Source organism: Amorphus sp. 3PC139-8, assembly GCF_040750475.1.
Classification (GTDB): domain Bacteria; phylum Pseudomonadota; class Alphaproteobacteria; order Rhizobiales; family Amorphaceae; genus Amorphus.
The window spans coordinates 1-51363 of record NZ_JABJVY010000032.1; the positions used below are offsets into that span (position 1 = coordinate 1).

Here is a 51363-nt window from a genome sequence, read left to right on the forward strand (position 1 = left end):
CAGCAGGCAGCTTGAATCAGATCCAACCCCTCAAGGGAATCCCATTTCCGATTCAAAAACCAAATGACACGCTCTAGGAGTTCATGATCTAAGGCACGCCTCGCCCAATAGAACACGACCCGCGGCGCGAAATGCCCCCGGGGGACTTGAGAACCGCGATCGAGAAAAAGCGGAAGGTGGTCGTCGGCTCAGGCGGCCGACGACTCCTCGACATCCTCACGGGTCGGCAACGTCATGCCGAGGGCGTGCATATAGAGATCCAGCAGGGCTTCCTGCTCTTCCCTCTCCGCCTTGTCCTGCTTCCGAAGCCGGACCACCTGACGCAGGATCTTGGTGTCGTAGCCGTTGGCTTTGGCCTCGGCATAGACATCCTTCACGTCATCGGCGATCGCCTGCTTCTCTTCCTCGAGCTTCTCGATCCGCTCGACAAAGGCCCGAAGCTGGTCAGCGGCAACTCCACCCGGCTGGCTCATTGTGCGGCTCCTTTTCCTCGAAACATCGCTTCAAACACGAAACAAGGCGGGCTCCCTGCCCCACGGTTGCGGCAGGGTCAAGGCGGGACGATCGCCTCGCAGGCCGATCGCCGCACCTTCCCAATCCGCTATGGATATCGGCGAAGGATTTACGGGATCTGACCAAACCGCAGCACGGCTTCCAGAAACCGCCCTTGAATGAGGCACACGTCCGGAGCGCCCGGACGCGCTCCCGCCGGATCAGCCGTGCTTGTGCGCGGCATCGAAGGCGGCAGCCTGGGCCTCGTTCGCCGGGGTCTGATAGCGCGCCTTCCAGGTCTCGTAGGGCATGCCATAGACCCGCTCGCGCGCACTCGCCCGGTCTACGTCCAAACCGCGCTCCACCGCCGCGTCCTGATACCAGTTCGACAGGCAGTTTCGGCAGAAGCCGGCGAGATTCATCAAATCGATATTCTGCACATCCGTTCGTTCGCGCAAGTGATCGACAAGGCGGCGAAACACCGCCGCTTCCAGCTCCGTGCGGGTCTGCTCGTCCAGGTGTTCGATGCTCTCGGTCATGGCGTGGGCTCCTTCCTTTCGGGCTGCGATCGCGTCCTTCAGCTTACTTGGGAAAATAAGACGTCTCTCCGGCCTTGGGGAGACCACCAAACGCTCCCGTGCTGTCGCTTGCGTCGTTCCGGCAAGGCTCGTAACCACAACCCCATGACCGGATACGACGAAAGCGGACGATGAGCGCGCCGACCCCAACCTTAGGAGAGAACGCGAGCGCGGCTCCCCGCGTGGCGCTCGCCGTCGTCTGCCTCGTCGCGGGCGCCGTCGTGATGGGCATCTCGCCGGTTTTCGTCCGCTCCGCCGATGTCGGCCCGTTCACCAGCGCCTTCTGGCGCGTCGCGCTCGCCTTGCCGGCGTTATGGCTCTGGGCCCGCCTCGACCAGCGCAAGCGCGGGCGGATCCGAACCTCGGCGCCGTGGTCCTGGGCGGTCGTCCTATCCGGCCTGTTCTTCGCCGGCGACCTGCTGTTCTGGCACCTGGCCATCGTCCACACCACGGTCGCGAACGCAACTTTTCTGGCCACCATGGCCCCGGTCTGGGTGGTTCTGGCTTCCGGGATCGTGATTCGCGAGCCGGTCGGCCGAGAGACGATCGCCGGGCTCGCGCTCTGTCTGGCGGGCGCGACGCTTCTCATCGGAATGAGCTACTCTGTTGCACCGGAGCGGCTCGACGGCGATCTCTACGGCCTCGTCACGTCGATATTCTTCGGCGCCTACTTTCTCGCCGTCCGCGTCGCCCGGCGGGTGGCCTCTCCGGGACTTCTGATGTTCCGTGGCGGGCTCATCACCGCCGGCGTGCTGTTCGCAGTCGCCGTGACCTTGGAGAACCAGCTCTTTGCCGCTTCGCTCGGCGGCCTGCTTGCCCTTTTGACGCTCGCCCTCGTCACCCATGTGGGCGGCCAAGGGCTCCTCTCGTTCGCCCTTGGCCACCTGACGGCCGCCTTCTCCTCCCTCGTCATTTTCCTGGAGGCGGTGACGGCGGCGATCGCCGGCTGGCTGCTTCTGGGCGAGGCCCTTTCCCCATATCAGGCGATTGGCGGGGCTGCTATTTTGGCGGGAATTTTCGTCGCAAGACCGCGTCGGAGCGAGCCTGCGGCAAGTCTCGTCAAAAAATGGCCGCACTCAAACGGAAGGGAATGTTAACCATTTCGGGGGCACAACGCACAGTGATCGCAGCATCGGATCGCGCCGTCCGGCGGCATCGCCGAATCCACCCATGGACATTGGGGGACGGTACGCCGGTCGCGTTGACAATCGAGTTCGGAGCCCTCATGAAGTCCAAGCAGGCCGGCCACGGCCGAAGCGATGCGACCAGAGGTTCGGGTTTCAGCGAACGCAGCATGCAGCGCCCTGCACGACATCTTCTCTCCGCGGTTCTGTTTGGTTGCGCGCTGATCGCAGCGCCGCTTGCCTTGTCTGCGCCCGCCGCAGCCGATCTCAGGCTGTGCAACAAGACCGACGCCCAAGTGGGTGTCGCCGTCGGCTACAAGAATGCCGACGACTGGGTAAGCGAAGGCTGGTGGAACCTGCCGGCCCAGAGCTGCGAAGTGTTGCTGAAGGGCTCGCTGACCTCGCGCTACTATTATCTCTACGCGCTGGACTATGCCGAGGGCGGCGAGTGGAGCGGCGAGGCCTATATGTGCACCCGCGAGAAGGAGTTCACGATCAAGGGGATCGAGGACTGTCTCGCGCGCGGCTTTGAACGGACCGGCTTCGTCGAAATCGACACCGGCGAACAGTCGTCCTGGACTGTTCATCTGACGGAACGCTCTCGCTCGGGGATTGGTGGACGATGAAACGGTCGCGTCGGACGAAGATACTCGCGACGCTAGGACCCTCCTCCTCCGACCAATCCACCATCGAAGCGCTGTTCAGAGCCGGCGCCGATGTCTTCCGCATCAATATGAGCCACACCGACCACGCCGCCATGCGGTCGCTGGTCAGTGAGATCCGCAACGTCGAGCAGAGGGTCGGCCGGCCGATCGGCATCCTGGCCGACCTGCAGGGGCCGAAACTGCGCCTCGGCGTCTTCTCCGACGGCAAGGTGAAGCTGGAGGAAGGCGCGACCTTCCACCTGGATTCCGATCCCACGCCCGGAGACGCCAGCCGGGTCCAGCTTCCGCATCCGGAAATCCTCGAAGCGCTCGAGCCCGGCCACCGGCTTCTGATCGACGACGGCAAGGTGAAGCTAACCGTCCGCGAGGTCACCACCAACGGCGTCTTCGCGGTGGTCGACGTGGCGGGGCCGGTTTCCGATCGCAAGGGCGTCAGCGTTCCCGACACCATGCTCGCCATGAGCGCGATGACGGAGAAGGACCGCCGCGACCTCGACGCCGTGCTGGAGGCGAAGGTCGACTGGGTGGCGCTGTCCTTCATCCAGCGCCCGGACGATCTCGCCGAGGTGCGCAAGATCGCCCGCGGCCGCGTCGGCGTGATGGCGAAGATCGAAAAGCCTCAGGCGATCGATCGGCTCGACGACATCATCGAGCTCTCCGACGCGCTGATGGTCGCCCGCGGCGATCTCGGCGTGGAGCTGCCGGTGGAAAAGGTGCCGGGGCTGCAGAAGCGGATCACCCGTTCCGCCCGGCGGGCCGGCAAGCCGGTGGTGATCGCGACCCAGATGCTGGAAAGCATGATCACCACCCCGACCCCGACCCGCGCCGAGGTCTCCGACGTGGCGACCGCCGTGTTCGAAGGGGCGGATGCGGTCATGCTGTCGGCGGAGTCGGCGGCCGGCCAGCATCCGGTCGAAGCCGTGACGACCATGGACCGCATCGCCTATGAGGTGGAGCGGGACGACAACTACACCACCATCATCTCCGCCCAGCGCTCCGCGCCCGAGGCCACCGGCGCCGACGCGATTGCCGCAGCCGCACGCCAGATCGCGGAGACGCTGAATCTGTCGGCGATCGTCTGCTACACCTCCTCCGGCGCCACCGCGCTGCGGGTGGCGCGCGAGCGGCCGTCCGCGCCGCTGGTCGTGGTCAGCCCGGTGCGGGCCACTGCGCGCCGGCTGGCACTGACCTGGGGACTACACTGCGTGGTAAGCCCCGATGCCCGCGACGTCGACGACATGGTCGATCGCGCCTGCGCGGTCGCCTATGCCGAGCAGTTCGCCCGGCCCGGCCAGCGGCTTATCACCATCGCCGGCATTCCGTTCGGCACCCCGGGCGCGACCAACCTTCTGCGCATCGCCTATGTGAGCGACGACGGCCGCGGCGGCTCCTGACCGCTGCCGCGCGGCGGCTTTTGGTTTCGACGCGTTCGCGGACGGAAAACCCGTTCCCACTTTTCCTGGAAACGCTCCGGGCCGTCCTCGCAGAGCCGCGGGCAAAGCGAGCTGGCGTGAGCGAAGCGTTCTCTCCTCCGCAAATCCCGGACGGAAAACCGGTTCCCACTTTTCCTGGGATTTGCACCTACTCACAGTAGTGATAGCTGCCGTCCTTGTTGTGGCGGGCGAGATCCAGGTGGAAATGATCCTGATGGTGTCGGTCGCCGTCCGGCCCGATCACCGTGGTGAATTCCTTGCAAGCGTCGCCATGGACCGTACGCAGGAAAATCGCGTCGGAGCCGCTGCTGCGCCAGCCGTCCTTCACGGTGACGGTGCGGCCGTCGGCCAGCGTGAAGGACGAAATATCGATGGCGTTGGCGAAGGAATGCTCCGAGAGGCGCGCGCCGGACTTGTTGTTGCGGGTCCGGCAGCCATAGGAGGCGGCGACCGTCATCTCCAACACCGGCGTGCCGAACAAAGCTTGCGCCATCGGCTGCACCGTCTCGTTGAGCCAGCGGTCGAAGGCGGGAATCATCGGACAGTTGAGCGTCGCGGCCGGGCTGAGACCGACGGTACCGCCCGAGGCCGCAGAGACCTTGAAGGGGCGGTCGGCGCCGCAGGCTCCGTTGCGCGAGCGCTGCTGGGGCTCGACATAGGCCGAGGGCGTGACGCGCCCGGCCTTGAGACAGTTGCGCTCCGCGATCGAACGCCAGGGCGCCCGGCTCTCCTTGAACTGCGGCCCGCGCGAGCAGCCGACGACGACCGCCGCCAAGATCACGGCCATGCCGGCCAGCGACAGCACGTTCTTCGCGGATCGGATCGGAAACGGTCTCATGGCGCCAGCAGAGCCGACGACGGCAAAGATCCGCTTAAGGGATTTGGTTAATCGATGCCGGAGGTGATTAGAGCGAGGCCAGCGACGCGCCCAGGAGGAGCAGGCCGAGCGCGAACACCAGCATGGCGCCAGCGGCCTCGAACCCGGCGTGGACGCGTTCGGCGAGCGCCGACCCGGTGCCCGACAGGCGCACCGCCAATCCTTTCGCCCCGACGGCCAGCAGCGCCAGCGTGGAGACCGTGACCGCCGTGCCAATCCCCATGACGTAGGCCGAAACGATGCCGGCAGCCGGGAGACCCTGGGCCAGCGCGAACACCAGCACGATCACCGCGCCGGTGCAGGGCCTGAGCCCGATCGACAGGATCGCGGCCGCGATCTCGCGCCGGGAGCCGGCCTTTTCCAAAAGCTCCGGCCCGATCATGTGGACATGGCCGCAGCCGCACGCCGCAGCCGCTTCCGCCGTGTGATGATGGTGAGCGTGATCGTGATGGTGGGCATGGCCGTGACGATCCGAGGCAAGGCTGGTTGCCGCCGACAGGGAGGCTGCCTCCACCATGTGCGGCGCCGCCTGCCGCCGGCGCAGAAGCGGACGGAGGATCTTGCGCCAGATCAGCGTCGCACCGAGCAGCGTGACGAGCGCATAGGCGCCGACCTCGATGGTTTCGATCGAGCGCGACATGGCGAGGCTCGACAGGTTCAGGATCGAGGCCGCGACAAGCACAAGCACCACCGCCGTCGTCGCCTGGACGGCGGAGGCGGCGAAGGACAGGCCGATGGCGCGGCGCGCCGTGGCCTCGTTGGCCATCACATAGGACGACACCACCGCCTTGCCGTGGCCCGGCCCAACCGCGTGAAACACCCCATAGGCGAACGACAGCGCAATCAGCAGCCAGGGCGCGGTGCCGTTCGCCTTCATTTCGGAAATGGCGGTCGTCAGCGTGCGGTAGAAACTCGACTGCCAGGCCGTCACCCAGGCGAAAACCGGTGCGAGCGGCCCGCTGGTCACGGGCGCCATCGGCTCCGGCGCACCGACCCCGAACGGGCCTCCGGCCGCCAGCGCCGGACCGGCAATCGCGAGGGTCGCAGCGGCGACAGCCAGGGTGGCGAGAAGAGCCGGACGGCCAACCGGTTTCCACTTGGCCTGGAAACGCTCTAGCCGTCGGCACATGTCAAGATTGCCTCGTTGGCCAGCACGCCGGTCATCGCCCGATATTCCTGCGGGATTTCGCGTTGGTCGGACGGGATAAGAGCAAGCTGGGTCGCCGTCATCGGATCGAGCTCGCCCCCGACGTCGACCTTGAGTTTGCAGGCCGGCGGCGCATCGACCAGCCCGAACGGCCCGGTCTTCACCATCTCGAAGGCGACGAAATATTCCGGGTCGTAGACGTCCAGCACCACCGGCGTGGCGCCGACCTCAAGCGGTTCGGCAAGCGGCAGGGCGAAATAGAGCGTCAGCCGACCGCCGGAATAGTCCAGCCAGTAGTCCTGAGCCTTCTGGAACGAAAAATCGGTGTCGCCCTGATAGAGAAAGGTGAAATTGTCGTACTCCGACAGCGAATCCACGTTCACCTGGGCCAGCTCGGAAAGCTCTGCCTGGGTCAGGATGCCGTTCTGGTCGGTGTCCAGCCCCTGTACCGCGAAGGCGGAAAACGGGCCGTCGAACCGCCAGGCATGCTGGATGGCCGACAGCCTGCCGGAGTCGTCAAACACCAGCTCGGTTTTGGCCTCGACGAACACGTGCGGATGGGCGGCCGCGTCGGTCACGGTGACGGCCATGGCGGCGCAGACGCCGACGATCCCGATCCCCACCGATTTCATTCGTCTCCCCTTGCGACACCTGATTCTATCCCCCCTTGTAGCGAACACCGTGGCGGCACGATGACGCCGGCACGCAAGCGTGAGGGAACAAATCTTCCGGTTTATGGTTCAATATAACGATATTTTACCAATCTGGCTCCCCAAAGCCGATAATTTAATCAAGATATCCTCGTCAGGCGCGCAAAACTTTCCTGTGACGCACATTGGATGCGGACTGGAGGTCACACAATGACGACGACCGACTGCCAACAGGCGGCGGTGTTCGACCATCCCGCCTTCGACGATCACGAGCAGGTCGTCTTCTGCAGCGATGCGGAAAACGGCCTGACGGCGATCATTGCGATCCATGACACCAGCCTTGGCCCGGCTCTCGGCGGCTGCCGCATGTGGTCGTACCCCTCAAGCAGCGACGCGGTGACCGATGCGCTGCGTCTATCGCGCGGGATGACCTACAAGAACGCGCTGGCGGGGCTCGATCTGGGCGGCGGCAAGGCCGTCATCCTGGGTGATCCGCGCCGCGACAAGACCCCGGCGCTGATGACCGCGTTCGGCCGCAAGGTCGCGGCACTCGGCGGCCGCTACATCACCGCCGAGGATGTGGGCATTTCCACCGACGACATCGAGATCGTCGCCGGAGAGACGGAGCACGCCCGCGGCACGCTCGCGACAGGGCTCGGCGATCCTTCGCCCTACACCTCGCTCGGCGTATTTTACGGCATCAAGGCCGCCCTCGCCCACCGCACCGGCTCGGACCGGCTTCACGGCCGCCGTATCGTGATCCAAGGTCTCGGCCATGTCGGATTCGGCCTGGCGGAACTCCTGGCGGACCACGGCGCCGAATTGGTGGTTGCCGACATCGATGCGGAAAGGGTCGACGCCGCAGTGGCGCGCTTTGGCGCGGAGACGGTAGCACCCAACCGCGCTCACACCATCGAAGCCGATGTATTCGCGCCCTGTGCCCTGGGCGCCGGCCTGAACGAGACAACCATCCCCGAACTCGCGGCCCCGATCGTGGCCGGCGCGGCCAATAATCAGCTTGCGACGGAAGAAGACGGCGAACGGCTGCTCGACCGCGGGATCCTGTATGCGCCGGACTATGCCATCAATGCCGGTGGCGTGATCTCGATTGCGCTTGCCAAGCCCGGCGAAGGCGACGAGGCGGTCCGGCGCAAGGTGATCGCGATCGGCGAGACGCTGGGTCAGATCTTCGCCCGCGCCGACAGCGAACGCCGCCCGACGGGTGCTGTCGCCGATGCCATCGCCCGGGAACGGCTGACCCGCGACGGAAAGCGGAAGGCGGCGTAGGAGCAAGTCTCGGGAGAAGTGGGGACCGGATCTCCCAATGGCGCCCTACTTCCCGATCTCCGCCAGCCGTTCCGGATCGGCGAACCAAGCCGCCATATGATCGACGAACGCACGCACCTTGCCAGAAAGATGGCGGCGATGGGGATAGACCGCATAGACCGCGCCGCCATTGCAGACGAATGGGTCGAGCACGCTGACGAGTTCCCCGTCGATCAGCTCCTGACGCGCGATCGCATACGGCAACATCGCAAAGCCGATGCCCCTTAGCGCCGCGACCTTTGCCGCCGCCGGGCTGTTGGCCTCCACCCGTCCCTTAACCGAAACGGGATAGCGCGCGCCGTCGACGACGAACCCCCAGTTCGACCGCCAACGCGCGTTGGTGTCGATGATGCAGGGAAGGGCGGACAGCTCGTCGGGATGCTTCGGCGTTCCGCTCTCCTTGATCCGCCTCGGGCTCGCCACCACCGACAAGCGCATCGGCGACAGCTTCTTCGCGATCAGGCTGGAATCGGCGAGTTCCGTAATGCGGATCGCAACGTCGAACCCCTCCTCCACCAGATCCACGAACCGGTCGTCGAGATGAAGATCGAGCGAGACGTCCGGGGCGGCCGCCACGAACGCCATCATCGCTTCCATGAGCGGGCCTTCGCCCAGCGTGCGCGGCGCCGCGACCCGCAACACGCCCTTGAGCTCGACGTGGGCATCCTGAACCGAGGCCTCCAATTCGCCGATGCGCTGGAGGATTTCGGCCGCTTCGCGGTAGTAGGCTTGGCCGGCCTCGGTCGGCGCCAGCGTCCGCGTGGTTCGGTTGAGCAGGCGCACCCCGAGCCGGTCTTCAAGTTCGGCCACATATTTCGACAGGATCGCTTTCGACCGGCCCTGCTTGCGAGCGGCTGCCGAAAAGCCGCCGGCATCGATGACGGCCACGAACGCGGCCATGCGCGACAACGTATCCAAGGTGCACGCCCTCCATCGGCCGATCCGGCCAGCGTTCGCTAACCCGAAACGACGTTGCGGAGGATCGTCCGATTGTCAATCGGACGCGCGATCAGGCTTCGGAGTCGTGCCCATCCTCGGCCGGAGGATAGATCCGGGCAAACAGCGCGCCCACGGCACCAAGCGCGGCGAACACGGCCAGAAGATAGGCCGGCGGCATCGTGCTGCCCGTCCTCTGGATCAGATAGGTCGCGGCAAGCGGCGTCAGGCCTCCGACGATCGCGAAGCCGAGATTGTAGACCATGGCGACGCCGGAATAGCGCACATTGGTGGGAAAGATCGCCGTCAGCACCGCCGGCCCGATGCCCCAGGCGAACGCGGCGATCACCGAGATCACCAGCATGGCCGGCAGGAGGTGGGCTTGACCGACATGGATCCAGGCATAGACCGGGATCGCGGCGATCGCGAGCAGGACGGCAAACAACGTCGCCGGCGCCTTCAGCCCGATCTTGTCGCCGAGCAGCCCGGCGAGCGGCATCGGCAGCGAGAAGATCACCACGCCGATCAACCCGGCGCCCGACACCACGTTGGAATCGTAGTGCAGGAAGTCGTTCAGATAGCTGTCCATGTAGAGATAGAGCAGCGACACCGTCGCCGCACCGAGGCTCGTCACCAGAAAGCCGTAGACCACCGCCGGTCGGTGGCTCTTCAAAAGCGCGGCCACGGGAACCTTGTGGGCCTTGGATTCCATATCCGCGAAGGCCGGGCTTTCGGAAAGCTGCGCGCGCAGGAAGAAGCCGACGACCGCGATCAGTCCGCCGACCAGAAAACCGATCCGCCAGCCGAACGAGGTGACCTCGGCGGAATCAAGCGATTCGAGAATCAGCCACTGCACGGCCTGAGCAAGCAGCAGGCCGACATTGATCATCAGGAAGAGCGTGCCGCAGGCGAAGCCTCGGCGCTTGGGCAACGTCTCGGTGATGAGCGTCAGCGCGCCGGGTATTTCGCCGCCCAGACAGAGGCCCTGGATCATCCGCAGCACGACGAAAACGATCGAGGCGGTCACGCCCAGATGGGCATAGCCGGGCAACAGCGCCATCAGGACGGTGGCACCGGCCATGCCGGCAATGGAGAGCCGCAACATCGCCTTGCGGCCGTGACGATCGCCGAAATGGGAAAACAGAACGCCGCCGATCGGCCGCACGAGGTAGCCCGCCGCGAACACGGCAAAGGCGGCGAGCAGCCGCGCGCTCGGATCGCTCGCCGGGAAGAACACCCGGCCAAGCGTTTCGGCGAAGACGGCGTAGATGACGAAATCGTAGAATTCCAGGCCACCACCGAGACTGGAGAGTGCCAGCGCCCGGTTTCGCTCGTGCTTGGCAAGTGTCATCGCGTCCCCCGCGTCTCGCGCCCCCTCAAGCTATGCCGCTATCGGAGGGGCGGGGAAACCCCATTTTTTCGGAAAAGTCCGCAAATGCCGGCATCCGAAACGCAGGAGGATTGTCGCTCAGCGTCCGCCCAGCGCCTGATAGATCTTGCGGCCGGCGCGCCCCGTCTGCTCCATCCCGTAGTGGGCTTCGGCACGGGCGATCGCCGCTTGGGTCTGGGGCCCGACCTTGCCGTCGGCCTTGCCGGCGTCGAAGCCCTTGCGGTTCAGAAGTTGCTGGAGCCGAAGCCGCTCCTTGCGCGAAAGCCCCGGGTCGTCGGTCGGCCAATCGGTTCGGAAAGCCGGATAGCCGGCGATCCGATCGGCCAGATGGGAGATCGCAAGCGCATAGGATTCGGCGAAATTGTAGGAATAGATCGCATCGAAATTCCGGAACACCAGGAAGCCCGGCCCCTGCGGGCCCGCAGGCAGCAACAGTCCGGCCGAACCGCCGCCGGAGACTGGCGAACCGTCGGCGCGCACCACCCCGCGGCCGCCCCAGGTCGAGAGCGAGGCGCGAGCCTTGCGCCCGGAGGGACCGGAGTAGCTGTCCGCCACCTTCACCTCGATCATCCAGGCTTCGCCCGGCTTCCAGCCGGCGCTGCGCAGGAAATTCGCCGTCGAGGCGAGCGCGTCCGGCACCGAACGCACCAGATCGCGCCGCCCGTCGCGGTCGAAGTCAACGGCGAGCCGCTTGTAGGTGGAGGGAATGAACTGGGTCTGGCCGAACGCGCCCGCCCAGGAGCCGTAAAGCTCGTCGAGTTCCAGATCGCCCGATTGCACCAGCGACAGCGCGCTGATCAGCTCGCCCTGCCAGAAATCGGCGCGCCGACCGCCTTCGCAGACGAGATTGGCAAGCGCATGGGGCAGGAAATCGTCGCCCATCTCCTGGCCATAGTCCGTTTCCACGCCCCAGACGGCGACCACCACATGCCGATCGACGCCATAGGTCTTTTCGATCTGGCTGAGTACCCGACCATATTTGCGCAGCATGCGCTTGCCGTCGCGCACCCGCTCGTCATCGACCAGGAAGGCCATGTAGTCCCAGATCGGGGTCTTGAATTCCGGCTGGGACTTGGAAAAACGGATCACCTTCTCGTCCGGCTTGGCGCCGTCCAAGGCCCTGGACGCGATCGACTGGCTGATCCCGGCACGCACTGCCGCCTGCTTGATCCCGGCGACACAGGAGGAAAAGCTTGCTTCGGCGGGCACGATTGCCGCCGCCAACGCCGCCCACCCAAACGCGAAAGCCAAACCGATCCGCATCATTGTCCTCCCCAAACCGTAGGTCGCCAGCGTTTGGCATCCGGTTCAAGGCGAGGATAGGGCCGCAACGCGGGAATTCCATGGTCTATTCGCAGCGCTTTTGCGCCTGCGGCCGGCGCGCCTCTTCCCGTCGGCAGGGTTGAACCCGGCCGCTATCCCGGACACCTATAGGCTTGGCCCGCATCCCCCGAGAGGTGCCCGAATGTCCGTCCGGCCTCCCAGAGCCCTCGCCCCCAAACAGCAAAGAACGCCGATCGAAGAGGCGATCGACCACGAGGTGCGTGGCGAAATGGCCACCACTCACGGTCGTCTCATGCAGGAGCTTGCCCGCCGGCTCGACGCGCTCGCAGCCTTTGACGACGCCGAAACCCCTGCCGATCCCGCCCGGCGCGACGCCCTGGTCGCAGCCGCCGGCGAAGCGCTCTGGCACATCGTGGTTCAGCGCGAACTGATGGGGTTGAGGCGCACCAAGGCCTTTCTCGACGAGTACCGGATCCCCTCCGAGGTGCGGTTGCGGATGGGTGTGCGTCCGAAAGCGAAAGGCGACTGACGCATCCGGCCTTCCGGGTGGGCCAAGCGTCTCGGAATGGCCAAAAAGATTGACCTTACGAGAGCGTCCCACCTACTTTCTTCGAACTTGTCTGGTGTAAAGATCCCTCCTTCCCGTGCTGGACACAGCAAACGAGGGGTGTTGGTCTGACCGCACCTGAGCGTTCAGCATGGTTTTGGGCGGACCCGCGAAATGACCGAGCCGGAAGACGACGACGCCCCGACGGTTGCCCTGTTCGTGACCTGCCTGGTCGACCTGTTCCGCCCCGTGGTCGGCTTTGCCACCATCCGCCTGCTGGAACGGGCCGGCTGCCGGGTGGTCGTTCCCGAGGTCCAGACCTGCTGCGGACAGCCGGCCTACAATTCCGGCGACCGGGCGGATACGGCGGCCATCGCCCAGCAGGTGATCGCGGCGTTCGAGGACTACGACTATGTGGTGGTGCCGTCGGGCTCCTGCGGCGGCATGATTTCGCGCCATTACCCCGAGCTCTTCGCCCATGATCCGGACTGGCACGGCCGTGCGGAGGCGCTTGCCGCCAAGACCCACGAACTCGTGTCCTTCCTGGTCGACGTGCGCGGCATGACCGGGGTCGAGGCCCGCTTTGCCGGCCGCGTGACCTATCACGATTCCTGTTCCGGCCTGCGCGAGCTTTCGATTAAGGCCCAGCCGCGGACATTGCTGGCCTCGGTGGACGGGCTGGAGCTGACCGAGTTGGAAGACGCCGAGGTCTGCTGCGGCTTCGGTGGCACCTTCTGTGTGAAATATCCCGACATCTCCAACGCGATGGTAACCCGCAAGGCGGAAGCCGTCGGCCGCTCCGGAGCCGACACCTTGCTTGCCGGCGACCTTGGATGCTTGATGAACATGGCCGGCAAGCTCTCCCGCAGCGGCAGCCCGGTCGCGGTTCGCCACGTGGCGGAAGTGCTGGCGGGCATGGCCGACGAGCCAGCGATCGCCGCCGCGTCAGATGCCGCCAAGCCCGCCCGCAAAGGCTGAGCCATGGACGTCACCTCTTCCGCCTTCAAGGACAACGCCGCCCGCGCCCTGGGCGACGCCCAGCTTCAGCGCGCGTTGGGCAACGTAGAGCACGGCTTCGTGGTCAAGCGGCGCAAGGCCGCCGACGCATTGCCGGAATTCGACCAGCTCCGCGACGAAGCGCGCGAGATCAAGGCTCACACGCTCGCCCATCTCGACCTCTACATCGAAGCCTTTACGGACAAGGTCGAGGCCCTCGGCGGCCAGGTCCATTTCGCCGAAACCGCCTACGACGCCCGCCGCGCCGTGGTCGACATTTGCCGTCTGCACGACGCCAAGACCGTGACCAAGGCGAAGTCGATGGTGAGCGAGGAGATTGAACTCAACCGCTATCTTCAGAAGAAGGGCATCCGGCCGGTCGAAACCGATCTCGGCGAATATATCCTGCAGATCCGCAACGAGGCGCCGAGCCACATCATCGCGCCGGCCATCCATTTGAACCGGGACCAGGTCGAGGCCGATTTCCGGCGCGTGCACAAGCATTTGCCCGCCGACCGCGACTTGACCGAGCCGGCCACCCTGCTCGGCGAGGCGCGCGCCATCCTGCGCGAAAAGTTCCTGTCGGCGGATGTCGGCATCACCGGCGCGAACTTCCTGGTCGCCGAAACCGGATCGGCGATCGTGGTCACCAACGAAGGCAACGCGGATCTGTCCCAGACGCTGCCGCGCGTCCACATCGTCGTGACCTCGATCGAGAAGTTGGTGCCGACCCTCGACGACGCGTCGACGCTGTTGCGCGTGCTGGCGCGATCGGCCACCGGCCAGGACATGTCGGTCTACACCACGCTCTCGTCGGGGCCTCGTCGGGAGGGCGATCCCGACGGGCCGGACGAGTTCCACGTGGTGCTCGTCGACAACGGCCGCTCCAGCATGCTCGGCACCGACTTCCAGGACATGCTGCGCTGCATCCGCTGCGGCGCCTGCATGAACCATTGCCCGGTCTACCATGCCGTGGGCGGCCACGCGTATGGCTGGGTCTATCCGGGACCGATGGGGGCGGTGCTGACCCCATCCCTGGTCGGGGTCGACCAGGCGGGCCATCTGCCCAACGCCTCCACCTTCTGCGGGCGCTGCGAGAGCGTGTGCCCAGTGCGAATCCCGCTTCCCAAACTGATGCGCCATTGGCGCGAGGACGAGTTCGCCCGCCATCTTCAGCCGCGCGCGGCCCGCACCGGTCTCGGCGTTTGGGCGTTCTTCGCCCGCCGGCCGCGCGCCTATCGGCTGATGACGGGCGTTGCCGCCCGCAGCCTTTCGCTGCTGGCCGGCGCGCGCGGTCGGCTGTCGCGTCTGCCACTTGCCGGCGGCTGGACCCGCCACCGCGATCTGCCGGCGCCGGCGCCACATACCTTCATGGCGCAATGGAAAACGCGGGACGGCCAATGAAGGCGAAAGACCAAGTCCTCGGCCGCATCCGCAGCGGTCTCTGCGTCGATCCCGCCCGCGACGAGGCCCGTCGACGGGCCGTGGCGGAACGGCTTGCCGCACATCCCCGCAACACGGTACCCGCGCGCGGCGCGCTGGCGCAGGAAGAGCGTGTCGCACTCTTTCGCCGGATGGCCGAGAGCGTGTCCGCCACCACAGACCGAGTCGCCAATACCGGCGAGATCGCGTCCGCAATCGCGACCTATCTCGGCGGACGCAACGACCTGTCGCCGATCCGGCGCGGGACCGATCCCCGGTTCGACGCCGTCGACTGGAGTGCTGTCCCCGGCGACGTGCGGACCGGCCCGGCGGAAGACGGCGATCAGGTCGGCATCGCCTATGCCCTTGCCGGCATCGCGGAAACCGGGACCTCGATGCTGGTCTCCGGGCCGCACGCGCCCACCACCATCGCCTTCCTGCCCGAAGTCTCCATCATCCTGGTCGACGCTGCCACGATCGCCGGCGATCTGGAGAGCGCGTTCGACCTCGTGCGCGAACGCGGCGACGGCACGCTGCCGCGTACCGTCAATCTCATCACCGGCCCCTCGCGTTCCGCCGACATCGAGCAGACCTTGCTGCTCGGCGCCCATGGGCCCCGGGCCCTCCATCTGATCGTCGTCGGATAAGCCCGGCCGCGTCGCCGCGCAGTGTCCTGGGCTACCCGCGACCGCCGTCTTTCCACAGACAACGGCCAGGCCGCGCTGGCGCTCCCGCTGGTCGCGACGCCTTTGGGGCGCCCAAAATGCGAGCACGGCCAATCCGTTATCGATCCCGCCTCAGAAACCGGCAAAGCGCACCAGGTGCACACATTGTTGTGAACGCACGGCGTGCGCTTTTCGCTACGCAACACGCCCGAATCGTGCTCTCCTGACCGTCATTGCTTTGTCACATAGCGCATTGCGTGCGCTCGCGTGCTTCCAGGCGAAGCTGAAATCGGTTTGCCGTCCGGAAACACGAAAACAACAGCTCAGAGCCGCTCTGCGAGTCCGCGACAGACAGAGCGGTTTTCAGTCGGGCGGAGGCTGGCAGATGGGTCGAAAAAGCTGGCGGACGAATGGCGCAGGTCTGGCGTTCGCCGCGACGATTGCGGTGGCGAGCGCGAGCCTGCCGGCACAGGCCGCGGAAGAGGTCGACGTAGAGCTGGTGCTCGCGGTCGACATTTCGCGATCCATGGCGCTCGGCGAGCAGATCGTTCAGCGCAACGGCTACGTCGAGGCCCTGGGTTCTAAAGAGGTGGTTGCGGCCATCGAGTCGGGCCTCCTGGGCCGGATCGCGGTGACCTACATCGAATGGGGCGAGGCCGGCAGCGAGCGGGTGGTGCTCGACTGGCACATCATCGAAGACGAAGCTTCGGCCAAGGCATTCGCCGACAAGCTCGCGGCTGAGCCTTTGCACGAAGTCTCCCGCACCTCGATCTCCGAAGCGCTCGTGTTCGCGGTCGAACGCATCGACTCCAACGCCTACGAGGGGCTGCGTCGGGTCATCGACGTCTCGGGCGACGGCCCCAACGACCATGGCCGGCCGGTGGTCCAGGCCCGTGCGCTCGCCACCGGCCGGGGGATCACCATCAACGGGCTTCCGATCGTGCTGGCCGACGGATCGCGGCGCTGGTCCGTGGTGGATGATCTGCAGGACTACTATTCCCAATGCGTGATCGGCGGCACCGGCGCGTTCGAGATCGCCATCCGGGACCGCGACGATTTCGCCGCCGCCATCCGGCGCAAGCTGGTGCTGGAAATCGTCGGGGTCGAGCCGGAACAAGCCCCGCTGGTGATGCCGGCCGCCGCGCCGCTTGCGTCCGACGGTCGGGACCTTTGCACCGTCGGCGAACGCGTGACCGCACGGCGGTGACAGCCGTGCGCTCGACGCGCAGACCGATCAGCAATGAGTGACCGAAGCGAACCTTTTCGCCGGATTCACATTTCTACTCACACGGATTTTGTGTTGGGTAGGAGAACGATGAATGATTACGCGGCGTGCCTTTGCGTTCGGCAGCCTGGCTTTCGGGTTCATGGCGTCGGGTTGCATGTCCTCAGGCCCGACCCAGCCGCTCGGCTATCAGCCGGTACCGGCGCTGGCGCCCACGACGCCGGAACCCTTCGATGTCGGGCCGGTGGACATCAATCAGATTCCCATCGCCTACCGCCGCCAGCTCGTGGAGGCGCCGTCCGGCTATCGTGCCGGCACCATCGTCGTCGATACCAACAACCGCTTCCTCTATCTGATCCGGGACGACGGCTCCGCCATCCGCTACGGCATCGGCGTGGGGCGGGAGGGCATGGCCTGGGCCGGCACGGCAACCATCAAGCGCAAGGCCGAATGGCCGACCTGGACGCCACCGCAAGAGATGATCGAGCGCCAGCCGGAGACGGCGAAATATGCCGACGGCATGCCCGGCGGCCCCCGCAACCCGCTCGGCGCCCGCGCGCTCTATCTCTATGAAGGCGGCCGCGACACGCTCTACCGAATCCATGGGACCAGCGAAGAGCGTTCGATCGGGCGGGCGGTGTCTTCCGGCTGCATCCGGCTTCTCAACGTCGATGTAATCGACCTCTATCAGCGCGTTCCGCTCGGGACCGAGGTCGTGGTCCTGGAACACACCGGTGCCGATGTCGCCGCCTGAGCGGGATGAAGAAGAGTGGCCCCCGGTTTTCCGACCGCATCTCGCTCAAAATCGGGAGACAAACGCCAAATCGGGTGGCGAGGCGGGCTCAAGGTGTTTAACGCGCTGTTAACGCCGTTTTGCGCATTCTGTGCGCCATGAGACACGCCGCCATGCCCCTCCAAAACCGCGTCACACCGTTCGGCGAAATCGTTGCGATCGCCGCACGCGGCCTGCTGATGGGCAACCGCGGCGGCCGCTTGCACGATCCTGGCACCAAGCTCCTCTCCGGGCGCCGGTGGCAGTCGATGGCGTGGATTGCCTGCGATCTGCACTACAAGGACCGGCGCCGGGTGATCATGGGCCACGGCTACACCGAGCTGTTCTTTCTGGACGAGGTCACCGCCCTCACCGCCGGCCATCGCCCATGCTACACTTGCCGGCGCGCGCGGGCACTGGCCTTCGCGGAGGCCTGGGCGGAGGCGCACGGCTTACCGCGCCGGCCGCGTGCTGGAGAGATCGACCGCTGCCTGCATCGCGAACGCACGCCGCTCGGCATGCGTCCGCATTTCCTGGAGCCGCTGCCCGACCTTCCCGACGGCAGCATGATCGCCTTGCCCAGCGCGGAAACCGATCCTGACGACCCGGAAGCGATCTGGCAGGCCTGGGCGATCAAGGGCGACCGGCTTCTGCGCTGGGACGGCGACGGCTACAGCGAGGCGCGCGCCCGCCCTGCGTCGGGGCTTGCCTACGCCCTCACGCCTCCCTCGACCATTGCGGCCCTGGCCTCAGGCTATCGTCCCCTCTGGCACCCATCCGCCGAGGCCGCGTAGGGTTCCGTTGCCTGCCTCGTTTCACCTTCGAAACGGAGCGCAAAGCCGCAGATCATCGCATAAGCACATGCTTACGGCGCGGGACATAAGCTTCCTGCCTATCGGCTTTTCCGTCCGTTGCGCGCAACATCTTCTCGTTCGCGTCCGCCGGCCGCGAATGATGAGACCGCAGGCAGGAGACGACAATGGCGGCCGAAACCATTTCCCGTGCACAGCAAGGCGAAACCGAACGGATTTGGGACCCGATCGTTCGCATCACCCATTGGGTAATCGCACTTGCCATCGTTCTGAACGGCCTGATCGACGAGGGCGGCTCTCTCGTCCACATCTGGATCGGCTACGCGGCGCTCGCCATGCTCGTGCTCCGGCTTCTTTGGGGCTTCGTCGGCCCGCAGGAAGCCCGCTTCACCACCTTTCTGCCCTCGATGTCCGGCGCACGCACCCATCTAGGCGACCTGAAGGCCGGGCGCCATCGCCGCTATCGCTCCCACAACCCGCTCGGCTCCTTGATGGTGTATGCGCTTTGGGCGACCTTGGCCGTCATCATCGTCACCGGTTTAATGCAGGAAGGAACACTGTTTCCGCCAACCACCACGGAGGTGAGCGAGAGCCATTCCGTCGCCAGCCAGGCGAGCGAAAGCAGAAGCGTGGAGACCGGCGACCATCGCGACGAGGGCGGAATCGCCAAGGAGATCCACGAAGTAGCCGCCAACCTGATCCTGATCCTGGCCGCACTTCATCTCGGCGGCGTCGTGGTGGAATCCCGCCTGTCGCGCACCAATCTCGCCCGGCAGATGATCACCGGCCGCCGCCCCGTTTAACGCAAGGTCGCGGAACGGCGGGAACCGGTTTTCCGTCCCATCCGGTTCCGCATGGCCTGGAACCGTTCTAACTTGTTAAGTTCGATCATGGTTTTGAATTTGGATCGATTCGATCCCAACCCGATCATGATCGAGGGAGACAGGTGACGGGACAATCGCCACCCGTAGCGGGCAAGCGCCAAGGCGGCCGCGTCACGGCGCTTGCCGCCGTCGTCGTTCTTCAGGCGCTGTGCGCGGTCTTCTTCGTGGCCGACGTGGTCGGCGACATCGACCGCAGCGGCATGGACATTCACACGGTGTTCGAGGCGGCCGTGTCCGTTGCGCTTGCGCTCGGCGTGATCTTCGGCGGCCTGGAGATGCGACGCACGCTGGAAAAGACCCGCCGCGCCGAAGCGGCCCTGTCGGTCGCCTCCGGTGCCTTTTCCGAGCTCGTTGCGGCCTATTTCGAGCGCTGGGGCCTGACGCCCGCCGAAAGCGAAGTCGCGCTGTTGGCCATCAAGGGCTTCGATACCGGCGAGATCGCCGAGATCCGGGGCGCCGCGGGCGGCACCGTGCGTGCCCAGCTCGCGCGGATCTACGCCAAGGCCGACGTCGCCAACCGCACCCAACTCCTGAGCATCTTCATCGAAGACCTACTGGCCGGCCCGGTCGGCGGCGACAGCGCCCCCGCACCGGGCCAACGGCGGTCAGATCCGCCAAACTGATCTCACGCCGCGATCGGCTCGAGCGCCTCGAAGCTCGCGACGACATGGTCGTAGAAGGCGTCCACCACAGGGTTCGCGTCGGCACCGCGCAACAGCCCGATATCGAACGACGACAGCGCCGGTAGGCCTTCCGCCGAGCCCAGCAAGCGGAAACCGCGCCCCGCCATCCGCAGCGGCATGGCGGTAATCGCGAGCCCCTGCCGCACCACCATGGAAAGCGCCACCGCATTGGTTCCGGAATAGGCGATCCGGTAGGGAATTCCGGCCCCTTCCAACGATTCCAGCGTGATCTTGCGCCAGGTGCAGCCGGGTTGCCACACCGCCAGCGGCAACGGCGACGCCTTCTCCGACTCGCATCCCTCCGCCGCGACCCACTGCAGCTGCTCGCGATGCACGATGCGCGCGCGCGGATCCGGCCGCATCATGGTAATCAGCGCAATATCGAGTTCGCCCTCGTCGAGGGAGCGGATCAGAAACTCGCTGGAACGGCAGTCCAGAGAGACCTCGACGGTGGGATGGGTGCGCGCGAAACGGCCGAAGATCTCCGGCAGATAGGTCTCGGCATAGTCGTCCGGCGTGCCGATCCGGATCCGACCCGAAATCGCCGGACGATGGAAACGGCCGACCGCCTCGTCGTTGAGCCGCACGATCCGGATCGCATAGTCCAACAGCTCGCGGCCCGGCGTCGTGAGCTCGTTCTTGCGGCCGCGCTTCTCAAACAGCTCGACGCCGACAATCTCTTCCAACCGGCGCATCTGCACGCTGACGGTCGACTGGGTCTTGTTCAGGCGCTGGCCGGCTTCGGCATAGCTGGGGGCCTCCGCGACCACCATGAACGTCCTGAGGATGTCCGGATCCAGGCTACGCATGCGCCTCACCTCCATCGATCGATAATCATCATGCTTTAGACTACAAATATTCGTTTGTGCGATCAATACCCATTGTCACATGATCAATCACGATGAATGTTGGAATATGCATGGAGATTTCCGATGCGACTGATGATCGATATGACAGTGGAAGAGAGCGCCGATCGGATCTGGGCCCTTCGCACGGCCAGCGCGCGGATTTGGACGGCCTTGACCCGGCTTTGGCCTCGGCCGCGCCCCACGGCTGCGCACGAGCTGGGGCGCTTGCCGGATTATCTGATCGACGACCTCGGACTGACCTGGAGCGAACTTGCCGCCATGCGCGGCCAACCGCGCCGCCCGGCCTGGGTTGCCTATCCCATTGCCACTTCGGGCACGGCCAAGTTGTCGAGCGAGGAGACGATATGCTCCACCAGCGCGTCGACCAGCGGCGAATGCTCGTACCAGGACTTCGCCAGCGCGATCTCGCACATTGGCAGGCGCGGAAAGCCCTCCGCCTCGGAAAGGACGCGCATTCCCGGACGGATCGCCGACTCCGGCAACACGGAGACGGCCAGACCGGCGAGGACGGCGGCCCCGACGGCGGTTGAGTTCCAGCTTGCAAAGAGCACTTTGTGACGCCGCCCGACAGCTTCCAAGGCGGAGATGGCCGCCCCGCGCCAATCGCAGGTGGGACGGCCCAGGGCCAAGGGCAGCGTCGCTTCGTCGTGCACGCAGTGGCGCGCGGACGTCACCCACAAGAGCGGCTCGCGCCGCACCACCTCGCCCAACAGCGGCCTGCGGTCCGGCACGTGCGTGACGATCGCCACGTCGAGCTCGTGCAGGCGGATGGCGTCGGCCAATAGCGGCGTCGGCGCGCACACCACCGTCACTTCCGCCCGCGGGTAGGAGCGCGAAAACCGCGCCAGAATCTCCGGCAGGAACCGATCGGCATAGTCGTCCGGCGTTCCCAGCCGAACCCCGCCGACCAGCTCGGTATCGTCGAAGGCCGACAGCGTCTCGTCGTTCAGCTTCAGAAGACGCCGCGCATAACTGAGAAGCCGCTCGCCTTCATCGGTCAGCCGCGACTGGCGGCCGTTACGAACGAAGATCGGCTTGCCGATCCGCTCCTCCAGCCGGCGCATCTGCATGGACACCGCCGACTGCGTCTTGTGCACGGCTTCGGCGGCCCGCGTGAAACTCCCGGTTTCCGCGATCGCCACGAAGGTCCGCATCTGGTCAAGGTCGAGCACGGAGGCCACGGCCCGCTCCATCATCATTATTGATCAATTCCATGAAGTATATTCGCTAGACTGATGAATAGGAAGAGCGCATCCAAGAGCGGCGTCTCCGATTGCGACCCAACGGGGACGATTCGTAAACGGCCGAAGCATTGCCGCCCCCGTCGATGCGAGGAGTGCGTCTCCTCCTTCGCGAGCTCCGACGACGGAGCGCTGTCGGGTGACGGCTAGCGGTTGTCAGGACGCGCAAACGCCCTGCCGACCCAGCAACGGGAAGAGGTGAAGTGTGATGCGCTCGGCGACCGGAGCAACCGGTGCCGACGGATCAGAAGGAAGAAGATGATGTCGATCCATTCGGAGTTTCGGTCCCCGCTCTCGCTCAGAGGGCTCCTTGCGCGCACCGGTGCCGCCGCTGCCGCGTTCTACAAGGCCTATCGCGGTCGGCGCGCCCTGTGCACGCTGATCGAGGCCGACGAGCGCATGCTGCACGATATCGGTGTCACCCGTGACGACGTGCGCTGGGCGCTCGATACGCGGCTGCCGCAGGACCCGTCCGCCTATCTCAGGCTGCGCGCGGTCACGCGCCGGGCAGAGGAGCGGGCACGCGCCCGCAAGGCCGTAGCCGATGGCGCCGCCGCCTCCGAGGATGGACAATCCGCCAAAACCGACGCCTGCTGCTGACAGGCTCGGGGCCATTTCCAGGCGAACCGGTTTCCTCTTCGCCTGGAAATCCGGCGCGAGCGCGCCGGTTCTTGTGGGCCGCAGCCGCGCGCAAAGCGGACCGGTAGGAGCGATAAGAGTCTTAGGCGCATTTCCGAACGGCGAACCGGTTCCCACTTCGCCTGGAAATGCTTTACTTCCTCTCGCTCGACGTCCCCGTCGGAAACGGCATGAACTGATCGAACAGCGATTGGTAGGTGGCGAAATCCGGGAAAGACGCGAAGGATGCCGGTGCAAGCGTTGCGCCGGCGTCCACCGACGGCGGTTTTCCGCCCATGAAGCCTTCCGTGAAGGCCGACATGGCATCGAGCCACGGATTGTAGGTAACCGGCGTGCGACGGCCGGAGCGTCCCCGCGCATAGCCCCGCAAGAACGCCACCATCAGATCGCCGGCGGTACCCATCTGGTTCTTGCGATCGAGCGAAGTCGCAAGATCAGCCGCAACGGCGGGAAACAGGGTGTGCACCACTTCCGCGCCGAGCCCGCTCGACCGCGCCGCCTGATCCATCACCGCCCGGGCCAGATCGTCCCGGCCGAAAAAGACCCGGGTCAATCTTTCGCGATCATCCTCGAAACGGCCGGCCGGTAGAGCGTTCTTGATCGCGGATTTCAACCGTTCCGGGTCGGCGGAGGCCCGCTGATAGGCGATCGCGAAAGCCGGCAGCAACGCCATGATCGCGCGGCTGGTCTCGGCCGTGGAAAGGTCGAGTTTATCGGCCATTTCGGCAATCGCCGAACCCGCCTTGGCAAAAGCTGCGAAATCAAGATTGGGAACCATCGGCGCATCCGACGCGAAACTGACTTGAGTGAACCATCCCGCAGTCGCGCCCTCCCGTCAAATCTAGACCGCGTCGAAAGAGGTTGCGACAAGTCGAATTGGCCATTGAGAGCCATTGACCGTTCGGGTCGAACGGATCATATATGCGGCGTTCGTGATTTCATGCTGCCTTGCTGTGTTGGCTCAAGAACGGCCTCTCCCAAGACTAAGCTGAACTCGAATAATGCCCGGCACGATGGGCGTGCTAGGCTGCGCGTTCGCGCGCTCGAAATGGAGGCCAACATGGCTATCGGTACCGTCAAATTCTTCAACCACACCCGTGGCTTCGGCTTTATCACCCCGAGCGAGGGCGGCCCGGACGTGTTCGTCCACGCCACCGCCGTGGAGCGGGCCGGCATGGCTCCGCTGCAGGAAGGCCAGCAGATCAGCTACGAGGTCGCTCAGGACCGTCGTTCGGGCAAGAACGCGGCGACCAACCTCGCCGACGCCTGATCACAGTCCAACGACTGTCGAAATGAGAAAGCCCGGCTTCGGCCGGGCTTTTTTGTTTCTGCCTGCGTGGTGACCGCTTCGAGACGCCACTCACCGTTCCCGAGACGACGGCGAAGCCGACGCAGGATCATGCGCCGGCGCTTGGTTTCGATGCAAATCCAGACGGAAAACCGGTTTCCACTTTTCCTGGATTTGCGGAACCAGCGGACGACGGTCCGCCGCCCGGTCAGGGCGCGCCCGCGCAGCGGCGAGCGAAGCGAACTCGCCTGAGCGAAAACGATTCTATCTCCGCAAATCCGGACGGAAAACCGGTTCCCACTTTTCCTGGATTTGCGGAACCAGCGGACGACGGTCCGCCGCCCGGTCAGGGCGCGCCCGCGCAGCGGCGAGCGAAGCGAACTCGCCTGAGCGAAAACGATTCTATCTCCGCAAATCCGGACGGAAAACCGGTTCCCACTTTTCCTGGATTTGCTCGCTAAAACGCGTATTCAGCGAACAGTCGATCGAGATCACCGCCCCACGGCCCGTGATACTGATCAAGCATGCGTTCCGCCATGGTCCGGCCGGCCGCCAGCACCTCTTCGGCCGGAGCGAGATATTGGGTCTCGTCGCTGTCGGAGGAATTGGTGCGGGCACGCCGGCGCAATCCCTCCCGCGCGAGTGCGACCACCTCGCGCGCGACCTCGATCACCGGCCGGCCTGCAACCGACGCCTTGAGGCCGTCGCGAGGAACCGCGTCGCGCACCGCCTGACGCTCCTCCGCGCTCCACTCCTTGACCAGGTCCCAGGCCTGATCGAGGACGCCTGAATCGTAAAGAAGCCCGACCCAGAGCGCCGGCACCGCACAGATGCGCCGCCAGGGGCCGCCGTCGGCCCCGCGCATCTCGATGAAACGCTTCAGTCGCACCTCGGGAAAGATCGTGGAGAGGTGATTGGTCCAATCGCCCATGGTCGGCCGCTCGCCCGGCAGCATGGGCAGCTTCCCCTCCATGAAGGTGCGGAAGGTGTAGCCGGTGGCGTCGATATAGGAGCCGCCACGCTTGACGAAATACATCGGCACGTCGAGGCACCATTCCACATAGGCCTCGTAGCTGAACCCGTCGTCGAAGGCGAACGGCAGCATGCCGGTGCGGTCGGCGTCGGTGTCTCGCCAAATCTCCGAGCGGTAGGAGAGATAGCCGTTCGGCTTCCCCTCCAGGAACGGAGAGTTGGCAAACAGCGCCGTGGCGATCGGTTGCAGCGCGAGGCCGACCCGCATCTTCTTCACCATGTCGGCTTCGCTCGAATAGTCGAGATTCACCTGGATGGTGGCCGTGCGATACATCATGTCGAGGCCGCGGGTGCCGACCTTCGGCATGTAGTTGGTCATGATCTCGTAGCGCTGTTTCGGCATCTGCGGCATCTCGGCGAGCGCCCAGGTGGGCGCCACGCCGACGCCGAGAAAGCCGAGGCCCAGCGGCTCGGCGATCTGGCGCACCTGCGCAAGGTGCGCGTTCGCCTCCCGGCAGGTCTGATGCAGCGTCTCCAGCGGGGCGCCGGACAGCTCGAACTGCCCGCCCGGCTCCAGGCTGATCGCCCCGCCACCGATCGGATCGACGAGGCCGATGATCGCCTCCCCGTCCATGATCGGCTCCCAGCCGAGAAGCGCCTCCATGCCGCGCAGAAGCTGCGCGATTCCGGATGGGCCCTCATAGGGGGCGGGCTTCAGCGTGTCGCGCAGAAAGCCGAATTTTTCATGCTCTGTCCCGATGCGAAAATCATCGGGTTCGGTTTCACCGCCCGCAATCCACGCGACCAATGCGTCGCGAGTTTCGATCGGCGTCTCGTCAGTGGTGTCACGCGCCATTAGGAATTCCGGCGAAAGGGTCTGTTTGCGCGGGACATTAGCCCTCGGTCCACCGGGAGACAAACGAGTTCTCGCGCACGAAAACGCGATGAAATCGCATAGGTCTCTTCCAGGAGTTAGCGCCAATCGCCGATTGCGGCCTGAACGACGGCAAGCGCGGCCACCGCAGCCGTGTCGGCGCGCAGGATGCGCGGACCGAGCGAAATCGCGGTGACGGCGTCATGGGAGAGCAACAGCGCGCGCTCCTCCTGCGAGAATCCGCCCTCCGGCCCGATCAGGAGAGCAAGCGGTCCCCGACCGAGTCGCGCAAGCGTGTCCAGCGGGCTTTCGACCGCGGCACATTCGTCGCAAACGATCAGGCGCCGCCCCGCCCGTTCCTGCCCCCAGCCGTCGAGCAGTCGATCCAACCGAACCGACTCACACACCTCGGGCACGGCGATGACGCCGCACTGCTCGGCTGCCTCGATCACGTTCGCCCGCATGCGCTCCAGATTGATCCGGCTCGCCTGGGTGTGCTGGGTGAACACCGGCTGGAACCGGCCCGCCCCCATCTCCACCGCTTTCTGCACCATATAGTCCAGCCGGGCATGCTTCAGCGGCGCGAATAGATAGTCGAGGTCGCAAAGCGGCTCCTGAGGCCTGACCTGTTCCTCGGCGACGATCCGGCCGGCCTTTTTGCCGAGTTCGGCGATCCGTCCGCGCCACTCCCCCTCGCACCCGTTGAAGAGCAAGATCTCGGCGCCCTCGCCCAACCGCATCACATTCTTCAGATAGTTGATGCGCGCGGCATCGAGCGCGACGTCACCGTCCACAGACAGCGGAGCATCTACATAAAGGCGCGGCGTGGTGAAGGCGTAGCGGGCCATGGCGAAAGCGTAACGAGCGCGGTTTTCGGAGGGGACCTGTCCCTCCCTCATAGAACCCGGCGGGTGGTCCGTGCAACGCGAAGACGCCGAATGCGGCAATCGTCTCGGAGGATTTGCCGACGAGGCAGCCGTACGCCTATGATCCCGCCCCGCGCTCCTCCACGATGACAAAGCGAATTTAATGGCCGACCGCCCCGCCCCCGCAGCCTCCAACGCCGGCGAATTCACCGTCTCGGAGATCTCCGGCGCCCTGAAGCGGACCGTCGAAGACGCCTTCGGCTATGTGCGCGTGCGCGGCGAAGTTTCCGGCTACCGCGGCCCGCATTCCTCCGGTCACTGCTATTTCTCGCTCAAGGACGAGCGCGCCCGGCTGGAAGCGGTGGTCTGGCGCGGCGTGTTCGGCAAGCTGAAGTTCAAGCCGGAAGAGGGCATGGAGGTGATCGCCACCGGGCGAATCACCACCTTCCCAGGCGCGTCGAAATATCAGATCGTCATTGAGTCGCTCGAGCCGGCCGGCGCCGGCGCGCTGATGGCGCTTCTGGAGGCCCGGCGCAAAGCGCTGGCGGCAGAAGGCTTGTTCGATGCCGAGCGAAAGGTGCGGCCGCCCTTTCTGCCCCGCGTTATCGGTGTCGTCACTTCGCCAACCGGCGCGGTCATCCGCGACATTCTCCACCGTCTCACCGACCGCTTTCCGGTGCACGTGCTGGTCTGGCCGGTCCGGGTGCAGGGCGAGGAATCCGCCGGCGAAGTCGCCACCGCGATCGCGGGCTTCAACCGGCTCGCGCCCGGCGGCGCGATTCCCCGGCCCGACGTTTTGATCGTGGCGCGCGGCGGCGGCAGCCTGGAGGATCTCTGGGGCTTCAACGACGAGAAGGTCGTGCGCGCCGTCGCCGCCTCGACGATCCCGGTCGTCTCCGCCGTCGGCCACGAGACCGACACCACGCTGATCGACTTCGTCGCCGACGTCCGCGCGCCGACGCCGACGGCGGCTGCGGAACTCGCGGTCCCGGTGCGCTCCGAACTGATCGCGATCGTCGACGATCGAGCCCGACGCCTTGCCGCCGCCGAGCGTCGCCATCTCGAAACCCGCAAGTCGGAAATCCGCGCGCTTGCCCGCGCGCTGCCAGCTCCGTTGGACCTGGTCGCGCCGGCCCGGCAACGCTTCGACCTGTCGACTGCGCACTTGCGCCATGCGTTGACGCGCGCAACCGCGATCCACCGCCGCCGCCTCGACGGCGCCGGTGCCCGGCTCAGGCCGACGGTGCTGGAGCTCGCCACCAAACGCGCCCAGCGCACCATCTCCGATCTCGGCTTGCGCGCCGCACAGCGGCTGCGCATCGAAACCCAGCGCGCGCGCCGCCAGTTCGATCAGTCCGGTGCCCGGCTGACCCCGCAAATTCTGCTTAGGGCCACGTCCACACAGCGCAAGCAGCTCGACGAGGCCGGCCGCCGATTCGAACCGTCCTATCGCCGCATCCTGGCCGCCCGCCGCGACCGGCTCGACGCCGCCTGGAAGCTGATCGAAGCGCTGTCCCACCAGGGCGTTCTGGCGCGCGGCTTCGTGCTGGTGCGCGATCCGAACGGCAAGGCGCTGACGCGGGCGGCCATGGTCACGGCCGGAGAGACGCTGCGCCTGACCTTTGCCGACGACGACGTCACCGCCGTTGCCGCCGGCACCGCAGCTCCCCGGCCGCAGCCCAAGCCACGGCGGCCATCGTCCGGTTCGGGCTCGGATCCCGGCGACCAAGGCCAACTTCTCTAGGTCATGGACTTGGTTGATCGGCGTCAAGGCACCCGTCACGCTCTGGCCCTACAGCACCTTAGAGCTTAAAGGGGATTGGGGGTTTATCGCTTTCGCATCGCACTCGGCGCATCTTATCTTTCGACCGATCCTTGCTTGCGCGAAACGTGGCGGATCCCCGCGCGGTTCGAATAGAACCTAATCACGTTTCGTCGTTCCGGGTCGCGCCGACCCGCACTCATCGTGATCCAGGCGAACGGAAACGGACAGGAGGCCGTCCATGCAGATTAAAGATATCGTCGTCGTTACCGACCTCTCCGGCGAGCAGAGCCCTGCCCGTCTGGCCGTCGATCTGGCGACGCGCACCAATGCCCACGTGACCGGCATGGCACCCGTTCTGGAGCCGATCACGCCGGCTTATCTCGCCGGGCCGCTTCCCGCCGACATTCTGGAACAGGCCCGCTCCGCCGCCGTCGAGGTTGCCGACAAGTCGCTTGCCGCCTTCAACGAGCTCGTTCGGGTTCAGGGCATCAGCGGCGAATCCGCCCGGTTCCACCTGATCGAAGGCGCCGCCTCCGGGCTGGTCAACCGCGTGCGCCTGTCCGACCTCGCCGTGATCGGTCAGGACAAGCCGGATTCCACCGAGCCCGGCCGCGCCACGCTGATCGAAGCGCTTCTGTTCGAAACCGGCGTGCCGCTGATGGTGGTACCCTACATCACCCGTGGCGGCTTCCAGGCCAAGCACCTGATGATCGCCTGGGACGGCAGCGTCACCGCCGCCCGCGCCGTTCATGCCGCGCTGCCGCTGATGCCGCTCGCTGAGAAGATCACCGTGGTGATCGTGGACGGCGATCGCACCTTGTCCGGCGAGCCGGGCGCCGACGTCGCGCTTTACCTGTCGCGCCACGGCCTCAACGTCTCGATCGACCATGTGCCCGCGCCATCCGGCGATGTGGCGGCCGCGCTGTTGAACTACATTTCCGATAGCGGCATCGACATGGCGGTGATGGGGGGCTACGGCCACAGCCGGTTCCGCGAATTCGTGGTCGGCGGTGCCACTCGCGGTATGCTGGAATCGATGACGATCCCGGTGGTGATGGCCCATTAGTGGACGCCGGACGCGCTGCGGCGGGCGCACAAAACGCCCGCCGCCGGCGATAATTTCGGGTGTCATCGTCCCGAAATCGTTTTAAAAGTTGCGTTGAGTTGAGAGCGGGATGCGGGCGGAAACCTGCCCCGCTTTTTTCATCCCGATCTCCCTCCTCCGGGCTCCGGAGGCGATGTCCTGGTCGCACGGGAGAGACCGATGACGATCCTCAATCTGGACGCCCTGTTCCGGCCCGGCTCGATCGCCCTCGTGGGGCCGAACCGCCTCGCTTCCGGCCAATGCGAGCTGCTGGCCGCACGGGTCGCCGCCTCGCGCAAAGGCGCTCGCAAATGGGCGCTCGGGATCGACACCCCCATCGACGGCTTCGAGCCCGGCGACCTGGGCGACGCCTCCGCAACACCCGACCTTGCCGTCTATCTCGGTGGCGCCGACGACGCCGTTGCCACGATCGCGGCCCTGGCGGAGGCCGGAACGCGCGCAGTCATCGCCGCGTCGGCGAGCTATGACGCCTGGCCGGACGAGGTGGTCGCCGCCGCCCTTGCCGCTGGCCGCAATCGGCGGCTGCGCCTGATCGGTCCGGGCAGCATTGGCGTGCGCGTTCCCGGCGAAGGGCTCGACGCCTCGCTGATGGCCCACGACGCCCGGCCGGGCGATCTCGCCCTGGTCGCCCGCTCCGGCGCGATGGTGAACGCGACCCTTGCCTGGGCCGAAAGCCACGGGCTCGGCTTTTCCGGCGTGGTTTCTCTCGGTCAGAAAGCGGATGTCGACGTAGGCGACCTGTTGGACTGGTTTGCCTCCGACGGCCGCAGCCGCGCGATCGTCGTGCACATGGAGACCATCAGCGAGCCGCGCAAATTCATGTCGGCCGCCCGGGCCGCTGCCCGCACCAAGCCCGTCGTAGTGGTGCGCTCCGGAGTGACCCGCGATCCCCTCCGGCCCACCGACACCCTCTGCGACCGACTTGCGCCGAGCGATCGCATCTACGACGCGGCCTTCGCCCGCGCCGGGCTGGTGCGCGTGTTCGACATCGACGAGGTCCTGGAAGCCGCGGAGACCGTGAGCCGATTCCGCGCGCCCGCCGGCAGCCGCCTCGCCGTGGTCGCAAACGGTCGGAGCCTGGCCTCGATCACGGCGGACCGGCTCGCCGCCCGCGACGGCCAGCTCGCGGCCCCAAGCGAGGAGACCTGCGCCACGCTGGCGCCGCTGGTGCGCCGCTATGTCGAGCCCGGCAATCCGGCGGTGCTGGAGGACGACGCCGCGCCGCAGACCTTCGCCGCCGCCATTGCCGCGTTGCTCGCCGACCGCGGCGCCGACGGCGTGCTGGTGGCCGCGGCGCCGACCGCCTTCTCCCCGATTTCCGCCCTGGTGGATGTGCTGATCGAGGCCGCCCGCACCCACAAGCGCCAGGCGATCCGGCCCAAGCCGATTCTGGCCGTGCTTCTGGATCTTGAGCCGGCGGAGGAACGCCGCCTTGGCGAAGCGGGCATTCTGGTGCGCAATTCGCCAGGCGCGGCGGTGCGCTCCTTCCTGCACCTGGTCGGCTATGGCCGGGGCCAGGAACAGTTGATGTCGACGCCGCCGGCGGGTCCCGAGGGCGCAGCCCGCGCCCGCGATGCCGTGCGCGGCATCCTCGATCGCGCATTTGCCGATGGCCGGACCCGGCTGAAGAGCTCCGACGGCCACAGCCTGCTGCGCGCGTTCGGGATTGAAACCCTGAACCGGCTGCGCGCCGAGACGGCCGGCGAGGCACGGGCCGCCGCCGCGACGCTGCTGGCCGACACTCCGTTCTGCCGGATCGGACCGGAAACCGACGGTCCCGCCAACCAACCGCTTGCCGTGGAGGTTGCCAGTGCGGCCGGCGCGGAACGGCTCGCCTCGTTCATCCTGTCCGGAGGCGCGGCCTCGGCGACAACGCCGGTGCCCGAGGCGGTCGTGCTGGAGCCGGCGCTTCCTCATGACGGGGCAACGGCCCTGATTGCCGGCATTGTCGACGATGCCGCATTCGGCCCCGCCCTCGTGCTCGCCCACGCCGGCGCCTCCGCGGCGACCGCTCCGGTCGCGACCGCCCTGCCCCCGCTCGACCTTCGGCTCGCCGATGAAATGCGTGCCACCCTCTGCCTCGAGCTGGAGGGCAGCCCCGACGATCCCGCCACCGATCGGGGCGCGCTCTGCCTGTTTCTGGTCCAGCTTGCCCAGCTCGCCGTCGAATGTCCCGAGGTCCGAGCCGTGGACATCGACCCGCTGATCGTCGGCAGCGGTCACGCCCGGGCGGGGACGGCACGGGTCCATATCGCCCCCGGCGGCGACGGGCCTGGACGGCTCGGCCACCCCCGGCTTGCCATCCGCCCCTATCCGACCGAATGGCAGCGCGAGCTGACCTTGCGCGATGGGCGCACGCTGGAAATTCATCCCATCCGCCCGGAGGACGAGCCGGAATACAAAGCCTTCCTGGAATCGATCGATCAGGAGGATTTGCGCCTGCGCTTCTTCGCGCCTCTGCGCCATATCGGGCACGCCATGCTCGCCCGCCTCACCCAGCTCGACTATGCCCGCGCGATCGCCTTCGTGGCAAAGGATCCAGTAACGGGCGCGATCCAGGGCTCCGTGCGTCTGCATGCCGACCCAGACCACCGGGTCGGCGAATATGCGATCCTTCTGCGCTCGGAACAGAAAGGCAAAGGCCTCGGCTGGGCCTTGATGAGCCTGATCATCGAATATGCGCGGGCCGACGGGCTGGACGAGATCGTCGGCGAGGTATTGCGGGAAAACACCACAATGCTGGCACTTTGCGAAGCCTTGGGCTTCACCATGAAGCGCGTTCCCGACGACGAGGGTCTGGTGGAGGTCCACCTGCCTGTCGCGACCACGACGCTCGGTTTCCACGCCGATCTGCGCAAGCCGCACGTGTAGCGCCGTTGCGGCCGTGTCCGCCGACCGCGAGGCATTCTCCCTCCCCACCTCGTTTCAAGCAAAACCACTGTCGTCCAACTCTGGGATTCTTCTATGGTACACCTCGCTGAGATTCAGGGAGGATGCACATGAAGCGGCTGCGCTCGGACGTCACCAAGATCGGCCTCGACAGAACGCCCCACCGGGCTTTCATGCGAGCGATGGGGCTCGACGACGACGCGATCGCCAAGCCGATGGTCGGCATCGTTTCCATGAAGGGCGAGCAGACGCCCTGCAACATGACCCACGGCTTCCAGGTCGACGCCGCCAAGGCGGGCGTGGAGGAGGCCGGCGGCACGCCGCGCGAATTCACCACCATTAGCGTGTCCGACGGCGTCGGCATGAACCACGAGGGCATGAAATTCTCGCTGGTCTCGCGCGAGCTGATCGCCGACTCCATCGAGGCCGTCGTCCACGGCCATGCCTATGACGCGCTAATCGGCTTCGGCGGCTGCGACAAGACGCTGCCGGGCGTGCTGATGGGCATCGTGCGCTGCAACGTGCCGGGCATCTTTCTGTTCGGCGGGGCAGCACTCCCCGGCCGGTTCGACGGCAAGGACGTCTCGGTACTGGACGCCTACGAGGCGGTTGGCGCAGTCCAGACCGGGCGCATGAGCGAGGCCGAGCTCGCCCGGCTGGAGCGGGTCTGCAAGCCGACGATCGGCGCCTGCGCCGGCCAGTTCACGGCAAACACCATGGCGATGGTGTCGGAAGCGCTCGGCCTCTCCTTCCCCAACGTTTCCATGATCCCTGGCGTCTATTCCGAGCGCGCCGCCAAAGCCCAGGCCGCCGGCCGGCTCGTCATGGAGATGCTGTCGCGTGGCGGCCCGCTGCCGCGCGAGATCCTGACCCGCGCCTCGCTGGAGAACGGTGCCGCGATCGTGGCGGCGACCGGAGGGTCGACCAACGCCGCGCTGCATCTGCCGGCAATCGCCAACGAGGCCGGCATCCGCTTCGACATCGACGACGTGCAGGCCGTGTTCGCCCGCACCCCGCTGATCGGCGACCTCCGCCCCGGCGGCCGCTTTCACGCCAAGGACGTGCACGAGATCGGCGGCACGGCGGTCGTTATCCGTGCCCTGATCGAAAGCGGCCACATCGACGGCTCGACCCTGACGGTGACCGGCCAGAGCCTGGCGGAGACTTATGGCGCCGCGCCGGCGCCCGACGGCACCGTGATCCACTCGCCAGCGACCCCGATCAGCCCGGACGGCGGCGTCGTCATCCTGAAGGGCTCGCTGGCACCGGACGGGGCGTTTCTCAAGGTCGCCGGCATGAAGACCTTGACCTTCGAGGGCAAGGCGCGCGTGTTCGAGAGCGAGGACGACTGCGCCAAGGCCGTGTCGGCACGGGAATATGCTGCCGGCGACGTGCTGATCATCCGCAACGAGGGGCCCGTCGGCGGACCCGGCATGCGCGAGATGCTGGGCGTGACCGCGCTGATCTACGGCCAGGAGATGGGCGAGAAGGTCGCGCTCATCACCGACGGGCGCTTTTCCGGCGCGACCCGGGGTATGTGCATCGGCTACGTCGCCCCGGAAGCCGCCGTCGGTGGCCCACTCGCCTTGGTTGAGAACGGCGACACCGTGCGCATCGACGCCAAGACGCTCCGGATCGACCTTTTGATCGACGACACGGAAATGGCACGCCGCCGCGCCGCCTGGACGCGCAGAGCTCCGAACCACCGCGCCGGCGCGCTCGGCAAATACGCCAAGCTGGTCGGCCAGGCCAACACCGGCGCCGTCACCCACGAGGGCCCGGCAAACTGGCCGGATCTCACGGCGGAGTGAGGGGAGGCGCACAAGCCTCACAAGGTCTCCGCTCATGCCGGCGAAGGCCGGCGGCATCCAGGGCCAAGGACCGCCACGCCGGAGTGGCTTGCCCTGGACTCCGGCTTTCGCCGGAGTGAGCGGTGTAAAGAGCGCGTATTCCAATCTAAGCTCACTCTTCGGCTGCCGGCTAACCGCAGAGTGCCTCAAATGTCCGATGCCAACCTCGGAACTCAGTGGGCGCATGTCCGCGCCACACGCTATTCGAAAACACCCCCGCCCGAGGACTGGCCGAGCGGAGTAATGCCGATTTCGCTTGAAGGACTGTCGCTGCTTGGCTTGGACCCGAAGACCAACCGCCTTTACTGGGACGGCAAAGAACTGCAGATCAAACGCAGGCTGGACTGGCCAGAAAGAATCCTGGCAGCAATAGTCGCGCTTTCGGGCCTAACTCTGGCTGTCATTGAAATTGGGCGTGTCGCAAAATGGTGGACCTAATGCTCAGGCAAATTTCAAGACGTGCGGAGCAGATCGCTGCAGCCGACGCGATCATGGCTGGCGTTCGCGGGGGCGAAATCGCAACGGTTTCCGATGCCGAAGCCGAAATTCTACTCTCGGCCCAGACTGCGCTTGCCGGCTGGCGCAAGGTTCGCGGCCTGACACAAGCCGCCCTCGCTGCCGAGGCCGGTATCAGCCAGAATTATCTGTCCGATCTGGAACGCGGAAAGCGTTCGGGGACCACTGATGTTCTGGGTCGGCTCGCCCGTGTGCTTCGCGTGCGTGTCGACGATCTGATCGACGAATGACAGGTCGCGGCGCCCGAGCGGCGGTCCTACATCAAGACTCCCGGTAAGGAGCCCCCATGCCCCATAAGCGCGCATTGATCACGGCTTCGGCCTCCGGCATCGGCGCGGCGACGGCCCGCGCACTGGCGCGTGAGGGCTACGAGGTCATCGTCTCCGACATCAATACGGCCGCCGGCGAGGCGGTGGCGGCGGAGGTCGGCGGCCGGTTCGTCCCCTGCGACCTGACCAAGGCGGACGAGATCGAGGCGCTGATTTCCGAGGCAGGCCCGCTCGGCGTTTTGGTGAACAATGGCGGTGTCTCCGGCCCGACCGCTCCGGTACCGGCGATCTCGCCGGACGAGTGGGCCGACACCTTCGCCGTCAACATCACCGCGATGTTTCTGACTTGCCGGCTGGTGGTGCCGCAGATGGCCCGCGACGGCGGCGGCACAATCGTCAATCTCTCTTCCGTCGCCGGCAAGATCGGCTACCCCAACCGCTCGCCCTATGCCGCCTCCAAATGGGCGGTGCTCGGCTTTACGGCGTCGCTTGCCCGGGAGGTCGCGACCGACGGCATCCGCGTCAACGCGCTGATGCCCGGCTCCGTACGCGGCCCGCGCATCGAAGCGGTGATTGCAGCCTATGCGGAGAAGAATGGCGTTTCGATCGCAGACGCCGAAGCGCACTATCTCGGCCGGCAGGCGACCAAAGCCTTCGTCGAGCCGGAGGAGGTCGCCGCGACGGTGGCCTTCCTCGCCTCCGACGCCGCCCGATCGATCAACGGCGCCTTCCTGCCGATCGACGGCGCGTTCGACTAGACCCGTTCCGCTTTTCACGGGATCGCGGAGCGGGTCTCAATTCTTGTTTCGACGCGTTTCCCGGAAAAGTGCTCTCGCGGGTTTCCGTCCGGGATTTGCGGCTAGTTTACCTGCCGCGTTTCCGGACGGCGAACCGGTACCCACTTCGCCTGGAAACGCTCTACCGGATCCGGTTGTAGACCTCGGTGAAACCCGACAGAGACATCGGCACCTGAACCTTCTGGCGCGCCATGGTCTCCAGCGTGATGTTGAGCTTCAGGCCCTTGAACATCGCCTCGAGCAGCCCGTTCGACACCGGCATGCGGGCATAGCAGCCCGACTGATCGCAGGTCTGGTAGTCGATCTTGGCGGCGTCGCGTCCGTCGATGTCCATGGCGACACCGGCCGGCAGGAAGAGCTGCAGCGGGGTGCGCACGGTCATCATCGGCTCGCGCGAATTGCCGGAAACGCCGATCGTCACCAGCAGCAGAAGCTGCCCCGTCTCCGTTACCACGGCGCGTTGTTCGATCTGGCAGTCCGGCGCGGCTTCGCGCGAGTTGGAGCTGCACCGGGTCGACCAGGGCGGGCCGTTCTGCGCCTGGTCGCCACCGCCCTGGCCCTGGGCCTGGGCATTGTCCTGCGCCGCCGCCGGAAGCGCCGTGGCTAACATCAAAGCCACCACGAGCCCGAAGATCCGCCCGGCCCAGCTTTTCAACGCCCCCGCGTCTGTGCCGATCGCCTTCATTTCACTGGTTTTCGTCAAAGCCCCTACTCCTGTTATCGTGGCCAATCTACAGTCCCACGATCCACATTGCGGGGCATCAATGCCGCCTGAAAGCCCTGAACGCAAGCGATCGCGCCAGCGGGGAAACCCGAAAGCCCGAGCCGCTAAATGACGTCAGTTCATGAGCGACGGCGCGAACAGGATCAGGCCCGGCCACAGGATCGCGACCGCCACCACGACCACATCCACCAGCAAAAACGGCGTCACGCCGCGGAAAATCTCCACGACGCTCGCATGCTGCGAGGCAACGGAGCGGATGACGAAGACGTTGAGGCCGACCGGCGGCGTGATCATGCCGATCTCAAGCAGCTTCACCACAAGCACACCGAACCAGATCAGGTCGATCTGCTGAGCCTCGAACACCGGCAGGAGCACCGGCAGCGTCACCAGGAGGGCGCCGAACGGCTCCATGAACATGCCGAGCGCCAGATAGATCAGGACCACGATCAGCATCAGTTGCAAATAGCCGATGTCCGCGCCGCCGATGGTCGACGAGATGAAGCCGGACAAACCGCTCACGCCGAGGAAGCGGGTGAACATCGCCGCGCCGATCGCGATCACGAACAGCGAAGCGGACGTGGTCAGCGTTTCGATCAGCGAGGCTTTCAATGTCGGCAAATCGAGCCGCCCGGTGAGCGCGGAAATCGCCAGCGCCCCAAAGGCGCCGACCGCGCCGGCTTCCGTCGCGGTGAAAACGCCGGAGAACAGGCCGCCAAACACCAGTGCGATCAGCACCAGCACCGGCCAGATCTTCAAGACCGCCTCGGCCGGGCTGATCTCGTCGGCATCCACCGGCCGGCGCGGCACGATATCCGGCCTCAGCCAGCACAGAAGCAGGACGACGATCGAGTAGGCGATCGCGGTGAGAATGCCCAGCGAAATGCCGCCGATGAACACCTTGGTGACCGAGGTCTCCGCGAACACGCCGTAGACGATCATCAGGATCGACGGCGGGATCAGCGCACCGATGGTGCCGCCGGCCGCGATCGAGCCGCAGGCGAAGCTCGGCCGATACCCCGCCCGCACCATTTCCGGGATCGCGATCCGCCCCATCGCCGCCGCGCAGGCAAGCGACGAGCCGCACACCGCCGCAAAGCCGGAGCAGGCGAAAATCGACGAGATCGCAAGCGCGCCCGGCACCTTGCGCAACACGGCCTTGGCCGCCTCGAACAGGCCGGTGGTGAGGCCCGCATGATAGGCGACGAAGCCCATCAGCAGGAACATCGGCACCGCGCTCAAGGTCCAGCTCGCCACGAACGAGTAAGGCGTGGAGGACAGGATGCCGAACGCCGGCTTCCAACCCAGCATCGCCGCCATGCCGCCGAACGACACCGCAATCAGCGCCAGCGCCACCGGCAATCGCAAGATCAGAAGAACGATTAAGGCGCCGATCCCGTAGAACCCGATTTCAAGGCTCATCGCTCAAGCGCCTCATGCACATCTTCGGCTTCCCCGCCGAGCAGGATCGTCATCGCTCGCGCAAGGGTCACCAGCACGGCGAGCCCGAAGCCGAGCGGCGGCAGGAAGTAGGTTTGCCAGACCGGCACCGCCACCTCGAGGGCCATCACGAAGGTGCCGCTGGCATAGTTTTTCAGCGCCAGCAGCCAGGTGGTGTAGGCAAGGCCGGCATAGATCAGCGCGGAGACCAGGGCCACGGCAACGTCCCAGCCCCGGATGACCCGTGGCGACAGCAGAAATTCGATCACCTCCACGCTCACCATGCCGCGACGCCGTTCCAGCCAGGCGATCGGCAGAAAGGCGAGGATGACCATGTAGTAGCGCGAGACGATCTCGACCGTTGCCGGAATCGGCGCATCGAAAAAGGTTCGGAGGACCACTTCGGCGCAAATGTGAGCCATCATCACGAGCGCGCCCAGGGCAGCGATCGCGGCGGTCAGATTCATGGCGCGGTTGGTCAGGCGGGCGAACGCCGTCATGGAAACGCGTCCTTGCGCGAGGGCGTGAACGAACCGACAGGACAACCGACGCGGAAGCTCCCTCCGCGCCGGCCGCTCGGGCGATCAGAGCCCGTAGCTGGAGAAGTCGACCTTGTCCCAGATCTCGCTCTGGGTCTTCTCGGCGATCTTCACGGGGTCGTTGCCGACCTCGTCGATGATCTTGGTCCACTTGTCGACGAGATCGAGGAAGCGATGCACGCGCTCGTCGGCATCGTCGAGGCCGAACTGGTTCTTGGAGCGATCGATCGCGTTCTGAATATCGGCCTCGGCGAAGGCGTTCGACGCGTCGATCAACTCCTGGGAGGGCTCGACGAATTCGATGCCGGCCTCTTTCGCCGCCTCGACCGCTTCCTTCGGCATCTCGTAGCCCCACCGATAGGTAAAGTCGACGTTCGCCCGGTTGGAGGCACGGGCGAGCGCCTCACGCTCTTCCACGCTCAGGCTCTGCCACGCCGCCTCGCCGACGGTGAAGTCGGAGGTGGCGTGATAGGTGCCGAGCTCCATCACGCCGACATAGTCGACGAGATCGATCAGGCGGAACGACAGAAGGTCGGCCACCGAGGCGATACTGCCGTCGATGGTGCCCTGGGAGAGCGATTCGAAGGTGTCGGTCACCGACACGTTCACCGGCACCGCGCCGAAATGATCGGCCCAGCGCGAGAACGGCGCCCCGCCCGAACGCAGGCGCAAACCCTTCAGATCGTCCGCCGTCTTCACCGGCTTCTTGGTCAGAAGTGTGTAGACGTCGGAGGAGCCGGAGCCGAGATAGACCATCCCGAACTTTTTCAGCTCGTCCTGGCAGGTGTCGCAAGTGACCATATATTCCGTCATGGCCGCCGCCATCGCCTGGGGCGAACGGCCCGACAGCGCGAGTTCGCCGGCCAGCGCCATATTCGGCAGATCGGCCGGGAAATAGAGCGGCAGAAGGTTGCCGACCTCGACGAGCTGGCTCTGCAGCGCGTCCTTCATCTGGCCGAGGCTCGCGACCTCCGGACCGAGCAGGGTGGCGGTCAGCTCGCCGTTGGATTCCTCCGGCAGATATTCCTGGAGCTTCTGATAGAGGTGGCTGTTGGACGGATGCGCCGGCGGAGCGCCGGGCGCGATCCTGAGATCGCGGGCGTCGGCCGCTGTGGCGGCGGCAACCAGCCCGATGGCCGCAGTGGTCGCGACAAGCAATTTGTTCATGTGACTCTCCTCCCTCGGGGTTTCGTGCTCCGCTCGCGGGCTTCATGGCCGGCCGAGCGACAACGCAACGAACAAGTTGTCAGCGGCTGGCGACGTCGACCGGGGCATTCCCCCGCCGCGTCGCTTCTTCGCGCTTAAGCTTTCCCGTTCAGCCAGACTTTTCCGGCGAGAAAGGACGGTCTCAAACGCCTTTATTTGAAATCATGTCGTATTGAGCAGAAAAACACATTGAATTTAAGCAAATTTCGGAGGCATTCCGAATCTGACGAAAAAAGAACAACTCACTTCCTAAAGCGACAAAAGCTTGCGGGCGTTTTCCTTCAACACCAGCGGCCGCACTTCGTCGCGGATCTCGATCTTCTCGAAATCGGAGAGCCAGCGGTCGGGCGTAATAGCCGGCCAATCGGAGCCGAACAGCATTTTGTGCTTCAACAGCGTGTTGGTGTATTTGACCAGAATCTCCGGAAAATATTTCGGCGACCAGCCGGACAGGTCGATGTAGACGTTCGGCTTGTGGGTCGCGACCGACAGCGCCTCCTCCTGCCACGGAAAGGAGGGATGCGCCAAGATAATCGGCATGTCCGGAAAGTCGGCGGCCACATCGTCCAAATACATCGGATTGGAGTATTTGAGCCGCATGCCCATGCCGCCGCGCATGCCGGCGCCAACCCCGGTCTGCCCGGTATGGAACAGGGTAATGGCGCCCTCTTCCGCAATCGCCTCGTAGAGCACGTAAGCGGAGCGGTCGTTAGGATAGAAACCCTGCAGCGTGGGGTGAAACTTGAAGCCGCGCACCCCGAACTCACGCACCAGCCGCCGCGCTTCGCGCGCCCCGGCCTTGCCCTTCGCCGGATCGATCGAGGCGAACGGGATCATGATGTCGGAATTTTCCGCCGCGATCTGCGCGACCTCTTCGTTGGCATAGCGCCGGAAGCCGGTCTCACGCTCTGCATCCACCGGGAAGATCACGCACCCGATCTTGCGCTCGCGGAAATAGCGCGCGGTATCGTGAACCGTCGGCAGCATGCCTTCGGCGCCGGCGGGATTTTTGAAATACTTGGCCATCGCCGCCTGGAACTCGTGGTAGCCGTCGTCGCGCGGCCCGCAGCACGGTTCCTCGGCGTGGGTGTGAATGTCGATGGCGAGAAGATCGTCGACGTTCATCGCACCGGCTCCGAAAGTCCGAGAAGTTTCTGCAAGAGAAGGACGAGTTGATCACGCTCGCCGACGGTCAGGCCGTCCGGCACCTTCGTATCGAAGGCGGTCAGAACGTCGAGACGCTCGTCGACGAAGGCGCGGCCCGCCCGCGTCAGGGTCAGCTCGACCACCCGGCGATCCTCGTCCGGGATGCGGCGCGCCACCAGCCCCTGATCCTCAAACGCGCGCACCAGCTTGGTGATGTGGGCGCGCTTGATCATCAGCTTCGACGCGAGCACGCCCTGGCGCACGCCGGGATTGAGGCCGATGACCACGAGCACGGAGAACTCGCCGGGCCGCATGTCGTACTGGCCGAGCTCGGCGAAATAGTTCTCGAACACCCGAATCTGCGCGAGCCGGACGAGAAAGCCGAGCGAGCGGCAGAGCTCTCCCAGGTCCACCTCGTCCGTGGCCCCGTTGCGCTCCAGGGTCGCCTCCATCAGGCGTCCCCCTTCGGCACCTCGAGGCGCTTGGCCCGCTTTTCCAGGAACGCCCGCAGTCGTTCCTCGGCCTCCGGGCTGGTCGCGGTGAAGGCCGAGATGAAAGATTCCACGAACAGGCCGTCTTCCTTGGCCATGTCCTGAATGCGCGGCAGAGCGTGGATGACCGCGTAGTTGGAGAGCATCGCGTTGCTTGCCGCGGCGGTGGCGAGCTCCATCGCCTTGTCGAGCGCGGTGCCTGCCGGAACCACGTAGCTGGCGAGGTTCCAGCGCTCGCCGACTTCCGCCGACACCACGCGGCCGGTCAGCATCATGTCGGCCATCCGCGCCGCACCCATCAGCCGGGCGGTGCGCACCGAGCCGCCGCCCCCGACGAAGATGCCGCGCTGGCCCTCGGGAAGCGCGAAGAAGGCGGTCTCGTCCGCCACACGGATATGGGCCGAGGAGGCAAGCTCCAACCCGCCGCCGACGACGGCGCCGTGCAGGGCGGCGATCCACGGGATCGCACCGTGTTCGATCTCGCCGAACACCGCATGCCAGCGCCGCGAGCCTTTGACGCCTTCGATCGGGGATTTCTGAACGTGCTCGGCCAAGTCCAGGCCGGCGCAGAAATGGTTGCCGTGACCAAAGATCACCGCGGCTTTCGCCTCCGACTGGGCCCGCTCGACCGCCACGGCGATCGCCTCGATGAACCTGTCGCTGATGGCGTTGCGCTTTTCCGGTCGGTTGAGGCCGACAAGCGCGACATCGCCCTTCAGTTCGTAGGTGACGAGATCGGGGTCGGCTCCGTTGCCCGTGCGATGATCTTGCATACGCTTTCGTTTCCTCCCGGCACTTCCATACGAACGGCGCCACATGGAATGTCTACGATTTTTTTGTTTCCTAGTAGACAATCAATCCGGATCGAGTCAAGGATCCCGCAAAACGGTGACAACCGAAAAACATTGGGAGGATACGGATGTCACAACCTGGCCTCAGGGACGTCAAGCTGTGGACGCCGGCCGTCGGGCACGAGGTGCGGGACGACGGGTCCATCCTGGTCTGGCGGGACGATCCGCTCAGACCCTACCCCGACAAGATCACTGAGCGACTGGTTCATTGGGCGGAGACGACGCCGGACCGGACCTGGATGGCGGAGCGCGGCGACACTGGCGAATGGCGCAACGTCAGCTACGCCGAGGCGCTGGAGCGTGTCCGCGCCATCGGCCAGAAGCTGATCGATCTCGGCGCCTCGGTCGAACGGCCGGTGCTGATCTTGTCCGAAAACGGCATCGAGCACGCCCTGGTGGCGCTCGGCGCCCAGCATGTCGGCGTGGCGTCGGCGGCGATCGCCCCTGCCTATTCGCTGATCTCCACCGATTACGACAAGCTGCGCGACATCGTCGAGCGGATGACGCCCGGCCTGGTGTTCGCCGCAGAGGGGCGGCGCTTCGAAAAGGCGATCGAGGCGGTGATCGACCCGGCGGTGCCGGTGATGGTCGCCAAGGATCCGCTGTCCGGCCGCGCCTGCCTGATGCTCGACGAGGTTTACCGCACGCCGGTGACGGCCGACGTCGACCGGGCCCATGCAGCCGTGGGACCGGACACGATCGCGAAGTTCCTGTTCACCTCCGGCACGACGGGATCGCCCAAGGCGGTGATCCAGACCCAGCGGATGCTGTGCGCCAACCAGGAGATGGTCGCCGACTGCTACGCGTTCATGCGCGAGGAGCCGCCGGTGGTGGTCGACTGGGCACCTTGGAACCACACCGCCAGCGGCAACAAGGTCTTCAACCTCGTCATCTACAATGGCGGCACCTACTACGTCGACCACGGCAAGCCGAGTCCGCACAAGATGGGCGAGACCATCCGCAATCTCCGCGAGATCTCGCCGTCCTGGTATTTCAACGTGCCGGCCGGCTACGAGATGCTGGTGGAGGAAATGGAGCGTGACGAAGAGCTCCGGAAAAACTTCTTCGCCCGGCTGAAGATGATGATGTATGCCGGCGCCGGCATGGCCCAGCACACCTGGGACCGGCTGAACGAACTTTCCGAAGAGACCATCGGAAGCCGGGTGCTGCTGGCGACCGGCCTCGGCGCCACCGAAACCGGGCCGTTCTCTCTGAAATGCACCGAGGAGCAGAAGCAGTCCGGCAATGTCGGCATTCCCTCCCAAGGCGTGATCCTCAAGCTCGTTCCCGACCAGGACAAGCTGGAGGCGCGGCTGAAGGGTCCGAACATCACGCCCGGCTACTGGCGCGATCCGGAACAGACGGCGAAAGCCTTCGACGAGGAAGGCTTCTACAAGCTCGGCGACGCGCTGAAATTCGCCGAAGAGGGCCGCCCAGAGAAGGGCTTCTTCTTCGACGGCCGGCTGGCGGAGAACTTCAAGCTGGAAACCGGCACCTGGGTCGCCGTCGGCGCGCTGAGGGCGAAGCTCACCAACGATCTGGACGGCTATGTCCGCGACGCGGTGATCGCCGGCGAGAACCACATGGAGCTCGGCGCGCTGCTGCTTCCCTTCATGCCGAAGCTGAGAACGCTGGTGGCGAACGAGGCGGACCTTTCCGACCATGAGATCCTGGCCCATCCGACGGTGCGCACGAGGATCGCCGAGCTGCTCGGTACCCATGCCACGCGCGGTACCGGGTCGGCCACCCGGGTGATGCGGGCGATGCTCCTGGAGGAAGAGCCGAGCTTCGATAAAGGCGAGGTCACCGACAAGGGGTCCATCAACCAGCGCAAGATGCTGCGCAACCGGGCCGATCTGGTGGAAGCGCTCTACGACGATCAGGACCCGCGCGTGATCCGCGCCAAGAAGAAGGAGCAGGCGGCGTGACGCCCGAGCACAACGCAGCGATCGTCACCGGCGGCGGCTCCGGCCTCGGCGAGGCGACCGCCCGGCTGCTTGCCGCCTGCGGCGCGAAGGTCGCGATCATCGACCGCAACCTCGAAGCCGCCGAAAAGGTCGCCGCCGACGTCGACGGGCTGGCGATCGAACTCGACGTGACCGATCCGGTCGCGGCGGAGGCCGCCATCGAGAAAGCCGCGGCCGCCCATGGCGGCGTGCGCATCCTGGTCAATTGCGCCGGCGTCGGGGTGGCGGCGCGCATTCTGGGTCGCGACGGGCCGATGCCGCTCGACGCGTTCGAGACGGTGATCAAGGTCAACCTGATCGGCACTTTCAACATGATGCGGCTCGCCGCCGCCAAGATGGCGAGCCTCGATCCGCTGGAGGACGGCAGTCGCGGCGTTATCGTCAACACCGCCTCGGTCGCCGCGACCGACGGCCAAATTGGCCAGTCCGCCTACGCCGCCTCCAAGGGCGGCATCGTTTCGCTGGCGCTACCGGCGGCGCGCGAATTCGCGCGCTTCGGCGTGCGCGTCAACACGATCGCGCCCGGCATCTTCTTCACCCCGCTGCTCTACAACATCCCCGAGGAGGCGCGCGAGCGGCTGGCGGAATCGATCCCGTACCCGAGCCGGCTCGGCGAACCGTCGGAGTTCGCCGACGCCGTCCTGTTCGCCATCGAGAATGCCTACCTCAACGCCGAGGTGATCCGCCTCGACGGCGCCATCCGCCTGCCTCCGAAATAACAAGCGACGACCGATGAGCGTTTTCGACGATCCCCGCGACCATCCCGGCCGGGTGGCGGCCCTTCTGCAGGCCACCTCCGGCTGGCAGCGGTTGCTTAAGCTCACCCCCGATCTGGACGACGAGACCGTCGCGGCCCTTGTCGCCGAGAGCGCCAAGATCGCCAACCAGATCGTGGCACCGTTGAACGTCGCCGCCGACACCGACGGCTGCCGGTTCGAGCAGGGCCGCGTGATCACGCCGGACGGCTATAGCGAGGCCTATGGTGCGATCGCCGAGGCCGGCGTGCTCGGGATGGAAATCGCGCCCGACCATGGTGGCCAGGGGCTTCCGATCGCGCTTCAGGCGGCCTGTGGCCCGTTCTTCGAAGGCGCCTGCCCGGCCTTCATGATGCTCGCCGGCGCGAGCCGCGCGGCGGCCCACCTGCTTCTGTCGGTCGCCGACGAAGAGACCCGGTCGACATGGGTGCCGAAGCTCGTCGCTGGCGAATGGGGCGCCACCATCTGCATCTCCGAGCCCGATGCCGGCTCCGATGTCGGCCGTATCCGCACTCGGGCGGAGCGTGTCGACGGCACCTGGCAGATCACAGGGCAGAAGATCTGGATCTCGTTCGGCGATCACCACGTCACGGAGCGGATCGGCCACTGCCTGCTCGCCCGCACCGGCGGCGGCGTCGGCACCAGGGGCCTCAGCCTGTTCCTAGTACCGAACCTGCGCGACGATGGCGCTCAGAACGGCGTCTCGGTCTCCCGCATCGAAGAGAAGCTCGGCCTGCACGGCTCGCCGACCTGCGCGCTTTCGTTCGAAAATGCCCACGGGATTCTTCTGGGCGAGGAAGGTCGCGGGCTGCCGCAGCTCTTCGCGATGATCGAACAGATGCGCCTGCTGACCGCCTGCCAAGGTCTTGGTGTCGCGGCGCGCGCCGCCGACGTGGCGTTTGCCTATGCCGCCGATCGCCGCCAGGGCGGGGCGCCGAACGAAACGCCGGTGGCCATTTCCACCCACACCGACGTGCGCCGGCAGCTTCTTGCGATCGACGCGCGGGTGGAAATCCTGCGCGCCGCGATCCTGGAACTCGCCGTGTCCATGGATCTCGCCCGCCGCGAAAGCGACGAGGCGGCCGACGAGCACGCCGCCTTCGTCGCCTGGATGCTGCCGATGGCGAAGACCTTCGGAGCGGAGACCGGATTCGACGTGGCGAGCGCGGCGATCCAGGTGCTCGGCGGCGCCGGCTACACCAAGGAATGGCCGGTGGAGCAGGCGCTGCGCGACACCCGGGTCCTGGCCATCTACGAGGGCACCTCCGGCATCCAGGCGATCGACTTCCTGATGCGCCGGCTCTGGCGCGACAGAGGCCGCGGTCTCGTCGCCTTCCTCGCCCGCGCCAAGCGGGAAATCGAGGCCACCCGCGACCTCGACTTGTCGTCCGCCGACACCGCCGAGCGGGTCATTGGGCACTTCGAGCGGCTGTCGGCGGAGATGCTGGCACTGGAGGACAGCCCTCGCCAGGCCGAGGCCGGCGCCCTCGCCTATATGCGGGCCGGCTGGTGCGCCGTGAGTGCGATGATGGCCCTCCGGCTGATCCGAACCGACCCGCTTGCGCCGATCGGCCGGTTCCGGCTCCATGCGCTCGAAGCCGAGATTGCTCTATACGCCAGCGAAGCCGCCCTGCCCCTGGATCTCGTGGATCCCGCCTGATCTCCTGCCCGTTCGGCCGACCAAGGCCGTCAGAGCGTGGTTTCGAAAACGAAATCGCGATGTTAGAGCATGTCCCGTTCAGACTGAATCGGTCCGAGCGGAAAGCAATTGCTCAAGCGATTGAATCTGGAGCCATTTCTTATCGCTCAGATGTTTCCATCCGAGCGGAAAAGGCTCTAAGGAGGACATCGACCGCTTCGAGGCGGCGTCGAGCGCCAACCCAAGGAGAATCCGGTGCAGACCAAGGCAGCTATCGCGTGGAAGGCGGGTGAGCCGCTGGCGATCGAAACCGTCGAACTCGACGGTCCGAAGGATGGCGAGGTCCTCGTCGAGATCATGGCAACCGGCGTCTGCCATACCGACGCTTACACCCTCTCCGGCGGCGATCCGGAAGGCCTGTTCCCCTCCATTCTCGGCCACGAGGGCGCGGGCATCGTGCGCGAGGTCGGCGCCGGCGTGACCAGCGTGAAGCCGGGCGATCACGTCATCCCGCTCTACACGCCCGAGTGCCGGGAATGTAAGACCTGCCTCTCTCAGCGCTCCAACCTGTGCACGGCGATCCGCGCCACCCAGGGCAAGGGCCTGATGCCGGACGGCACCAGCCGCTTTTCCATGGGCGGTAAGGAGTTGTTCCACTACATGGGATGCTCGACCTTCTCCAACTTCACCGTGATGCCGGAAATCGCGGTGGCGAAGGTGCGCGAGGACGCCCCGTTCGACAAGATTTGCTACATCGGCTGCGGCGTGACCACCGGCATCGGAGCGGTCATCTACACCGCCAAGGTCTGGCCCGGCGCCAACGTCGTCGTGTTCGGCCTCGGCGGCATCGGCCTCAACGTGATCCAGGGCGCCCGCATGGTCGGCGCCGACAAGATCATCGGCGTCGACCTCAACCCGGCCAAGCGCGAGATGGCCGAGAAGTTCGGCATGACCGACTTCATCAACCCGAATGACGTGGGCGCCGACAAGGTCGTCCAGGCGATCGTCGACGTGACCGATGGCGGGGCGGACTTCTCCTTCGACGCCACCGGCAACACCAACGTGATGCGCCAGGCGCTGGAGTGCTGCCATCGCGGCTGGGGCGAATCCATCATCATCGGCGTCGCGGAAGCCGGCAAGGAGATCTCCACCCGGCCGTTCCAGCTCGTCACCGGCCGCGTCTGGAAGGGCACCGCCTTCGGCGGCGCGCGCGGGCGCACGGACGTGCCGAAGATCGTCGACTGGTACATGGAGGGCAAGATCAACATCGACGATCTGATCACCCACACCATGCCGCTGGAAGAGATCAACACCGCCTTCGACCTGATGCACGAAGGCAAGTCGATCCGCTCGGTGATTCAGTATTAAGCGCTCGCGCCAGCGAGCTGACGCTCGCGGCTGCGCGGGCGCACCCTAGTTCTTTCGGGCGCGATCGCGAACGGAAAACCGCAAGGGCACTTTTCCTGCGATTGCTTACGGCGGCGCGCGGTCGCGCGCTGGCGGAGTGATACGGAGGCCCAGGCTCGTTGCCTCGGCCTGTCCCCAATCTCCGCTTGTGTGTTTGATTTGTGGTTTGCTTGAGCGTCGGGAGGCGTCGCCACGCCTTCCGACGCTCAAGCAAACCACAAATCAAACACACAAGCGGAGTTCAAAAACTCGCGTTAAGTCCCAACTTTCTCCGCGCACCCCGGCAAAAGCCGGGGGTCGAGGGCGGCATGGTGGGCGGTTAACGACCTTCAGCACGGGTTCGGCCTTCCGCCGGGACGTGCGGCAAAGCCACAAGGACACTCGATGACCGTGGAAATCGTTTCCGAAAATCGCTCCTTCGGCGGACGCCAGCTCGTCTGCAAGCATGCGTCCTCCGAGACCGGCACCGACATGCGGTTCTCGATCTACCTGCCTCCGGCCGCAGAGGCCGGGCCGGTGCCGCTGGTGTGGTTCCTCTCCGGACTGACCTGCACGGAAGAAAACTTCACGACCAAGGCCGGCGCCCAGAGGGTCGCCGCCAAGCATGGTGTGGCGGTGGTCGCGCCGGACACCAGCCCACGCGGCGAGGGCGTGCCCGACGATCCCGACGGCGCCTACGATTTCGGCCTCGGCGCCGGCTTTTATGTCGACGCGACCGTCGCGCCCTACGACCGCAATTACCGCATGGCGAGCTATGTCGAGACCGAGCTTCCGGCCGTTCTGGCCGAAGCCTTCCCGGTCGATCTTCAGCGCCAGTCGATCATGGGCCATTCCATGGGCGGCCACGGCGCGCTGACGATCGCGCTCAGGAATCCGGGCCGATTCAAGGCGGTGTCGGCATTCGCGCCGATCGCTTCGCCGCTCAACTGCCCTTGGGGCGAGAAGGCGCTGCCGGGCTATCTCGGCGACGCCCGCGCGCTCTGGCGGCGCTACGACGCCTGCGCGCTGATCGAAGACGGCCACCGGGTCGACGACATCCTGGTCGACCAGGGCCTCGCCGACGGCTTCCTGGAGAACCAACTCAAGCCGGAACTCCTGGAGACCGCGTGCGCGATGGCGGGCATTCCGCTGACGCTGCGCCGGCAGGAGGGCTACGACCACTCCTACTATTTCATCGCCACGTTCGTTGCCGATCACCTCGACTGGCACGCGGCCCGGCTTTCGAAATAGCAGCCCCGGAACCTGTCGAACCGGATCCCGCTTTGCGTGCAAACGCGGAGCCAATTTTATCGCTCGGGCCAGTTCGCTTCGCTCACGGCTGCGCGGGCACGGCCTGGTTCTTTCGGGCGCAATCGCGAACGGAAAACCGCAAGAGCACTTTTCCTGCGATTGCTCGCGCTTAGAGCCTGTCAGCGTTTCACGGAAACACCGATCGGTTCTAACCCTTTGTTTTGACGCATGTCCGGACGGCCAACCGGTTTCCACTTGGCCTGGACATGCTCTAGGCGGTGGCGAGCTTGCCGGTTCCAAGGCGCAGGAACAGGAAGGTGGCGATCGACAGGTTCAGGAGATTCCAGGCGATCCCGTTCATGAACGCCGGGCCGTAGGAATAGAAATAATCGAAGATCTCGCCCGACATCCAGCCGCCGACCGCCATGCCGATGAGCGTGGCCGACAGCACGATGCCGATCCGCCCGGCGGCCTCTTTGGCCGAGAAAAAGGCCCGGATGATCAGCGCGTAGGTCGGCACGATGCCGCCCTGGGCGAGCCCGAACAGGCCGGAAACCAGATAGAGCGGCGCCAGCCCGTCGAACGGCAGGAACAGGAACAGCGACAGGCCCTGCAGGATCGAGCTGATCCACAGCGTCGGCAACGGCCCGATCCGGTCCGCCACCATGCCGAAGAACAGCCGGCTGACGATGCCGGTGACCAGCATCAGCGACAGCATCTGGACGCCGGCCTGGGCGCCGTAGCCGAGCTGGGTGCAAAGCGCCACGATATGAACCTGCGGCATGGCCATGGCGACGCAGCAGGCAACCCCCGCCACCACCAGGAGCCCCTGGAGCAGGGGTAGCGGCAAGTCGACATCGGCAGCCGTCTGATTGGCCCGGGCGCGGCGGACGGGACGGCGCACGATCTCCGGCTCGTCCGGCGTCGGACGATGCAGGAACAGCATCAGCGGAAGGATGGTCACGAAGCAGATGATCCCGGTCGCCAGATAGGCGGTCCGCCAGTCCCACTGGTCGACCATAGCCTGGATCGCCGAAGGCCATACCGCGCCGGCAAAATAGCTTCCGCAAGCGACGATGGAGACCGCGATGCCGCGGCGCTTGTCGAACCAGCGCGAGACGTCGGCGATCATCGGACCGTACACCGCCGACGCCCCCATGCCGCCGATGAAGACGCCGTGGATGACGGCGTACTGCCATAAGTTGGTGGAGAGCCCGGCCAGCGTGTAGCCGACCAGCAGCGAGACCAGCCCGATCGAGAGCGTAAGCCGAACGCCGTACCGGTCGGACAGCCGGCCCATGACGATGCCGCCCACGGCAAAGCCCGACATCAGCGCGAAATAGGGCAGCGAGGCCCCGCCGCGGGTGGCCCCGAAATCGGCCTCGACGGCCGGAAGCACCACCACCGACGACCAGAAGCCGACGCCGGCAATCGTAGTGATCAGCGCCGACACGCCAAGCCGTATCCAGGCATGGCGGGAATCGAGACCGTCGGCGAACCGATCGGCGGCGATCGACGTCATGGCAAGCCTCGGACCAGAAGTGCGACCGACGTCCGGGGCAGACCTCGGCGCGTTCGCCGGCGAAGGCACTCGCTGTCGCCGTGCGAAAACGCACCAAACCCATCTCTTGGCGTCGTTCTGCGATTCGATGAAATGCGGAACGGCGCCGAAGCCGCCGATGCGCAGGACAAAATGACCATAACATCGGCAAGCTATGCACAATAGATGGGCGAAATCACCGGAGGATTGCGCAAAACGCAACCCTCGCGGTCATGTAGAAATCTCTGCGTGCCGACGCTCCGCCACAAAAGCGCGGCGCGTCAAAGGGCGAGCGCAGCGCCCGTTTAGATCGAGCCAACCGGAACGGATTGGTCCCGCTTCAGTTGGCACACCGCCAAACGGCGATGTGCCCTCCTCTTTAGAATTCGATGGTGAGTCGTCCCTGTGCGGCGTTGTCGGTGACGCCGGAGCCGAACTGGCCATCGTAGGAGACGCCGAGGCTGACGCCGGCGATGCCCATCTGTGGCTGGGCGCCGAGGTCGAGCTCCAGGCCGGCGCCGACAAGCGCCACGTCCTCGCCGAGCGGAACGCCCGCCACCGTGAACGGCGCGCCGCCGGCGAA

At 65.9% G+C, this 51363-nt stretch carries 49 protein-coding genes; 27 read left to right on the forward strand and 22 right to left on the reverse strand.

Features of this window, described 5'->3' with window-relative positions; genetic code table 11:
* Positions 1-188: 188 nt before the first annotated feature.
* Positions 189-473 (reverse strand): DUF2312 domain-containing protein, encoded by a 285-nt coding sequence (locus HNS03_RS22260; RefSeq protein WP_367198255.1) that lies wholly within the window; start codon positions 471-473, stop codon positions 189-191.
* 240 nt (positions 474-713) lie between these two features.
* Positions 714-1031 (reverse strand): DUF1244 domain-containing protein, encoded by a 318-nt coding sequence (locus HNS03_RS22265; RefSeq protein ID WP_367198256.1) that lies wholly within the window; start codon positions 1029-1031, stop codon positions 714-716.
* A 170-nt stretch (positions 1032-1201) separates the two neighbouring features.
* Here HNS03_RS22265 and HNS03_RS22270 point away from each other — a divergent pair, with 170 nt between their 5' ends.
* The 3 genes from HNS03_RS22270 (at position 1202) to pyk (ending at position 4253) form a co-directional block, all read left to right on the forward strand.
* A complete protein-coding gene (locus HNS03_RS22270) occupies positions 1202-2167 on the forward strand; it encodes a DMT family transporter (RefSeq protein WP_367198257.1) in 966 nt (321 codons plus the stop codon).
* 197 nt (positions 2168-2364) lie between these two features.
* The gene (locus HNS03_RS22275; RefSeq protein ID WP_367198258.1) at positions 2365-2820 is read left to right on the forward strand and encodes a DUF1036 domain-containing protein; all 456 of its coding nucleotides are present in this window, start codon (positions 2365-2367) and stop codon (positions 2818-2820) included.
* Positions 2817-4253: a pyruvate kinase gene (pyk, locus tag HNS03_RS22280; RefSeq protein WP_367198259.1), complete on the forward strand. Its 1437-nt coding sequence runs from the start codon at positions 2817-2819 to the stop codon at positions 4251-4253. The genes HNS03_RS22275 and pyk overlap by 4 nt, the downstream gene beginning before the upstream one ends.
* 187 nt (positions 4254-4440) lie before the next feature.
* On the opposite strand, the gene HNS03_RS22285 is transcribed toward pyk, so the two are convergent.
* The 3 genes from HNS03_RS22285 to HNS03_RS22295 all read right to left on the reverse strand — a co-directional run bounded on the left by HNS03_RS22285 (position 4441) and on the right by HNS03_RS22295 (position 6948).
* The gene (locus HNS03_RS22285) at positions 4441-5130 is read right to left on the reverse strand and encodes an extensin family protein (RefSeq protein WP_367198260.1); all 690 of its coding nucleotides are present in this window, start codon (positions 5128-5130) and stop codon (positions 4441-4443) included.
* Positions 5131-5197: 67 nt separating this feature from the next.
* A complete protein-coding gene (locus HNS03_RS22290) occupies positions 5198-6298 on the reverse strand; it encodes a nickel/cobalt transporter (RefSeq protein ID WP_367198261.1) in 1101 nt (366 codons plus the stop codon).
* Positions 6283-6948 carry a DUF1007 family protein gene (locus HNS03_RS22295; RefSeq protein WP_367198262.1) on the reverse strand — a complete coding sequence of 222 codons (666 nt, stop codon included), beginning with the start codon at positions 6946-6948 and terminating at the stop codon, positions 6283-6285. The genes HNS03_RS22290 and HNS03_RS22295 overlap by 16 nt, the downstream gene beginning before the upstream one ends.
* Before the next feature lie 228 nt (positions 6949-7176).
* Here HNS03_RS22295 and HNS03_RS22300 point away from each other — a divergent pair, with 228 nt between their 5' ends.
* On the forward strand, positions 7177-8253 hold the full coding sequence (locus tag HNS03_RS22300) for a Glu/Leu/Phe/Val dehydrogenase (RefSeq protein WP_367198263.1): 1077 nt from the start codon (positions 7177-7179) through the stop codon (positions 8251-8253).
* Between the two features lie 45 nt (positions 8254-8298).
* Here the strand turns inward: HNS03_RS22300 and HNS03_RS22305 are convergent, their stop codons facing one another.
* The 3 genes from HNS03_RS22305 to HNS03_RS22315 form a co-directional block, all read right to left on the reverse strand.
* Positions 8299-9210, reverse strand: a complete 912-nt coding sequence (locus tag HNS03_RS22305; protein WP_367198264.1) for a LysR family transcriptional regulator — start codon at positions 9208-9210, stop codon at positions 8299-8301.
* A gap of 91 nt (positions 9211-9301) precedes the next feature.
* The gene (locus HNS03_RS22310; protein WP_367198265.1) at positions 9302-10579 is read right to left on the reverse strand and encodes an MFS transporter; all 1278 of its coding nucleotides are present in this window, start codon (positions 10577-10579) and stop codon (positions 9302-9304) included.
* A gap of 117 nt (positions 10580-10696) precedes the next feature.
* A complete protein-coding gene (locus HNS03_RS22315; RefSeq protein WP_367198266.1) occupies positions 10697-11881 on the reverse strand; it encodes a lytic murein transglycosylase in 1185 nt (394 codons plus the stop codon).
* Positions 11882-12083: 202 nt separating this feature from the next.
* Between HNS03_RS22315 and HNS03_RS22320 the strand changes: the two genes are divergently transcribed.
* The 9 genes from HNS03_RS22320 to HNS03_RS22360 all read left to right on the forward strand — a co-directional run bounded on the left by HNS03_RS22320 (position 12084) and on the right by HNS03_RS22360 (position 19848).
* A complete protein-coding gene (locus HNS03_RS22320) occupies positions 12084-12431 on the forward strand; it encodes a DUF6665 family protein (RefSeq protein ID WP_367198267.1) in 348 nt (115 codons plus the stop codon).
* Positions 12432-12623: 192 nt separating this feature from the next.
* A complete protein-coding gene (locus tag HNS03_RS22325) occupies positions 12624-13427 on the forward strand; it encodes a (Fe-S)-binding protein (RefSeq protein ID WP_367198268.1) in 804 nt (267 codons plus the stop codon).
* 3 nt (positions 13428-13430) lie between these two features.
* Positions 13431-14849 (forward strand): LutB/LldF family L-lactate oxidation iron-sulfur protein, encoded by a 1419-nt coding sequence (locus HNS03_RS22330; RefSeq protein ID WP_367198269.1) that lies wholly within the window; start codon positions 13431-13433, stop codon positions 14847-14849.
* Positions 14846-15514: a lactate utilization protein C gene (locus HNS03_RS22335; RefSeq protein WP_367198270.1), complete on the forward strand. Its 669-nt coding sequence runs from the start codon at positions 14846-14848 to the stop codon at positions 15512-15514. The genes HNS03_RS22330 and HNS03_RS22335 overlap by 4 nt, the downstream gene beginning before the upstream one ends.
* 403 nt (positions 15515-15917) lie before the next feature.
* A complete protein-coding gene (locus tag HNS03_RS22340; RefSeq protein WP_367198271.1) occupies positions 15918-16739 on the forward strand; it encodes a DUF1194 domain-containing protein in 822 nt (273 codons plus the stop codon).
* 112 nt (positions 16740-16851) lie between these two features.
* Entirely contained in the window at positions 16852-17511 is a 660-nt protein-coding gene (locus HNS03_RS22345; protein WP_367198272.1) for a L,D-transpeptidase, read from the forward strand.
* Between the two features lie 152 nt (positions 17512-17663).
* Complete coding sequence (locus HNS03_RS22350; RefSeq protein WP_367198273.1) at positions 17664-18323, forward strand: hypothetical protein; 660 nt, start codon at positions 17664-17666, stop codon at positions 18321-18323.
* Between the two features lie 185 nt (positions 18324-18508).
* The gene (locus tag HNS03_RS22355) at positions 18509-19144 is read left to right on the forward strand and encodes a cytochrome b/b6 domain-containing protein (RefSeq protein ID WP_367198274.1); all 636 of its coding nucleotides are present in this window, start codon (positions 18509-18511) and stop codon (positions 19142-19144) included.
* A 143-nt stretch (positions 19145-19287) separates the two neighbouring features.
* On the forward strand, positions 19288-19848 hold the full coding sequence (locus tag HNS03_RS22360; RefSeq protein ID WP_367198275.1) for a helix-turn-helix transcriptional regulator: 561 nt from the start codon (positions 19288-19290) through the stop codon (positions 19846-19848).
* A gap of 2 nt (positions 19849-19850) precedes the next feature.
* Here HNS03_RS22360 and HNS03_RS22365 read toward each other — a convergent pair whose 3' ends face one another.
* The gene (locus tag HNS03_RS22365; RefSeq protein ID WP_367198276.1) at positions 19851-20717 is read right to left on the reverse strand and encodes a LysR substrate-binding domain-containing protein; all 867 of its coding nucleotides are present in this window, start codon (positions 20715-20717) and stop codon (positions 19851-19853) included.
* 353 nt (positions 20718-21070) lie between these two features.
* The gene (locus tag HNS03_RS22370; protein ID WP_367198303.1) at positions 21071-21949 is read right to left on the reverse strand and encodes a LysR substrate-binding domain-containing protein; all 879 of its coding nucleotides are present in this window, start codon (positions 21947-21949) and stop codon (positions 21071-21073) included.
* 330 nt (positions 21950-22279) lie between these two features.
* On the opposite strand from HNS03_RS22370, the gene HNS03_RS22375 reads away from it, so the two are divergent.
* Positions 22280-22618, forward strand: a complete 339-nt coding sequence (locus HNS03_RS22375) for a DUF1127 domain-containing protein (RefSeq protein ID WP_367198277.1) — start codon at positions 22280-22282, stop codon at positions 22616-22618.
* Between the two features lie 172 nt (positions 22619-22790).
* On the opposite strand, the gene HNS03_RS22380 is transcribed toward HNS03_RS22375, so the two are convergent.
* Entirely contained in the window at positions 22791-23435 is a 645-nt protein-coding gene (locus HNS03_RS22380) for a hypothetical protein (protein ID WP_367198278.1), read from the reverse strand.
* Between the two features lie 282 nt (positions 23436-23717).
* On the opposite strand from HNS03_RS22380, the gene HNS03_RS22385 reads away from it, so the two are divergent.
* Positions 23718-23927: a cold-shock protein gene (locus HNS03_RS22385; RefSeq protein WP_367198279.1), complete on the forward strand. Its 210-nt coding sequence runs from the start codon at positions 23718-23720 to the stop codon at positions 23925-23927.
* A 475-nt stretch (positions 23928-24402) separates the two neighbouring features.
* Here HNS03_RS22385 and HNS03_RS22390 read toward each other — a convergent pair whose 3' ends face one another.
* Together HNS03_RS22390 and HNS03_RS22395 are read right to left on the reverse strand one after the other, a co-directional pair.
* A complete protein-coding gene (locus tag HNS03_RS22390; protein ID WP_367198280.1) occupies positions 24403-25773 on the reverse strand; it encodes a glutamate--cysteine ligase in 1371 nt (456 codons plus the stop codon).
* 116 nt (positions 25774-25889) lie between these two features.
* On the reverse strand, positions 25890-26639 hold the full coding sequence (locus tag HNS03_RS22395) for a 16S rRNA (uracil(1498)-N(3))-methyltransferase (RefSeq protein WP_367198281.1): 750 nt from the start codon (positions 26637-26639) through the stop codon (positions 25890-25892).
* A 181-nt stretch (positions 26640-26820) separates the two neighbouring features.
* Between HNS03_RS22395 and xseA the strand changes: the two genes are divergently transcribed.
* The 7 genes from xseA (at position 26821) to HNS03_RS22430 (ending at position 35809) form a co-directional block, all read left to right on the forward strand.
* Positions 26821-28401 carry an exodeoxyribonuclease VII large subunit gene (xseA, locus tag HNS03_RS22400; RefSeq protein WP_367198282.1) on the forward strand — a complete coding sequence of 527 codons (1581 nt, stop codon included), beginning with the start codon at positions 26821-26823 and terminating at the stop codon, positions 28399-28401.
* Positions 28402-28660: 259 nt separating this feature from the next.
* The gene (locus tag HNS03_RS22405; RefSeq protein ID WP_367198283.1) at positions 28661-29488 is read left to right on the forward strand and encodes a universal stress protein; all 828 of its coding nucleotides are present in this window, start codon (positions 28661-28663) and stop codon (positions 29486-29488) included.
* Positions 29489-29686: 198 nt separating this feature from the next.
* Positions 29687-32398 (forward strand): GNAT family N-acetyltransferase, encoded by a 2712-nt coding sequence (locus HNS03_RS22410; protein ID WP_367198284.1) that lies wholly within the window; start codon positions 29687-29689, stop codon positions 32396-32398.
* A gap of 128 nt (positions 32399-32526) precedes the next feature.
* Complete coding sequence (gene ilvD, locus HNS03_RS22415) at positions 32527-34227, forward strand: dihydroxy-acid dehydratase (protein WP_367198285.1); 1701 nt, start codon at positions 32527-32529, stop codon at positions 34225-34227.
* A gap of 189 nt (positions 34228-34416) precedes the next feature.
* Positions 34417-34704 carry a hypothetical protein gene (locus HNS03_RS22420; RefSeq protein WP_367198286.1) on the forward strand — a complete coding sequence of 96 codons (288 nt, stop codon included), beginning with the start codon at positions 34417-34419 and terminating at the stop codon, positions 34702-34704.
* The gene (locus HNS03_RS22425; RefSeq protein WP_367198287.1) at positions 34692-35012 is read left to right on the forward strand and encodes a helix-turn-helix domain-containing protein; all 321 of its coding nucleotides are present in this window, start codon (positions 34692-34694) and stop codon (positions 35010-35012) included. Before HNS03_RS22420 ends, HNS03_RS22425 begins: the two co-directional genes overlap by 13 nt.
* A gap of 56 nt (positions 35013-35068) precedes the next feature.
* Positions 35069-35809 (forward strand): SDR family NAD(P)-dependent oxidoreductase, encoded by a 741-nt coding sequence (locus HNS03_RS22430; RefSeq protein WP_367198288.1) that lies wholly within the window; start codon positions 35069-35071, stop codon positions 35807-35809.
* Between the two features lie 160 nt (positions 35810-35969).
* Here HNS03_RS22430 and HNS03_RS22435 read toward each other — a convergent pair whose 3' ends face one another.
* From HNS03_RS22435 to HNS03_RS22465, 7 genes are all read right to left on the reverse strand, one after another.
* Positions 35970-36551 (reverse strand): invasion associated locus B family protein, encoded by a 582-nt coding sequence (locus HNS03_RS22435; RefSeq protein WP_367198289.1) that lies wholly within the window; start codon positions 36549-36551, stop codon positions 35970-35972.
* A gap of 135 nt (positions 36552-36686) precedes the next feature.
* Entirely contained in the window at positions 36687-37991 is a 1305-nt protein-coding gene (locus HNS03_RS22440) for a TRAP transporter large permease (protein ID WP_367198290.1), read from the reverse strand.
* Complete coding sequence (locus HNS03_RS22445) at positions 37988-38509, reverse strand: TRAP transporter small permease (RefSeq protein ID WP_367198291.1); 522 nt, start codon at positions 38507-38509, stop codon at positions 37988-37990. The genes HNS03_RS22440 and HNS03_RS22445 overlap by 4 nt, the downstream gene beginning before the upstream one ends.
* Positions 38510-38593: 84 nt before the next feature.
* Positions 38594-39715, reverse strand: a complete 1122-nt coding sequence (locus tag HNS03_RS22450) for a C4-dicarboxylate TRAP transporter substrate-binding protein (protein WP_367198292.1) — start codon at positions 39713-39715, stop codon at positions 38594-38596.
* Positions 39716-40003: 288 nt separating this feature from the next.
* Entirely contained in the window at positions 40004-40879 is an 876-nt protein-coding gene (locus tag HNS03_RS22455; protein WP_367198293.1) for an amidohydrolase family protein, read from the reverse strand.
* Positions 40876-41352: a MarR family winged helix-turn-helix transcriptional regulator gene (locus HNS03_RS22460; RefSeq protein ID WP_367198294.1), complete on the reverse strand. Its 477-nt coding sequence runs from the start codon at positions 41350-41352 to the stop codon at positions 40876-40878. The genes HNS03_RS22455 and HNS03_RS22460 overlap by 4 nt, the downstream gene beginning before the upstream one ends.
* The gene (locus HNS03_RS22465) at positions 41352-42164 is read right to left on the reverse strand and encodes a crotonase/enoyl-CoA hydratase family protein (protein WP_367198295.1); all 813 of its coding nucleotides are present in this window, start codon (positions 42162-42164) and stop codon (positions 41352-41354) included. The genes HNS03_RS22460 and HNS03_RS22465 overlap by 1 nt, the downstream gene beginning before the upstream one ends.
* Before the next feature lie 146 nt (positions 42165-42310).
* Between HNS03_RS22465 and HNS03_RS22470 the strand changes: the two genes are divergently transcribed.
* The 5 genes from HNS03_RS22470 to fghA all read left to right on the forward strand — a co-directional run bounded on the left by HNS03_RS22470 (position 42311) and on the right by fghA (position 49240).
* A complete protein-coding gene (locus HNS03_RS22470; protein WP_367198296.1) occupies positions 42311-44170 on the forward strand; it encodes a feruloyl-CoA synthase in 1860 nt (619 codons plus the stop codon).
* Entirely contained in the window at positions 44167-44928 is a 762-nt protein-coding gene (locus HNS03_RS22475) for an SDR family NAD(P)-dependent oxidoreductase (RefSeq protein WP_367198297.1), read from the forward strand. Before HNS03_RS22470 ends, HNS03_RS22475 begins: the two co-directional genes overlap by 4 nt.
* A 13-nt stretch (positions 44929-44941) precedes the next feature.
* Positions 44942-46624, forward strand: coding sequence for an acyl-CoA dehydrogenase family protein (locus tag HNS03_RS22480; protein ID WP_367198298.1), 1683 nt, complete (start codon positions 44942-44944; stop codon positions 46622-46624).
* Positions 46625-46858: 234 nt separating this feature from the next.
* Positions 46859-47971, forward strand: a complete 1113-nt coding sequence (locus HNS03_RS22485) for an S-(hydroxymethyl)glutathione dehydrogenase/class III alcohol dehydrogenase (protein WP_367198299.1) — start codon at positions 46859-46861, stop codon at positions 47969-47971.
* A gap of 423 nt (positions 47972-48394) precedes the next feature.
* On the forward strand, positions 48395-49240 hold the full coding sequence (fghA, locus tag HNS03_RS22490; protein ID WP_367198300.1) for an S-formylglutathione hydrolase: 846 nt from the start codon (positions 48395-48397) through the stop codon (positions 49238-49240).
* Between the two features lie 271 nt (positions 49241-49511).
* Here the strand turns inward: fghA and HNS03_RS22495 are convergent, their stop codons facing one another.
* Both HNS03_RS22495 and HNS03_RS22500 read right to left on the reverse strand, forming a co-directional pair.
* Positions 49512-50762 carry an MFS transporter gene (locus tag HNS03_RS22495; RefSeq protein ID WP_367198301.1) on the reverse strand — a complete coding sequence of 417 codons (1251 nt, stop codon included), beginning with the start codon at positions 50760-50762 and terminating at the stop codon, positions 49512-49514.
* A gap of 397 nt (positions 50763-51159) precedes the next feature.
* The coding region (locus tag HNS03_RS22500) for a hypothetical protein (RefSeq protein WP_367198302.1) at positions 51160-51363 on the reverse strand (204 nt) is incomplete at its 5' end.

Bases quoted from the DNA above. Each gene is read 5' to 3' on its own strand.
- HNS03_RS22260 (WP_367198255.1), bottom strand. From the start codon at position 473: ATGAGCCAGCCGGGTGGAGTTGCCGCTGACCAGCTTCGGGCCTTTGTC.
- HNS03_RS22265 (WP_367198256.1), bottom strand. From the start codon at position 1,031: ATGACCGAGAGCATCGAACACCTGGACGAGCAGACCCGCACGGAGCTG.
- HNS03_RS22270 (WP_367198257.1), top strand. From the start codon at position 1,202: ATGAGCGCGCCGACCCCAACCTTAGGAGAGAACGCGAGCGCGGCTCCC.
- HNS03_RS22275 (WP_367198258.1), top strand. From the start codon at position 2,365: ATGCAGCGCCCTGCACGACATCTTCTCTCCGCGGTTCTGTTTGGTTGC.
- pyk (WP_367198259.1), top strand. From the start codon at position 2,817: ATGAAACGGTCGCGTCGGACGAAGATACTCGCGACGCTAGGACCCTCC.
- HNS03_RS22285 (WP_367198260.1), bottom strand. From the start codon at position 5,130: ATGAGACCGTTTCCGATCCGATCCGCGAAGAACGTGCTGTCGCTGGCC.
- HNS03_RS22290 (WP_367198261.1), bottom strand. From the start codon at position 6,298: ATGTGCCGACGGCTAGAGCGTTTCCAGGCCAAGTGGAAACCGGTTGGC.
- HNS03_RS22295 (WP_367198262.1), bottom strand. From the start codon at position 6,948: ATGAAATCGGTGGGGATCGGGATCGTCGGCGTCTGCGCCGCCATGGCC.
- HNS03_RS22300 (WP_367198263.1), top strand. From the start codon at position 7,177: ATGACGACGACCGACTGCCAACAGGCGGCGGTGTTCGACCATCCCGCC.
- HNS03_RS22310 (WP_367198265.1), bottom strand. From the start codon at position 10,579: ATGACACTTGCCAAGCACGAGCGAAACCGGGCGCTGGCACTCTCCAGT.
- HNS03_RS22315 (WP_367198266.1), bottom strand. From the start codon at position 11,881: ATGCGGATCGGTTTGGCTTTCGCGTTTGGGTGGGCGGCGTTGGCGGCG.
- HNS03_RS22320 (WP_367198267.1), top strand. From the start codon at position 12,084: ATGTCCGTCCGGCCTCCCAGAGCCCTCGCCCCCAAACAGCAAAGAACG.
- HNS03_RS22325 (WP_367198268.1), top strand. From the start codon at position 12,624: ATGACCGAGCCGGAAGACGACGACGCCCCGACGGTTGCCCTGTTCGTG.
- HNS03_RS22330 (WP_367198269.1), top strand. From the start codon at position 13,431: ATGGACGTCACCTCTTCCGCCTTCAAGGACAACGCCGCCCGCGCCCTG.
- HNS03_RS22335 (WP_367198270.1), top strand. From the start codon at position 14,846: ATGAAGGCGAAAGACCAAGTCCTCGGCCGCATCCGCAGCGGTCTCTGC.
- HNS03_RS22340 (WP_367198271.1), top strand. From the start codon at position 15,918: ATGGGTCGAAAAAGCTGGCGGACGAATGGCGCAGGTCTGGCGTTCGCC.
- HNS03_RS22345 (WP_367198272.1), top strand. From the start codon at position 16,852: ATGATTACGCGGCGTGCCTTTGCGTTCGGCAGCCTGGCTTTCGGGTTC.
- HNS03_RS22350 (WP_367198273.1), top strand. From the start codon at position 17,664: ATGCCCCTCCAAAACCGCGTCACACCGTTCGGCGAAATCGTTGCGATC.
- HNS03_RS22355 (WP_367198274.1), top strand. From the start codon at position 18,509: ATGGCGGCCGAAACCATTTCCCGTGCACAGCAAGGCGAAACCGAACGG.
- HNS03_RS22365 (WP_367198276.1), bottom strand. From the start codon at position 20,717: ATGCGTAGCCTGGATCCGGACATCCTCAGGACGTTCATGGTGGTCGCG.
- HNS03_RS22375 (WP_367198277.1), top strand. From the start codon at position 22,280: ATGTCGATCCATTCGGAGTTTCGGTCCCCGCTCTCGCTCAGAGGGCTC.
- HNS03_RS22380 (WP_367198278.1), bottom strand. From the start codon at position 23,435: ATGGTTCCCAATCTTGATTTCGCAGCTTTTGCCAAGGCGGGTTCGGCG.
- HNS03_RS22385 (WP_367198279.1), top strand. From the start codon at position 23,718: ATGGCTATCGGTACCGTCAAATTCTTCAACCACACCCGTGGCTTCGGC.
- HNS03_RS22390 (WP_367198280.1), bottom strand. From the start codon at position 25,773: ATGGCGCGTGACACCACTGACGAGACGCCGATCGAAACTCGCGACGCA.
- HNS03_RS22395 (WP_367198281.1), bottom strand. From the start codon at position 26,639: ATGGCCCGCTACGCCTTCACCACGCCGCGCCTTTATGTAGATGCTCCG.
- xseA (WP_367198282.1), top strand. From the start codon at position 26,821: ATGGCCGACCGCCCCGCCCCCGCAGCCTCCAACGCCGGCGAATTCACC.
- HNS03_RS22405 (WP_367198283.1), top strand. From the start codon at position 28,661: ATGCAGATTAAAGATATCGTCGTCGTTACCGACCTCTCCGGCGAGCAG.
- HNS03_RS22410 (WP_367198284.1), top strand. From the start codon at position 29,687: ATGACGATCCTCAATCTGGACGCCCTGTTCCGGCCCGGCTCGATCGCC.
- ilvD (WP_367198285.1), top strand. From the start codon at position 32,527: ATGAAGCGGCTGCGCTCGGACGTCACCAAGATCGGCCTCGACAGAACG.
- HNS03_RS22420 (WP_367198286.1), top strand. From the start codon at position 34,417: ATGTCCGATGCCAACCTCGGAACTCAGTGGGCGCATGTCCGCGCCACA.
- HNS03_RS22425 (WP_367198287.1), top strand. From the start codon at position 34,692: ATGGTGGACCTAATGCTCAGGCAAATTTCAAGACGTGCGGAGCAGATC.
- HNS03_RS22430 (WP_367198288.1), top strand. From the start codon at position 35,069: ATGCCCCATAAGCGCGCATTGATCACGGCTTCGGCCTCCGGCATCGGC.
- HNS03_RS22440 (WP_367198290.1), bottom strand. From the start codon at position 37,991: ATGAGCCTTGAAATCGGGTTCTACGGGATCGGCGCCTTAATCGTTCTT.
- HNS03_RS22445 (WP_367198291.1), bottom strand. From the start codon at position 38,509: ATGACGGCGTTCGCCCGCCTGACCAACCGCGCCATGAATCTGACCGCC.
- HNS03_RS22450 (WP_367198292.1), bottom strand. From the start codon at position 39,715: ATGAACAAATTGCTTGTCGCGACCACTGCGGCCATCGGGCTGGTTGCC.
- HNS03_RS22455 (WP_367198293.1), bottom strand. From the start codon at position 40,879: ATGAACGTCGACGATCTTCTCGCCATCGACATTCACACCCACGCCGAG.
- HNS03_RS22460 (WP_367198294.1), bottom strand. From the start codon at position 41,352: ATGGAGGCGACCCTGGAGCGCAACGGGGCCACGGACGAGGTGGACCTG.
- HNS03_RS22465 (WP_367198295.1), bottom strand. From the start codon at position 42,164: ATGCAAGATCATCGCACGGGCAACGGAGCCGACCCCGATCTCGTCACC.
- HNS03_RS22470 (WP_367198296.1), top strand. From the start codon at position 42,311: ATGTCACAACCTGGCCTCAGGGACGTCAAGCTGTGGACGCCGGCCGTC.
- HNS03_RS22480 (WP_367198298.1), top strand. From the start codon at position 44,942: ATGAGCGTTTTCGACGATCCCCGCGACCATCCCGGCCGGGTGGCGGCC.
- fghA (WP_367198300.1), top strand. From the start codon at position 48,395: ATGACCGTGGAAATCGTTTCCGAAAATCGCTCCTTCGGCGGACGCCAG.
- HNS03_RS22495 (WP_367198301.1), bottom strand. From the start codon at position 50,762: ATGACGTCGATCGCCGCCGATCGGTTCGCCGACGGTCTCGATTCCCGC.